This is a genomic window from Streptomyces durocortorensis, from assembly GCF_016901035.1.
Taxonomy (GTDB): Bacteria; Actinomycetota; Actinomycetes; order Streptomycetales; family Streptomycetaceae; genus Streptomyces; species Streptomyces durocortorensis.
The window spans coordinates 1-57,343 of the sequence record NZ_JAFEUF010000007.1 but is presented as its reverse complement, the minus strand read 5'-3'; the positions used below and the strand labels follow the sequence as shown (position 1 = coordinate 57,343).

Genomic DNA, 57,343 nt, shown 5'->3' with positions numbered 1-57,343 from the left:
ATGCACGCGGGCAGCAAGCTCGTCGCATAGTGCACACGCTAGATACGTCAGATGACGCCGGGGCGACACGCACAGCACGGCGCCGCAACCACCAGTGCCGCGGTGGACATCCGCCGTTCCCCCACCCGTAAGGTCCCCCTTTCAGGGCCCGCATGTTCACCGAGTCAATCGCGCACCGGGACCAGTCCAACTCGCCGCGGGCACCGAGCTCGTCCAGGACCAGCCGGCGGGGTAGACACGGGTGCAGACCGCTGCCGGCGACGGCCTGCGGGTGTCGCGGCCCACACCGCCGGGTGCCCGGGAGGAGGGCAGCGGCGGGAGCGGGGTGTTGATGGTGCCTCAGCCGGTCACCTCGAGTGAGGACTCAGCTGCGTGCCCTTGTGCAGGCAGAGCACCAGCAGGCAGCTCCGGATCGTGACGTCGTCGACGGCGGGGCCATGGAGGCCGGTCGTGGTGCTGGTGAGAGTCAGCGTCGCCGAGGTATCGAGCACCGTGGTGAAGTACGCGGTGCGCTGTTCCCAGCCCATGTCGCGGGGGCCGCGGCCGGTGGTGTCGAAGGTGAGGTCGTCGATGAGTGCGCCGTTGACCCTGACCTCTCCCGTCTTGACCACGGGCGCCGCGCCGGTGTTGCCGGCCAGCTTGTATGTGACGACGTAGGTGGTGAGCGGGAGCGCAGGGACGGTCCGGGAGATGCTGCCTGGAGCGGCCTGCGTACTCCCGCGTTCACCACGCTGCTGGGGGCCGAGCTTCACGCGCCGCGCACCGAGGCGGGTCCGTCCCGGCACATCCTCGCGGTGGGTCTGCCGCTCAACTTCGCGCCACCCGCACCGGACGAGGACGGGCCGCAGCTGGCCCGTCGGGCTCGCAACGCGGGTGCCTTCGTCGGCATGGCCCACCAGCGGCTGCCCAACCGCGATGCCCGCCGGGTCCTGGTGGCCTGGTTCGGGCACAGCCTGGAGCGGTTATGGGCTCCGGCCGGTGTGGCCGCTGTCGCGTCACGAGGCGGTGGTCTCGACCTTGAGGGCGCCGATCTCCACGAGATGAGAAGAGGGGCTGCCATGGCCGCACGACGAGCACGGGACTTCGCTTTGGGTGCTGAGCAGGGACAACTGGGCGACGAGACCCTCGGATACCTCCAGGACGAGGTCCGCCGTATCACCGAGCAGTACCCGCGGGTGCCGCTCCCGACGCTGTTCGACGATCTGGCGGCGGCGCAGAGCGATGCCTTCCGCCTGATCGAGGGAGGCCGGGCCCGGCCTTCGCAGATGCGGCAGCTCCACGTGATGGCCACGCTGCTGTCCTGGCACATGGCCAAGGCGTGCCACGACCTCGGCGACGAGAGCTCGGCGATGATGCACGCCCGCGCCGCCGGGGTCAGCGCCGAACAGGCCGAACACCCCGCCCTGAGCGCCCTCGTCCACGGGCTGAAGAGCCTCATCTCGTACTGGTCCGGGCGGGGCGAGGACGCCCTGTCCCACGCCCGCCGGGGTGCTGCTGAGTATCAGCAGGTCCATGGCACGGTCAGCGTCTGGCTCCCCTCGCTGGAGGCGCGCGCCGCCGCGCTCCTGGGTGACGCGGCCGGGGCGGCTGCCGCGGTCGAGCAGGCCGCCCGCCGGCGCGAGGCGGTCGAGCCGGACGATCTGAACGAGCTCGGCGGGCTGCTGACCTTCCCGCCGCAGAAGGAGCTGTACTACCGGGTCGAGACGCAGGTCCTGCTCGGCCAGGGAGCCACCGGTACGGCGACCGGGGCGGCTGCCGAGCAGGCGGTCGCCGCGTTCAGCGATCCGGATGCGCCGTACTGGGCGTTCGGCGACGAGGCCGGGGCACGCTGCAATCTCGCGGTGGTCCGGCTGCACGACGACGAACTCGACGGAACCGTCGACGCTCTGCGGCCGGTCCTCGATCTGCCGCCCGCGCAGCGCAACCGCGGCATCGTCGTCTCCGCCCAGCGCGTTCACCGCGCCCTGGGACACAGTCCGGCCCGCACGTCGCACCTCGCCCGCGAACTCCGTGAGGAGATCACCCAGTACGCTCCGGCCACTCCCCCGGCCACCGCCCTGCCGCGCTGACCGTAGAGTCCTGCCATGTACCCGATCAGCCGCCACAGCCAGCGCCTCCACCTGCGTGAGCTCCGTCCCGACGACGTCGAGGACATGTTCGCGATCTACGGCGATCCCCGCGCGACCGAGCACATGAGCTTCGACCCGCGCACCCGCCAGGACGTCGAGGGGATCGTCGCCCGGTCGATCGCCTCGGCGCGGCCGCAGACCCCCGCCAGGAGTACGCCCTGGCCGTCGCCGACACCGGAGACGGGCGGCTGATCGGGTCGGCCGCCTCGCCCTGGACCCCCACCAGCCCCGGGCCGCGACCTTCGGCTTCGCCCTCAACCCGGACGTCTGGGGCAACGGATACGGCACCGAGACCGTACGGCTGCTGCTGGCCTGCGCCTTTGAAGACCTCGGACTCCACCGGGTCTGGGGAGCCCGCTCCCCCCACAACACCGCCTCCGCCCGCACCATGCAGCGCGCAGGGCTCATCGAGGAGGGCTACATCCGCGAGCACGTCCAACGCGGCGGCCGATGGAGCGACTCCGTCACCCACTCCATCCTCGACCACGAGTACGCCGCTGATGCCGCAGGGTGTCCGTCGGCTGAACCGGTTGTTGGCGGCCCGGTCGCACGCGAGCTCACCCCACCACTGGTAGCCAGCCCAGCCCACAGCGATCCCACCAAGCGCCGGCGCCGCGTCCGCGAAGGTGAGCTGCCCTGCGCACAGGGCCGCGGCCGTCATGGTGACGGCGCCCGCGACGAGACGGTTCCGGCAGTTCCGGCGCCGCAGGTGGGCGAGTTACCCGCCCGGCTGGTGAGGTTCTGGTGCGGGAATCCAAGCGGCGTACTGGGCCCCGCATCAGCGTCACCCCCGGCTCGTTCGCCGACCTCGTCGACTGGGCCAAGACCCACCAGGTCTAGTCTCCTGGCGCCGTCTGCAACCGTCACGGCCTGCCGATCGTCCACTTTCGCGACACAGCAAGGAGCTGCGAATGCGTAACTCGGGTGACCGGCAGGCCCGTTCCAGACTCGCGAGAAAGCGGCCGGGCCCGCACCGGATGGCGTCGACTCCCGTGGGTTCACCTCGGCACGGTCGCTGGGGCCGTTGCGGCGGCGCAGCTCGGTGGCATGGAGCGGGCGGGGTGCGGCCGGGGCGGCCTCGGTGGGTGACGCGGAGCTGGCGGGCTGCTCGTGCTCGCCCGTGGCGAAGAGTGTGGTTGCCGGGTCTCAGCAGTCAGGGGCCGTCGCGGTTTCCGCGATCAGGTCTGGGCCGCCCGTCGCCGGATGGGGATCATGGCGGTGAACGGGGACCGTGGGGTGGCTTTTCGGCCACCGGCGGGAGGGGGGTACATGGCACGCGGACGCACTGTCGCTGGTCCGTCGGGTGGGGTCCCTCCTTGGCCGGTGGCCGGACCGGTTGCGGCCGTCATAGCCGTGCCTGGCGGGGCGGCCGCAGGAGCGCTTCTGACCGGCTGCATGTTGTGGTTGCTGGACTTGGGTGACGGCGGCGAGGGGGCATACGCCTTCGGAGGTGCTCTCGGCCTGTGGATCACCTGGTGGCCGTTTCTCCGCGCCGTGCGGACGCATGGCCTCTGGGCCTGGACCGGTGGTCTCGTCGCCGCCGTCCTGGTCGCGTCGGCAGCCGTCTCCTCACCGGGGGAGTTCGTACGGCCCGTATGGTCGGCCCCACACGACACCCAGGCCGGTACGTCGGCTGTGGGCAGCTGGCACGACCACGGCGTCATCGTCCGGGTACGGGCGGACAGGGTGACCGCGTTCCGGGTTGAGGGCGGTGGTACCGCCTGGACCTGGAGCCCGCCTGGCCGGGAGACGGTCTGCACACTGAGCCGTCGGACGCCAGCGGGCATCGGTGTCCTCGGACACACCACGGGCGGCGCGTCCTGCGCGGCCGCGTCCGCCCTGGACCTCAGGACCGGGCGGGAGATCTGGCGTTCCTCCATAACACCGAAGGACCGTGTCCTGGAAGGCCAGGTACCCGACCTGATCGCGGTCACCGGCGAGACCGTGCTCCTGCCCGAGGCCCGAGGGTGGAGGGCTGTCCGGCTGTCCGACGGGCGGGACCGCTGGCGCGCCGCGAGCGCGGCAGGCTGCTCCCCCTTTGCCGTCGACGGCGACGACCGCACCGTGGTGACCGTCGACGACTGCGGTGCGCGTGCCGTTCCCGCGCTGGCCACGTACGACGGTCGCGACGGCCGACGACTCAGCCGCGGCGAAGTGCCCACGGTCGGCACCCCGCGGTTCCTGACGGTCCTGTCCGCCGCTCCTCTGACTCTGTGGGTGCACGAGAACGACGTCCGCGGCACCCGCGCGGTGCTCCGTTACGACGAACGGGGAGACGTCCGCACCACGTTGCGGACCGACGGGCCTACGGGGGAGATCCGTATCCTGCCCGGATACCCCGGCGCGTACCTCGACGTGCTGGAGGCCCGCCCGGTCCGCTCGGCCGCCGTGGTTGGTGACACCTTGGTGGCGGCCGAGGTGCGACCCGGTGACCGGCGGTGGGTGTCCAGCGGGAACAAGGTGGCTCACCAGACGACGCGGGGCCGGATATCCGGGTTTTCTCTGACCAGTGGCGCCCGGCTATGGAGCGTCGACACCGACGACGAGATCGAAGCGGTGACCCGCCACGAGGAAGAAGTCTGGGTAATCGGCGGCAGTGAGCTGACGGCTGTCCTCCCCAGGACCGGTCTACGGACCCACGAGATCGCGACCCGGGATACTCACACCGGGTTCCCCGCCGACCTGTGGATCCTCCGCTCCGGCGGGTACGCACTGGTCCACGCAGACGGGGGCCGTACGGCACCCGTCACCATCCTGCGCTGAACACACCAGGGAGCAGAGCTGCTCATGAACGGGCGCCACTTCACCCCCTCGGCGACGGCTGCAGCCGGGGCAGCGTGGGGACTGAGCCATGCTCTCCGCCCCCGTGATCCTCAAGGCCGCCTAGCTAGTGGCTTGTCTCAGATCCTTGGCCGGACATCTCGGTAGGCTGCCGGGCGATCGCGACTGCTCTGGGTGGCGGCATCTTGCGGATGAGAGGTAGGGACGTGTCGGGCAGCGAAGCGTCCAGCGGCGGTGCAGCGGCCGTGGCAGCCGTTCGGAACTCAGTCTTCCTGGGTGTGTTCCTCGCCGTGGCAGCCCATCCCAGAGTGCCTTTCACCGTTGTTGAACTGGCAGGCCGTGGCATCACCGCAGGCGCGGCTGCGACTCGTTGGGTGCTGGAGGTCGGGAAGCCGTCCCTGGACGGCTTCACCTTGGCCGACAAGCTCATCGATCTCGGCGAGCGGGAAGACCAGCTCGTCGACCTGTGGCAGGGCTATGGAAGCGGCGAGGTCGACGCTGCGGCCTTCGAGACCCGACTGGCGGAGATCGTCGCTGCCATGGAGAAGTGGCCGTCGGTTCCCGAGGGGCTGGTGGAGGACTTCTCAAGGCGCCTTCGCGGGGTACTGAGTCCAGGTTCGGATCGGTGACTCCGGGGCGAAAGCAGTCTTCGGCGCGGCGCGGGCGCTGTGCCAGCGGATGTAGGCGTTGATGGCGGCGTTCTGCTCGTCGTGGCTGCGGTGATCGGTGCCGTTGAGCGCGAAGTAGCGCAGGGCCGCGAACTCGGACTCGATCCAGTTCAGCCATGAACCGTAGGTGGGCAGGAAGACCAGCTCGATCTCGTTGGCCGCCGCCCAGGCGCGGACGTTCGGGTGCTTGTGCGGGGAGAAGTTGTCCAGCACGACGTAGAGCTTCTTGCCGGGCCAGCGACTGCGCAGGGCCTTGAGCAGGTCGAGGAACTCGCGCCAGCGTTTGCGCTTGCGGATCCGGTAGTAGATCTTGCCGGTGGCCAGGTCAAGGGCGGCGAGCATGTGCATCACGCCGTCGTAGCGGTTGTAGGTGGCCCGCAGCCGGCGCGGGGACCGTACTCGGCGCCATGCTTTGCCCTTGCGGGGCTGGAGGCCGAGCGGGCCGAACTCATCGACGCAGACCACTCGGCCGTCCACGGGTGGAGCACCATAGAGCTCCAGCACACGGTGCATCTTGGCTATGAAGTGCGGGTCGTTGGAGGACTTCCAGGTGGTGGTGGTCTGCCAGGAGACTCTGCCCTCGTTCAGGATGCGGCGCAGGGTCTCACGACTGATCGCGGGCACCACCCGGCGCTGGACCAGGTGCTCGGCGAGCTTGGCCAGGCTCCAGGTGGAGAACGCGGCGACCTTCCAGTCGGCAGGGGACGTCCGGGCGATCAGGCAGACGCGCTCGCGCGTCTGGTCATCGATCGTTCGGGGGCGCCCCCCGCTCCATTTTGGGTTCAGCGCATCGAACCCCCGCCCGTTGAACGCATGGATGACATCGCGCACATAGTCCTCGCTGACCTGCAGTAACGAGGTTATTTTCCGGACCGGTTGGCCCTGCGCGGACATCAGCACCACGATCGCCCGCCGCAGCCGAACCGGGTCCTTCGATGTCCTGCCGATCCGCTGCAGACGCCGGCCCTCCTCCACGCTCACCGACCGGACGAACACCCCCGGGCGACGGGCCACAGTCACCTCCAAGATCAGAATCTGGAGACAGCCTGACGGGCAACGAGCAACGGATCAATTACCAGGTCAACCATCCGAGCCGAGCCACTAGTAGGGCTTTGTTATGTCTCTGGGCAGGTGGTCGCTTTGGTGGTTTCCTGCCGGTATGAGGTTGAATGAACTAGCAGTGTGCAAGGGTCGGTTGGAGGAGTTCGCCGGGGAGGTGTTCGCTCCTTTGGTGCGTGCTGACCAGCGGGTGAAGGGCGGGCTGTATCTGCGAGGACTGCTCCTGGACGGGCATCGGAAGTCGATGCAGCCGATGGCCGGGCGCCTGGGTGTGGACCATCAGCAGTTACAGCAGTTCATGACGTCGTCGACCTGGTCGGTGGAGCCGGTCCGCACCAGGCTGGCCCGCCGGGCGGTGGCGGTGGTGAGGCCACAGGTGTGGGTCGTGGACGACACCGGTTTCCCGAAGGACGGAACGTCCTCGCCCGGGGTGGCCAGGCAGTACTCCGGCACCCTGGGCAAGGTCGGGAACTGCCAGATCGGGGTCAGTGTCCATGCCGCGTCCGACACCGTTTCGTGCCCGCTGTCCTGGCGTCTGTTCCTGCCCGGCAGCTGGGACGAGGCCGCCGATCGCCGGGCCCGTTGCCGGATACCCGATCAGGAACATCACCGGCCGAAATGGCAGCTCGCGCTGGACATGCTCGACGAACTGGCCACGAGCGGACTGTGGCCCGCGGTGCTGGTCGCGGACACCGGATACGGAGCGAACGCCGCCTTCCGCCATGGTCTGGAAGACCGCGCTCTGGCCTACGCTCTGCAGGTCAAGGGTGAGATGACCGCCCACGCCCAGACAGCCGAACCCTACGAGCCGCCTTACGGCGGGCTCGGGCCACGTCCACTGCCCCGCTACCGCACCCGGCCGGTCAGCCTGCGCGAGCACGTCCTGGCCGCCGGGCGGGCACGAGCCGTCACGGTCACCTGGCGCGAAGGATCCAAGGCCGCCATGTCCGCCCGCTTCGTGTTCCTGCGCGTCCGCCTCGCCGGCCGCCGTCCGAAACCGGCTTCCGACGGCGTCATCGGCCTTCGATGGCTGATAGCCCAATGGCCCGAAGGCCAGGACGAGCCGGTCAAGTACTGGATCTCCAACCTGCCGGCCGACATCCCGCCCCGCGATCTGGTCCGCCTCGCGAAGCTGCGGTGGCGCATCGAGCACGACTACCGCGAGCTGAAGACCACACTCGGCCTCGACCACTTCGAGGGCCGCTCGTGGGGCAGGGATACGCTGCCCGCCAGACTTCGCTGCGCAAGAGCGGATGTGACACAGGGGGCGGCGATGACGGAGTTCAGCAGCACGGGATGGATCGCTCTCTTCTCGAACCGGCAGGCGAATGTTGAGGGGTGGGACCTGGTGACCCGCATCGCTCTCGTTGCCGATATCGAGAAGGGCGTCCTGAAGCCGGTGACCGACTATCCGGACTTCCAGCGTCTGGCCTACGCGCACAAAGTGATCGGTGCGATACCAGCCTCTCCGGGGCACCGGGCGCATTGGGACGACTTTGAAGGCGGTGTCCCTCGTACCGAGACGATCGTCGGCTGGTTGGTGACGGAGGGGGCTGGCGTTCTGCCGTTGACAGCGGACGGCGCCACCGCCGAGGACGCCGACCTGATGCTGGCACCGGGCGAGGAAGCACCGTCCGCGTGATACCGGTACTCAGCTACGGAGCGACCGGGCCGGCTTCCATCTTCTCCGCAAGCGCGTCCTGCTCTACTCGTGATGCACAGGTCAGACCGCATCATCAATGAGCCCGAAGCCTTCCGGAAACCCTTCCAGGAACTCCCGGCGCGCGGGGTCGGACTCGGCTTCGGCCATCGTCCCAAGCAGACCGATCAGTTCGCTCCGTTGCTCGCTCGACAGCTTGCTGACCAGGTGGGCGACACCCTCCAGCACCTTGACGGCCTCGTCTGGATCCATCTGCTCGTCTTCACTGCCCTCGATGAACCACAGGGCATCGACCAAGGCCGCGGCCAGGGCTTGAGCCAGAGACGAGTACACGGGCATGAAGGCGGTCTCCCAGCAGGTCACGACAGCAGAGTCCGGCCATCCCACCACACAACACTGACATCACACTCAGTCAACCCTCCACGGAAAGTGAGCCAGAACCGTACTCGTGGTCAACGCCCCGCCCGGCCCGCTGAGCCCGCCACGGAGAACCTGGTGCTTCTGGGAACCGGACGGAGGTCCCTTCGACGCGTCGCTGACCTCCTCCTGGTCACGGCTGGGTGCGCAGATCACCGAGTACGGCCAGCCGGGCACGGGAACGTGCTGGTCCTTGCCCCGGCCGTAGGTGTGGCACAGAATCCGCTGCGGTGAGGTGTGAGCGTTGGGCCGCAGCCAGCAGGTGAGATCGGCGGCCAGGACCAGCCGGCCGTCCGCCGCCCGTGGCAGCGGAACCGCGGCCAGGGCCCGTCGCAGCCGGTCCACATCGACCCGGCCCGCGGACAGGGCGTCGTAGAGCCCGCCGTGCCCGCGACGGTGTTCACCGACCAGCGACCGGACCGGACCGTCCGCGCACAACACCGCGTCCGCGAGTTCGAACAGCGCGTCCGCACGCCGGGTCAGACAGGAGTAGAACTCGCCCCGGAAGCGTGACAGTCCCGCAAACGGATCCTGCCGGACAACATGATGCGACAGACTCATCCCCACGGCCTTCGTGCTGAGCGTTGTGTGTTCCTTGGCCGGATCACATGCTCGGCCGAAGGCCGCCCGCACGTAGGGCAGTTACCAATCCGAGTGATCAAGTACGACGGGTCGTTCGGACTCCGAGACCAAAAATCAGGGAAGGAGCAGAATGACCGGTCCCGACAGCGAGTGGCAGCTCCTGCACGGCGGTACTCTCGTCGGCACGATCACCGTCGACGAGGCAGGCATGCCTTGGCAGCGTGGACGCTTCTTCCCTGAGCCTGCCTTCAGCCAGTTCAGGCCCTGGTTCGACGAGCTCAACGCCATCCTCGAGGCTGAAGAGTTCGAACGGTTCGACGACGCATACGATCGCATCGAAAGTGCCCTAACCCTGGTGTCGCCAACAGGGCCTGTTGGCAACTTCCTCCTCCACATCGACCAGGACCGTGCCTCGTTCCGCTGGGACGCGGAACCGCCAACAGGTTAAAGATCAAGCTAACGAGCTCGTGCACGGTAAGCGGTGGGACGTCGAGCGCGGATCGGCGATCATGGCTGCGTGGTGGGGAACGTGACGCGCAGAGCGATCATCAGCGACCGGAGGATCACGGGCTTATCGGCCGCTGTGATCGCTGAACTCGTCGCTGAAGTCGGCCCGTTGTGGCATGAACGGCACCAGGCCAGGCTTGCGTCCAGGCAGCGGAAGCGTGCCGTGGGCGCTGGTGTGAAGCACCAGATGGTGTTCGTCGACCGGCTCCTGGCCACGCTGGTGCACCTTCGCCATGGGGTTACTCATGATGTGCTGGCCTGCTGGTTCGGCGTGGACCGCTCGACCGTCACCCGGGCTGTCGGTGAGGTGCGGCCCCTGCTCGCCGAGCGAGGGTGCACCGTCAGCCCCGGCGTACGGCTGCGTTCCCTGGCCGAGGTCGTGGAGCATCTCGGCCAGGCCGGGAAGACCGGCATCATCGACGGCACCGAGATCCGTGTCCGCCGCCCGGCCGCCGGCCGCAAGGTCCGGGACAAGTTCATCTCCGGCAAGAACAAGCAGAACGCCGTGAAGGCCATGGTCTTCACCGACGGGGACGGGCGACTGCTGTTCTGCAGACCGACCAGACCCGGAAGCTGCGCGGACATCACCCACGCCCGCAAGTTAGGGCTGGTCAAGCTCCTGGCCGACGGGCCGGCGGTCGAGATCCTCGCCGATGCCGGCTACCAGGGACTCGGAGCACAGACCGGCGGCCGCGTCGTGACGCCCCCGCACCGCAAGTTCAAGAAGAACGCCCCGGACTGGTACGAGGAGATGCACGAGCGCCAGCGCAAAGCTCACTCCTCACGCCGTATCCGGGTCGAACACGGCATTGCCCACCTGAAGAACTGGCGGGCACTGGCCCGCCACCTCGGCCGCCGCGAGCACATGGACGACACCGTCCAAGCCATCGCCGGCCTACTGTCCCACCAACAGACCGCAGACCGGATCCCGGCTCGGCAGACGTGAGTACCGAGGGCCCCCGGCCCATCGACGTCCCACCGCTTACCGTGCACGAGCTCGTTATGATGTCGGGCACGATCCCGGTGGGTCCGAAGGAGAAGAACGGGCTCGTGCGTCCGCAGCCCATCTGGCCGAGCCGCTGCCCTTCACGGCTCACGACCACCTGCGCGGCGACCTCACCAACGCCACGCTGGAGACCGTGCCCGGGGTGCTGATCGCCGAGGACGAGCTCGTCATCATCACCAGTGACGGCGTGCACGACGCCGTCCCGGCAGAGCGGATCCAGGAGCTCGCCGTCGCCCACGCCGCCGAACCGCAGCGCCTTGCCGACGCGCTGGTTGCTGCCGCCGGGCCGAACGAGTTCGGGTACTGCGACGACGCGACCGCCGCCGTCCTCCTCCGTCCCGAGGCGAGGACCGCCCAGCAGCCGGGCTGAGCATGCGGCGGGCCGCCGGCATCGCCTGCATCCCAACCCCGACTGCCGTGTCCGCCCGTCTGACCGAGATCAGCAGAAGTGCCTATTTCGGCCAAGATCGCTCCTGCTTTTCCTGGCCGGCGACCGGGTCCGTGTAGCGCACACCACCCGCCACCCCCGGAGAACAAGGGTTCGACGTTCGGCTGAAAGGCGTGTGCTCGTTCCGTGCTCGCTCTCGTTGGACCCGGCAGCCCCAACATCCATAGAAGGGAGCCACGTTGACGCCTTCCGGCCCGCGCCGCGACACCACACCACCCGCCTCCTGCAGACACACCTTGCCCGGAACACTGTGCACGGCAATCAGCGCTCAGCTTCGCGGTTCGATCGGCGAACGCTGCCGACTCGCTCGGCCTGGCGGCTCGCCCTTCGGACGGTGCGCGCATGAGCCGCTCGCCAGAGGACGCCGCAGAAGCACTGGACGAGGCCCATCTGTCGGCCTCGGAGAAGCTGCTGTTCGGCGGGGAACTTGCCTACGACGCAGGCTGGACCCAGCACAACTACGCCTGGCTGAAGCTGAGCCTGAAGGCCATGGCTCTCTCGCTACCCAATCAGATCGCCGTTGCGGTCCGGCTCGCGCATCAGGCCGACCGTGGGGCCCTCTACACGGTGGCGGCCAGCGAGATCGGGCGCGGAGTCGCGCAGGCGGCCTCCCTGGACATGGTGAACTCTCTGCTGGTCGAGCTGCTCTCCGAAGGTGCGATGGAGGAGCGGTTGCGCTCGGCGATGCCGTCGATCATCACGGTGGGGCTGCTCGCGGTCGTCGGGTCGGTGCTCTCCTCGGTGTCGGCCGCTGCCACCGGGATCCTAGAGCCGAAGACCCAGCGGGTCGCGACCGAGAGGTACTTGGCCCTGGTGGCGTGGGTGGAGGTGGAGGCGGTGGAGGACGATGGCTTCCACCCGCTGATGGACTCCGCGCAGTACGGTGCCGATTCGGCGCGGCGGATGCTGGTGTACTGCGCGGCGGTGGTCACCGCCGCAATCTCGCTGGTCGCCGCCGGCGGCGTTCTCTCCCGCCCTCGGACTGCACTCCTCCCCCACACCGGCCCTCGGAGCCGAACCGGAGGTCCTGCCGCACGTCACCCCCAGCCCGTCCGGATCCTCGACCACCACCCCCTGAAAGGCACCGCCCATGCCCCCGTCCCGAGCGCACATCCGTGAACTCGTCACTGCCTACCTCGGCCGTCACCCCGGTGAACGCCCCAACCTGGGACCGCTGCTGGAGGCCCTCGCTACTCCCGGCGAGGTCACCGCCCGGTCGACGCTTCCAGGGCACATCACGTGCAGCGCCGCAGTGATCGATCACGAAGGACGGGTGCTGCACGTCCGGCACAACGCCTCCGGCGGGAAGTGGCTCCTTCCCGGAGGCCATGTCGAACCCGCAGACGCAACACTGATGGCCGCCGCGGTACGCAAGGTCCATGAGGAGACGGGCATTCCTCCGCAGGCGCTCTGCCAGAGTGCGGCGTTCTGCCACGAGCCCGCCGACATCGACGTCCACCCCCTCGACGCCAACCCCGCCAAGGGCGAACCGGCACACCAGCACTACGACTTCCGGTTCGTCTTCCACCTCGTCCCGCCCTCCGGCGAGACGACCGTGCAGGCCGAGGAGATTTCCGGAACGGACTGGCGGCCGCTCGACCAAGTCACCTCCCTCACGACGCGCAACAAGCTCCTCTCCGCTGACGTGAGCGCGGGCCCGGAGCCGGTCAACGCCTCGGTGATCATCCACGACAACGCAGGCCGCTATCTGCTGCACCTGCGCGACCAGCGGGAGGGGATCTGGGAGCCGGGAGTGTTCGCTCTCCTCGGCGGCGGTCGCGCTCCCGGTGACGCCTCACTGGAGGCGACCCTGCTTCGCGAACTCGCCGAAGAGGTACCCGGAGTGAAGCTCTCCGGCCTGGAACCGTACGCCGTGGAGGAGACCACCAGCGTCGACGGGCTGACCGTTCCCGTCCAGGTTTTCACTGCCCTGTGGCAGGGACATCCGGACAGCGCGGGGCTGCGCGAAGGGATTCTGCTGCACTGGAGCACTCCGGACATGCTCGACCGGTCGCCTCAGTCCCCCGGCCTTGGCGACCTCATCCGCCGGCACGCCGCACAGCGCCTCCCGGCAGTGCCCCGGCTGGTGCAGCATCACCGCCTCCCGGCCGGCGGAACCCCCGCGGGAACGGAGCTCCACGTCGTGGGGGTTCACCTCTACCTCCAGGACGCCGACGGCCGGGTCCTTCTTGGGCTGCGGCACCCGGACTCCGCGTACGCCGGACGGCTCTGGCACACCCTGGCAGGGCACTGCGAGAGGGAAGACGCGGTCAGCTCCCTGATCCGGGAGACGGAGGAAGAGGCGGGGCTGATCCTCGACCGCGAGGTGATCGACCTCGTCCACCTGGTCCACAGCCAGGACTCGCCCACCGCGAGCCCGCGGATCCAGCTGTTCTTCCGAGCCCGGTCCTGGTCCGGCGTGCCGCAAGTGCGAGAGCCGGAACGGTGCGTGGAATGGCGGTGGTTCAGCCCCAAGGACCTCCCGGACAACACCGTGCCGTACACCCGGCAGGCGATCGACGCGATCCTCGCGGGCCAGCCGTACTCCGAAATGGGGTGGGCCTGATGACGCGCACTCCCACGCGTACGCCTACAGCCTGACCCCGCCGACCCGGCAGCAGCCCCGCCTCCGTGGCACACCCCAACGAGCACGACCCCGCCAGACGAGCAGGAGCAGAGCGATGATCGCGGTACCGAGGAAGCAGGCGTGGAAGGACCACTACGCCGAGGGGAAAGGATTTCGGCAGGTGGGTGAGGTCGAGCGCGCCCTGCTGGCCAAGCACTCGCCCGTGCCTGACGGCGGCGGACGTGCGCTCGATGTCGGCTGCGGGACCGGTGAGCTGGCGGTCACGCTGGCCAGTATGGGCTACACGGTGGAAGCCGTCGACTACGCGGAGGAAGCCCTCATGCGAGCGCGCTCCGACCACGCCGAGGTGAGCGCGGTGCGGTGGCGGTGTCTGGACATCGAACGGGATCCGCTGCCCGAGGATTCCGGAGACGAGGAGCCCGGGTTCGACCTGATCACGTTGCGGTTGAGCATCGCGTTCATGTCCAACAGGACGGCCGTACTGCGTTCGCTCAGCGCCCAGATGCGTCCGGGAGGCGCGATCGTCGTCATCACCCCGCTCGCGAAGACCACACCCGCCGAGCGCCGGAACATCGCCCTCGACGAAGAAGAACTCGACCTGGTGGCGGAGGGGTTCGAAGACGTGTCGCGGTTCGACGCCGAAGGCCTGGCCGTGCTGGTGCTGCGGGCCCCGGACGGGGAGGCCTTGGTGGTGGAGCGGGGCTGGCCGACCCCGCAGGCGGTCTTCGGCGCTTCGGCCGTCGTGACCGACGCCCAGGGGCGGGTTCTTCTGGGCCGCTCCACCCACGGGATGTGGGAGCTGCCGGCCGGTGGTGTCGAGAGCGGCGAGTCCGCTCCGGCCGCCGCAGTGCGGGAGCTCGCCGAGGAGACCGGGCTGGCGGCGAAGGTGGCGGACGCCCATGTCGTCACGGTCCTGCACGACGACCGGGAGGACGTACGCCGGGTGGCGGCCGTTGTCCGCATCACGGCCTGGGACGGTGAACTCGCCCTCCGCGAGGCCGACAAGTTCGTGCGCTGGGAGTGGTTCCCGCTGCACACGCTGAACGGCCTGGGGAAGCTCTTCGCTCCGTCCGCACTGGCGCTGAACGAGGTCTGGCCCGGCGTCGTGCCCAGGGCGCCCAAGGCCCACTCCTACCCGTGCGCGGCCCCGTACGAGCCGGTGCACGGAGAGCCGGCCGAGGCCGGCCGCCTGCGCGAGCAGATGGCCGGGAACGTGATCCGAGGCGGCTGGGCCCCCTCCCCCCGGGTCCAGGCCGCGCTGCGTGCCGTGCCCCGGCACCGTTTCCTGCCGGAGGCCCCCTTGGCGTCGGCGTACGACGACGACATCGCGGTGGCGACAGTGCGGGACGAGGGCGGGGCGGTTGTCAGCTCCGTCTCGGCGCCGTGGCTGCAGGCCGACATGGCCGAGCAACTGCGCCTGGAGCCGGGAATGCACGTGCTGGAAGTCGGGTCCGGCGGATACAACGCCGAGCTCCTCGCGAACATCGTCGGAGACCGCGGGCGCGTGGTGACCGTGGACCTGGACCCCTTCGTCGTCCGACGTGCGCAGAGACTCTGTGCGGAGGCCGGGAGCGGGCGGGTCACCGCGGTGCTCGGCGACGGCAGCCGGGGTGCGCCCGGGCATGTTCCCCCGGGCGGGTTCGACGCGGTAATCATCACCCACACCACGACCGACCTCGCCCCTGCGTGGCGGGAGCAGCTGGCCGAGGGCGGGCGGCTGGTCGTGCCGCTGGACGTCGGCGGCTACACGCGTGCGATCACCCTGGTCCGCAGGGGCGATGTCCTGCACGCGGAGCACTGGACGTACTGCGGGTTCGTCCGGGACCGCGGTGGCGCCGCCCGCGCCGTCCCCACCGCCACGTTCGCCGGTGGGGAGGTGACCGTCCGGTGGGAGCTGGGGACAGAAGGGAACACGACCGGCTTGGAGGGTGCCCTCTCCGGTGAGCGCTACGAGCTCAGTACGGGCCTGGTCGTCGCCGGGCAGTTCAACTTCGAGACGCTGCAGCTCTTCGCCGCGACGACCCTGGCCGGGTTCTGCCGCCTGAGCGTGCCCCTGGGCTCCGAGCTCGTGACCCAGCAGGACGCGGCCGCGATCGTCACCGACGGATCCCTGGCCTATCTGACCCACGTCAAGATCGCCGACGGGCCCGACACCGCCGACTGGCGCGCCGAGTTCTTCATCCACGCCTACGGGGTCGCCGGGCCAGCGCTGGCCAAGAGGTTCGCCGCGTGTGTCCATACCTGGAACCGGGAGGTACGCGAGAGCTGGTACCCGCCGCTGAGCATCCACCCGGCCGGTACCCCCGACGATCAACTGCCGCCCGGCGACCTGGTCGATACTCCGGCCTGCCGCGCGGTCTTCGACTGGCCCGGCCGTGGATCCCGCGCGCACCTGCGGGCCCCGGCCCACTCGCCTGCCGGGTCCGCCGCCTCAGCGATCGAGCGGTCGAGTGGCCAGCCATAGTGTCGGCGGCCTGTCGCTCTCGCGCAGGATCTGGGGCCCGGCGAGACCAACAGCCAGCTCCGGGTACTCGGCTCTGCCGCCACCCGGTCCGATGGCCGTCTACGACTGCACGGGATCGGGACTCTCCGGGGCCGCGGCGGCAATGGAGGTGTAAAAGACCGAACGCCCCTGCTTGCTGCGCTCGACCCGCCCTTGCGCAACCCCCTGCTCCAGAGCGTTGCGCACGACGGCAGCGGGTACCGTGCGTTCCGGATGTGCATCGGCAAGCGCCGATGTCACTTCCGCCGCGGACTTGGGCTCACTCTGGGCAGCGAGATAGACGGTAGTGCGATCAAGCCATGTCGGCTCTCCGGGCTTCCTCGGCGAGGCATTCTTCTGGACGCCTGCCTTACGTCCGCTCTTCCGCCCCTTCACCGTTGGCGTCTCGCTGTTGAAGCGTGCTGCGGGAACGGCGGCGACCTTGCTCTTAGCCTTCTTCTTCGTCGGTGACTTCGGCGCACCACCAAGCACCTCCTGCATCTTCGTCAGGAGTACCTCGCTCTCCTCCAGCGCAGCGAGCTCGCTCTGCAGGCGCGCCACTTCTGCGCGCACGCGCTCTTGCTCGCCCCTGTTCTCCGACAAGTCCTTGGTGACCCGCTGGGCATACTCGTCCGTGACACTCGGGACAGGAAGGGTTCCAGCCATGTGGTCCTCAGCTCTCGATGCGGTGGGGAGTGTGTGGCGATGATGGTACTCATAGGATTCCAGCCACTTGTCCACCTTGTGCCGAGACAACGAGTACGGCGGCCCCGGGGCCGTCCGCTGGTCATGGCGTGATCAGAGACGAAGGCCCCGGCACCCACCGACGATGGTGCTGCCGGTTCTGTCCGCGCTCAGTGACGCCGGGGACGCGTCCGTCCAGGAGCAGGACGACGGTGCGATCCGGCTCAAGCGCCCCACCCTCACTCGCCAGCCGCTCCTGCCCACGCCACGGACCGCCGAACCGACGCCGGAACTACGCGACCCCGGCTACCTGGCCGAGGTCGTCCTCTTGGCCGTCGCTGACCAGCCGGTTCCACAGCTCTCCCTCACCGAGCACGTCCTCCCCCGCGACGTCCAGCAGTTGGATCTGTCTGTCCGTCGCGCCGGGCGCTGTACCCGTACGGGAACCCATACCGGTGACGAGGTGAGCACCTTCCACGGTGGGCCACCTCCAGGACATCGACACCGAAGCCTCGATCTGACCCACGACGCGCAAACCCGGACCGTCATGTTCCAGCGGACCAGATCGGCACAAAGCCCTTGTCGGGCACAGCACCCTACTGCGGCGGGTCCGTAGAGTCAGCGGACGTTGAGTTGTCGACTGCACATGCTTGGAGGCCTTGGATGGCCTGGGTGCGTTCGAATCGACGGCTTCGGTGCGCTTGGCCGGGGTGTCGAGGACGTTCTCGGCGTTGTTGAGCAGCACGGCCAAGAGGCCCGAGCCCCGGCGGACCCTGGTGACCTCGCCGCGCAGGTGGAGCCAGCCCCCAACATCGGTCACGGTCCAGCCGACATCGGCCACGCCGCGGGCCACCCAGAGGGCACGGGGCACCGAGCAGCCACGGAGCCAGTCCAGCTCCTGGATGAGTTCCCTTGCCGGCTGGAAGCGCTTACTTCCGTAAACACCGTTCCACTATTGTGCGCTACTGGATCTTCCATTGATGGCCCCTTCCTTGTATTTTGCGCATCTGCGACTCGCACTTGTCCGTACAGGTTGCTGAGAAAGTTTGGTGAAGGGCTTCCTGAGGTTCATGCGGGGCTGGTGTGATGCGTGGCGCGACAACACAGCAGAACACCCAGGGGAGACGCGGATGAATCTCGTTGTGAACGGCGACGCGGAGAGTGGGCCGGGAGGAAGTGCGGAGCCGGTCGGCTCGGTGAACGGCTGGAGGATCGCGCAGGGCGCACCCGCGCTGATCGACTACAGCTTCGGCGGAGGGTACCCGGGCCCGTCCGACCCCGGGCCCGCCCAGCGCGGCAGCCGGTTCTTCTCCGGAGGGAACTCGCCCCGTACGGCACTGGTCCAGGACATCGATCTGCCGCAGACCGGGGCGACCGGGCGCGCGGCTGTTGACGCGGGCCGCGTCCGATACGCCGTACGCGGCTGGCTCGGCGGGTACGCGGGCCATGAAGACGGAGTACGGCTGTCCGTGGAGTTCCGGGACGTCAAGGGAACCCCGATCGCGCTGAGCGTGCTCGGGCCCGTGACCGCGGGGGACCGCGGGGGGCGTACCGCACTCCTGCAGTGCGAGGCGGCCTCCACGGTGCCGCCGGGCGCCCGCAGTGCCCGAGTCCTGCTCGTCTTCACGCGCTCTGGCGGCGCGTCCAACGACGGTTACGCGGACGCGATATCCCTCACCCTTGATGCCGCCACCCTCAGCACCGCCGGAGGCCGGTCGTGAAGCTCAATCGCCGTGATCTGCTCAAGGCCGCCGCCGCGTCGGGCGCCCTCGGCGTCGCCTGGCCGCTGGCCGCCGGGCTCTCACCCGCGCAGGCCCGCGAGGCAGCCGAGGCGCTGGGAGCCGGCTACGACCCGGCGCCCTTCACCCTCGGCGTCGCCTCCGGCGACCCGCAGCCCTCGTCCGTCGTTCTGTGGACCCGCCTGGCGCCCGAACCCCTCGCCGCCGAGCAGGACCTTCCCGACGTCGTCGAGGTCGGCTGGGTCGTCGCCGAGGACGCCGGCCTGCGCACGGTCGTCGCCCGCGGCACCGCCCCGGCGTCCGCGACCCTCGGCCACAGTGTGCACGTACCGGTCAGCGGGCTGAGATCCGGGCGGCACTACTTCTACGCCTTCACCGCGCTCGGCCGGACCAGCCGTGTGGGCCGTACGAAGACCGCCCCGGCCGGCGCAGTCGGCGCGGTCCGCTTCGCCGCCGCCAACTGCCAGGCTTTCCACGACGGCTTCTACGCAGCCCACCGCGGCATCGCCCGGGAGAACGTCGACTTCGTCGTCCACCTCGGCGACTACATCTACGAGCACGGCCAGGTCGGCGGCGTCCCCGAGAGCCATGTCCGTGACCACGAGGGCGGTGCGACCTTCACCCTCGCCGACTACCGCAAGCGGCACGCCCTCTACAAGGGGGACGCATCGCTGCGCGAGGCACACGCCGCCCACCCCTGGTTCCTCACCTGGGACGACCACGAGGTGGCCAACGACTTCAGCGGTACGGGCGGCGGCGCCCCCTTCATGCAGCGCAAGGCGGCCGCCTTCCAGGCATGGTTCGAGCACATGCCGCACCGCGACACCTTCGGCGAGGCCGCGCTGCCGGACCCCGAGATCCACCGCGTACGCCGCTGGGGCGACCTGCTGGAGCTGACAGTCCTGGACCTGCGTTCGTATCGCTCGGCGCAGAACCTCGCAGACGGCACCATCCTGGGTGCCGAGCAGAAGTCGTGGCTCAAGCAGGGCATCGACAAGGCCCCGGACACCTGGCATGTCTGGGCCAACTCGATCATGCTCAGCCAGTTGCGCGGCTCGCCCGGCGGCTCGTACATGTTTACCGACCAGTGGGACGGCTTCCTGGCCGAGCGCAAGGAGGTCCTGGGGCATGTGCACAGCAGCGGCCTGGAGGACCTCGTCGTCATCACCGGAGACTGGCACTCCGCCTTCGTCGACGACATCCACACGGACTTCGACGACACCTCGTCACCCGTCGTCGGTACGGAGTTCACCGCGCACTCGGTGACCAGCGGCGCGTACTCCGCCGACTGGAACCGGACCAACGGCCCGCGCATGGGCCGGGCCAATCCGCACCTCAAGTACTTCGAGGGCAACCGCTACGGCTACGACGTGTACGAGGTGACCCCGGAGCGCTTCTCCACCCACATGCGGGTCATCGAGGACCGGCGGGACCCGGCGTCCCCCGTTTCGACCCTGACCACGTTCCATGTGGACCGGGGCACGGTGGGCTCGTACGAGGACCAGGCGACAAAGAACTCCCCGGCGCAATATCGCCGATCCCGCACGAATCGACCGTGACCAGCCGCCCAGCGGCCTTGTGGTGAGGGAGTGCCCGGCCCCCGCCGAACTCCCCGACTGAGCTTCTTCGAGTCGGCCACCGATCGGGTGATGGGCCGTGGTGCGCAACGGACGAGGCCCCCGGGCTGTTGATCGAGATGCCTGACGTCTCGACAACACTGCTCGGGGGCCTCGTTGGTCATCCATCCTGCCGCACTCGACCTGCCGCACGCACTCGTGGAGTGGGTCACCATGCTGATCATCACCCGTGAGGGCGCAGCGCGAGCACCCGTCGAACGCGGCGTCGCAAGGCTGAAGTCCTGGCGGATCTTCCGCAGGTCCCGATGCAGCCCCGACCGCATGACGTCAATCGCCAAGGCAGTCCTCACACTGGAGCGGCAACGCTGAAGAAGCTCAATGTCCCCGCCACCGGGCAAGGCATCGACGCGGGCAAGAAGATCGTCGGCCGCAAGCGGAGCATTGTCATCGACACCGTCGGACTCCTCCTCGGCGTACTGGTCACCGCGGCCAGCGTCCAGGACTCGACCGCCGGCCGGACTCTCATCGAACAGATCGCCGCAGAGCATCCCACCATCCGCAAACCTGGGTCGACGGCGGCTACCGCCAGCACCTCGTCGAGCACGCCGCCACCCTCGGCATCGACATGCACATCGTCCGCCGCGACCCCACCACCAGGGGCTTCACCGTTCTGCCCCGCCGCTGGACCGTCGAGCGGACCCTGGGATGGCTCATGAACCACCGATGCCTGGCCCGCGACTACGAAGCCCACCCACACCGGTCCGAAGCCATGATCCACGTTGCAATGATCAACCTCATGACCCGCAGACTCACCGCAGAATCCACCCCCACATGGCGCGGAGCGTGAACCACCCGCAACCACGCAATCTGGGATGAAACAACGGGACGAAATACCCTCTAAGAGGAGGTTTTGATATTTCTCCTCACGCTGGGCGGCCTTGGCCGCCGCTTTGAGCCCGGATCCGCTTCTGCATTCCTGGCCCGGTGAGCTCAGCTCACCGTGGCCGACAGCGTTCGGGGCGCCGGGCGCAGTTCGTCCAGCACGGCACGTACCGCCGTGCGGGGCGGTGTGCTGCGCCGGAGTGCCGCCGTGATGGTCCGGGAGACGGGGGTGGTGAGCTCTCTTGTGGCTACCTTGTAGCGGGTCGTGTGCGCGGCTAGCGCGGGCAGCAGCGCGACTGCGAGACCTGCCTCGACGTGTTGCAGGCTCAGCGTGTAGTTGCTGAACCGGCCCACGATCCGGGGTTCGAAGCGTGCCTGGCGGCAGAGCCGGAGCGCCAGGTTGGCCATGTAGGACTGCGGGATGTCGAAGGCCCACGGTTCGTCGGCGAGGGTCGCGAGTTCCACTGGTCCGGGCCCGGCCGCAGGATGGTCGGGCGGCAGCACCAGCAGGACCGGGTCCTCGTCCAGGGGGACGAGGTCCAGGTCGGGGCCGAGCGGCTGTTCACCGAAGTCAGTGGTGGTGATGACGAGGTCGGCTTCACCGGCGCGCAGAGCCGGGACGCTCTGGTGCGGCTCCAGTTCCAGGAGCTGGACCTGGAGTTGGGGGTGGCGGGAGGCGAGCCGCCGCGCGGCGGGGAGCGCCATGGTGTGCACCGCGCTCTGGAAGGCGCCCAGGCGTACCACGCCGGAAGGCTCCACCCCGAAGCCGAGCAGCTCCGCCTCCACGCTGTCCATGTGGTCCAGGATCGCCCTCGCCCGCTGTGCCAGGATCACTCCGGCCGAGGTCAGCCGTACCCGGCGGCCGGTGCGTTCGAGCAGTTGGGTGCGGGTCTCGGTCTCCAGCACGGAGAGTTGCTGGGACACGCTGGAAGGGCTCAGGCTGGCCGCCTGGGCCACCGCCCGGATGGTGCCGAGTGTGTCCAGCTGGGTGAGCAACCTCAGTCTCCATGGGTTCAGCACGTCACCACCCTATTGTGCGGCTGCGCCGAACAGTACGGCCGGAAAAGTGTGATGGACGCGGCGCTCGCGATCGTCCTACCGTCGCTTGCATGGCTACCACGACAACTGCCACCGGCTCCGACGCTCGCACGTTCTGGGCGCACGCCGACCGACACCTGGTCCGATACGGGGGAGGCTTCACCCGCGAGATCATCGAGCGGGCTTCGGGGAGCTTCGTGTACAGCGCGGAGGGCCGGAAGATCCTTGACTTCACCTCGGGGCAAATGAGCGCGATTCTCGGGCACTCCCACCCGGCGATCGTGGAGACGGTGCAGCGGCAAGTGGCCACCCTCGATCACCTCTACAGCGGAATGCTGAGCCGCCCGGTCGTAAACCTGGCGCGGCGGCTGGCCGCAACCCTGCCCGCCCCACTGGAGAAGGCGCTGTTGCTGACTACGGGCGCGGAGTCGAACGAGGCGGCGATCCGGATGGCCAAGCTGGTCACTGGCAAGCACGAGATTGTTTCCTTCGCCCGGTCCTGGCACGGCATGACCCAGGCCGCCGCGTCCGCCACCTACAGTGCGGGCCGCAAGGGCTACGGGCCGTCGGCGCCCGGCAACTTCGCAATCCCGGTGCCCAACGCCTTCCGTCCCGACTTCACCACCTCCGACGGCGGCCTTGACTGGCGTCGTCAGCTGGACTTCGCCTTTGATCTCATCGACGCCCAGTCGGCCGGCAGTCTGGCCGCGTGTCTCGTGGAGCCCATCCTCAGCTCCGGCGGCGTCATTGACCTTCCGCCCGGCTATCTCGCGGCGCTGAAGGAGAAGTGTCATGAGCGTGGGATGCTGCTGATCCTCGACGAGGCACAGACGGGCTTGTGCCGCACTGGGACCTGGTACGCCTTCGAGCGGGACGGTGTCGTCCCCGACATCCTGACGGTCTCCAAGACCCTGGGCGCGGGTCTGCCCCTGGCTGCGGTGATCACCAGCGCCGAGATCGAGCAGGAGGCGTACGACCGCGGTTTCCTGTTCTTCACCACGCATGTGTCCGACCCACTGCCGGCCGCTGTAGGACTGACCGTTCTCGACGTGCTCGCCGCGGAACGCCTCGACGAGCGCGCCCGGGACCTCGGGTGTTTCCTGCGCAGGGGGCTGGAAGAGTTGGCGTCTTGCCATCAGGTCGTCGGCGACATCCGCGGGCGCGGTCTGCTCATGGGCCTGGAGCTGGTCACCGACCGCGAGACAAACCAGAACCCGGACGAGCTGGGGGCCCGGGTGACCCGACGCTGTCTCGAACTCGGTCTGCACATGAACATCGTGCAGCTGCCCGGCATGGGCGGGGTCTTCCGCATCGCGCCACCGCTGACCGCCACAGAGGAGGAGCTCTCCCTCGGCCTGTCCATCCTGGACACCGCGATCGGCGAAGTGAGCCCGGCGGGCTGAGGCTAGTCCTGGCGGATCGTCACCGGACGCGACACCCCGGCCGCCACGGGTCAGCGGGCGGAGTGCCGTGGATGACGCGCCGCCGCGCGACGATGACCAGCACGTCGACACCCGAGTCCGTGACTGCGCGGGGAGCGGGCCCGGCTACCGCCCCGTGGCCCACCAGCTCGGCCGGCTCGAAGCCGAGCAATGCTCAAGACCTGTGGATCGGGCTCGGGAGGGGTGCCTCGCGGAACGCGGAGGGCGTACCTTCCCGAGTGATCGATTTCTGGTCATCGAGTAGGCCCGCGTTGCAGCGCGGGTCGGGAAGGCACGCCCGTGCTGAGCGTAGTCAACGAGAACGGCACCACCCAGAGCGGCTCCCTGATGGACGACATCGTCCGCGAGGGTGCCCGTCGGATGCTCGCCGCCGCCCTGGAAGCCGAGGTCAACCAGTACATAGCTGAGTTGGCGGGCGAGCGGGACGAGGCCGGTCGCCGTCTGGTGGTCCGCAACGGCCACCACCGCGAGCGGACGGTGGCCACCGCCGCCGGGCCGATTGCGGTGAAGGCGCCGCGGGTGAACGACAAGCGGGTCGATGGCGAGAGGGGCGAGCGCAAGCGGTTCTCGTCGAAGATCCTTACCCCCTGGTGCCGGAAGTCCCCGAAGATCAGCGAGGTCCTGCCCCTGCTCTACTTGCACGGTCTGTCCTCCGGCGACTTCGTGCCCGCGATGGAGCAGTTCCTCGGCTCGGCCGCTGGGCTCTCGCCGGCCACGGTGACCCGGCTGACCAAGCAGTGGAGCGACGATCACGCCGCCTTCCAGGACCGGGACCTGTCCGGATCCGACTACGTGTACGTGTGGGCCGACGGCGTCCACCCCAAGGTCCGCCACGGGCAGGCCCGCTCCTGCGTCCTGGTCCTCATGGGCGTGCGCACCGACGGCAGTAAGGAGCTGGTCGCGCTCGCCGAGGGCCTGCGCGAGTCGACCGAGTCCTGGGCCGACCTCCTGCGGGACTGCCGTCGGCGCGGCATGCGCGATCCCGAGCTCGTCGTCGGCGACGGAGCCATGGGTCTGTGGCGGGCCCTGGCCGAGCTGTTTCCGCAGGCCAGACATCAAAGGTGCTGGGTTCACAAAACCCGGAACGTGGTCAATGCCCTGCCGAAATCGGCCCAGCCCGGCGCGAAGAAAGCGCTGCAGGAGATCTACAACGCCGAGGACCGCGATCACGCCGAGAAGGCGGTGAAAGACTTCGAACGCGCCTACGGCGCCAAGTGGCCCAAGGCCGTCAAAAAGATCACCGACGATGCCGACGAACTCGTGGCGTTCTACGACTTGCCGGCCGAGCACTGGGTCCACCTGCGCACGACAAATCCGATCGAGTCGACCTTCAGCACGGTGAAGTTGCGGACCAAGGTCACACGCGGTGCCGGCAGCCCGGCCGCGGCCCTGGCGATGGTGTTCAAGCTCGCCGAGTCCGCCCAGGCCCGCTGGCGCGCGATCACTGCACCCCACCTTGTCGCCCTCGTCAGCAACGGCGCCCGCTTCGAACGCGGCGTGCTGGTCGAGCGTAAGCAGGAGGCTGCGGCATGAGTGAGCGCACGGAACGCCCGCTGCTGTTCCTGGACGTCGACGGACCTCTCCTGCCGTTCGGTAACGGCCCGCAGCGCGAGCCGTCAGGCACCGCGACAGATTCGCACCTGATGCGGCTCGACCCACGTGTCGGGCCTTGCCTCGCGGCACTGCCGTGCGAGCTGGTCTGGGCCACCACCTGGGAGGAGACGGCGAACACCGACATAGCACCGCGGCTCGGCCTGCCGCCCCTGCCGGTCGTGCACTGGCCGGAACCCTCCGACGCGCATGAACGCGAGGACCAGTGGTTCGGGCTCCACTGGAAGACCCGAACCCTGGCGGCATGGGCGGGCGGACGCCCGTTCGTCTGGGTCGATGACGAGATCACCGACGCCGATCGGGACTGGGTGTCCACCAACCACCCCACCCCGGCTCTCCTCCACCGCATCGCGTCGTCCCGCGGCCTCACCAACGAAGACTTCGCAGTCCTCGATCAATGGCTGCGGGCCACTTGAGGCTCCCCGGTGATCCACAGGAATTGACAATTGCTCCTTCGAACGTCCATTCCTCGGACGCCTTCGAGGAGCTGAAGAAGAAGCACAAGGAGCTGCAGGCCCACTGCAGGATCTTGGAAGCGCGTCTTCAGCTCTACGCGACCACCTTGAACCTGCTGTCTCTGGAGAACGCTGCCCTCTCAGACCGAGACGCTGACGCGGCCAAGGTCCGAGCCATGCCGCGGCAGCCGCAGCACATGCCCTGACAAGCACCGGAAGACCCTGGTTCAGGGCAACACTGCTGTCGCGCGACATGCGACGATGACTTACCTCAACCGATGCGCCGTGGAGATACGCCCAGGACGAGCTTCTCCAGCGCTTCCCGGACCGGGCCGAACGTCGCTACCCAGGTCTCGATCAGGTAGATCTCGCTGGTCTCGTCGATGCCGAGGAAAAACCGGCCCTCGTCGAGCTCACCGATGGGGAAGATGTCCCGCCCAACCGTCGAGCTCCAATCTGCGAATCGATCCTCCTCGCCCACCGCGAGTTCGGGATCAAAGGTGAAGGGCGTCCTGGCGCAGGTGATGCCTGGCCCGCTGATCTGTACGTCCAAGCCTCCGAACTCAGTCAAGAATCGTTCGGCGGCCTCATGCATCCGGACCAGCCCAGTTGCCTCCAGCATCTCGCGCCACTGCTGAATCGGGACGCGTCGCCCCGGCTTCCATCCGGCCGCACGCAGCGTTTCCTCGACCTCGCCGGCATCCCGCCGAGTCGCCACATCCGCTTCAACCCACGCCTGGTCCACGGGCACGTTCTCAGGCCAGCCTGGCCGCCACTGGGCCAGCCACTCGTCGAAGTCCTCGCGCAAGAACTGGCGCTCTACGGGCTTGAGTCGCACCTGCGGCCGCGCATCGGCCCACCAGACCTCGAACTCCGCCACCGTCCCTACCGCCGGCCAGCGCCTCGCGGCGGACGGAAGCAGCACCACGTCGACGAACCCTCCAACCGGAAGGCCGATGTCAACGAAGATCCCCGTCGTGCCCGGATTCGGGACCGCGGCCACCGTCCCTGAAACCCTCTGCCCCAACCGCAGGCCTCTCCGGGCCTGGATCCACTCCTCAACGCTGACCATGAAACACATCCTCGCAGCGGAAGACATCACCGCAACTGAACCGCTCCGGGTCTGATGGAGGCTCGATTCCCTGAGAGGATCGAGTCATGGCACGTCCGTCCCCTTACCCTCCCGAGCTTCGCGAGCGCGCGGTGCGCATGGTTGCGGAGATCCGCCCGAACTACGCCACCGAGTGGGCCGCGATGAAGGCGGTCGCGGCCAAGCTGGGGATCGGTGCCGCCGAGACGGTGAGGACCTGGGTCCGCAAGACCGAGGTCGACGCAGGCCAGCGGCCCGGAGTCACGTCGGCAGGGGCCGCGGAGATCAAGCGGCTGCGGGCCGAGAACGCCGAACTGCGACGGGCGAACGAGATCCTGAAGGCGGCCTCGGCTTTCTTCGCGGCCGAGCTCGACCGGCCGTCGAAGCGCTCGTAGCGTTCATCGACGCACACCGCCAGGTGTTCGGGGTCGAGCCGATCTGCCGAGTCCTGACCAGCCACGGACTGAAGATCGCGACGAGCACCTACTACGCCGCCAGGAAACGCACCCCCAGCGACCGGTCGGTCCGTGACAGGGAGCTGAAGACGCAGATCAGCCGCGTCCACGCCGACAATTTCGGCGTCTACGGGGTCCGGAAGGTCCGGCGTCAGCTGCACCGCGAGGGCATACCGGTGGCCCGCTGCACCGTCGCCCGGCTGATGCGCGACCTCGGCCTCGAAGGCGCCCGGCGCGGGAAGAAGATCCGCACCACCGTCCGGGACGATGGCCATGAGCGGTCCGCTGAACTGCTGCAACGCGACTTCACCGCGTCCAGGCCGAACGAGCGGTGGGTGGCTGACTTCACCTATGTCGCCACCTGGTCGGGTATCGTCTACGTCGCGTTCGTCGTGGACGGGTTCTCCCGGGCGATCGTGGGCTGGTCCGCCGCCATCAGCAAACGGGCCAAGCTCGTCCTCGACGCACTCGACATGGCCTTGTGGCGTCGCGATCGCGCCGGAACTCCCGCTGGCCCGGGGCTGGTTCACCATTCGGACGCGGGCAGTCAGTACACGTCTTTCGCGTTCACCGCGCACCTGATCGAGGCCGGCATCGACGCCTCGATCGGCACCGTCGGCGACGCCTTGGACAACACGCTCATGGAATCCCAGATCGGCCTCTACAAGAAGGAGTTGATCAAGCCGCGCAGGCCCTGGCATGGCCTGGCCGACGTTGAACTCGCAACCGCGGAATGGGTCGACTGGTTCAACAACCAGCGCCTCACACAGCGACCGGCGACATCCCGCCCCACGAGCACGAGACCAACCACTACGCTCAACACCAGCCCCAACCGGCGGCTGGAGTCAACTACGTTCCACACGGTCTGGAACAGGCACCCTGCCGTCACATACCACCCAGGCAGATCCAACGTCGCAGTCCGAGCCAGCACCTCCGTCAGCACATCGTTGCGCGACAGCACCGCGCGCAGTGACTCAAGTTGCTCGTCGAGAGGAAGTCGGCTGATCACCAACCCTGCCTACCACGGCTAGCCCGCCAGCGGGCTCGATCCGCCTCAGAGGACCCTCGCCCCAGAGGCATTCCGGCTGTTGCAAATCCCGACGTCACCACTACTCGACGCCATGGTGACCGCCATCGATGACGACGACGCGCTCCGTGCCACCTGGTACCCCTTCCAGGACCTGGGCTAGCTCGCCGCCGCAATCGAGGCCGCCGGACGCACCCTGTACACCGCGCAGAGGCCCCTGCTGCAGCGCGCCCTCGACCACCTTGACCAGGCCGCGGTCACCGCGCCCGTCAGCTCGATCGCCGAGCTGGTCGCGCGGCACGCCACGCACCTCGCCCACCTCACCGAGGAGCCGCTCGCCGAGACCGGGTCCGACCTCATCGACCAGGTGCGGGAGGGGAGCACCGCCTCGCCCGGGCCGGTATCCAGGGCGGCGACGCGCTGGGCGTTGCCGCCGGACTGCTGGACCAGGCGCTCGACACGGAACTGGACGGAGGTACCCAGCTGGACCAGAAGGTGTTCGTCGTCGACGCCGCGACCCTGCTGCGCGGCCTCGCGGACATGACCGCCGAATACCGCCGCACGGCTGCCTGACCCCGGTCCCTGAGCGCGGCCCCGCCCCGCTGCCGGGGCCGCCCGCCGCAACCGGCAGGACCCGATGAACCGCCTGACCTTCGAAACCGGCACTATGTGCACACTGATCGGGCCGCCGGGCTCCGGCAAGTCCACCTTCGCCGCCCAATGGCCCGAGAGCTGGCGGGTCTCCCTGGACTCCTACCGCAAGCTCGCCGCCGACACCTTCTCTGTCAAGTTCAGCATGTTGAGCCGAACTGGGGCAGAGGGGTCTGTTGCCTCCGCCCTGAGCCTACGCGAAAAGCCGCAGCCGCCAAGCGCGCGATGCTCCAGTGCGCTTGGCGGCTCCATTGGCCGTATGACCGGTCGTCAGCGGTTGTCGTCGAGTTCTTGGTGCATCTGGGGCTGATCGTCCCGGTCGTGGGTGAGTGCGTACTGCTCGATCTCGTTGAACGCCTTCGAGGCGACTCCCAGGAGGTCCTTGTAGGGATTGACGCCGACGGTCCGCTGGGCGGCTCCGCCGAAGAGGCCGCCGGCCGTTCCGCTGACGAGGCCGTGGCCCGCGGCGAGCGGCTTGCCCGCGAGGTCGAGGGGGCTCTTGGGCAAGCCGGCCATGTCGGCGTACTTGTCGGTGAGCGCAACGCGGGTCAGCGCGATGTAGGCGTCACTGGCTCCGGGCTTCAGGAGGTCGCGGTAGAACTTGATGGCCTGGGCGGTCATGAAGACACCGTCGTCGGTCTTCTTCCACTCCGTCTCCCGCTCCTGGTTCCACAGCCGCTCGGCCTCGCCGGCGTCCTTGGGAAGCTGCCACTTCTCCGGCGTGCCGAGGTAGTGGTTGACGTAGTGCCAGGCGCACATGAAGCCGCGGGCGTCGTCGGCGGAGACATCGATGCCGAGGTTCCTCATGCCCTGCAGGATTTGGGTGCTGAAGACGCAGGCGGCGCCGGTGGTGTATTTCTGGGAGACCGGCTCGCCCCACTTGTCGTAGTCCCACTGGCCGCTCTGCTTGTGCAGTTGCCTGACCGAGGCGTGCACGAGGCGCACCTTCGTCACGGTGGCGGCCAGGGTTCCGTCGCGCATGGCGTTCTTGTTGCCCATGTCGATGAACAGGCGGGAGGACTGCGACAGCCTTCGGCCCGGTCCCTCGACACCTCCGAGGCGGCCGGTGGAGCGCAGGGTGAATGCCCCGGTGGGTGCGAGGTAGGTGCCGATGAGGCCTGCGGTGCCCTGCAGCATCGAGGCGGTTCCGTGGTGGTGGCCGAAGAAGCCCTCGGCGGCCTTGACGTCTGCCTCGCTCCAGTCCGGCGGTGGGGTGGATGCCTCCCGCAGGAACTGGGCCAGTCGATCGGGAAGCCGCGACAAATCCGTGTCGGGCTTGAGCGTTCCGATCGTCCGGAAGAGGGCGTTGATCCCGTCGATTTCCCTGTTCTCGAGGAGGTCGGCCACCAGCGCATCAGCCGCAGGATCTCCGACCTTGCTCGCAGCCTCCAACTCAGCTGCAACCGTTGCGGATGTCAACGCCATATCGATACTCCTCCGATATTCATCCAATTGACCATGCAATGGGTGACCTGCGCACAGACGTACTCCCGCCCAGGGGGCGCCCCTTGATGCTGCGCGAGAAGACCCTGGATTGCCGCTCTCGCAGAGGGAGGCCCATCGTGTGGGCTGCTCGATGGGCATGAATGAGAAGGACTCGTGCGGCAAGATCACTTCACTTCGATCTTGCCGCAATCGTCGCCTCGAATTGGTCACCCAATAGGAGTAAGGGGGCGTGCGCCCCGCGTGAATCAGGGAGTGCGCGGAGACTGTCGCGGTCGGTGGCGTGCGTCATGCTCGCGCCCTTCGTCACCGTGATCGGCTACGAGACGATCGGACACCGCCACCAACAGCAGATGCTCGACGAGCTCGGTAGGCAGTAGACGCCGGCGGGAACCCCGATTGGTTCAGGTGACCGGTGGTACGGGCCGCCGTCGCAGCTCGGTCCTCCCCGGGCCCGCTCGCTGAGCCGGACGCCGGAACCCGACAGGCCCTCCTCAAAGCCCACCTCCACGAGCGCATCTGAGCCGTGTCCTTGCCGCGCCCGTTCGCGTTGAGGGCGTGACGCATGCACAGGGCTGGACCCCCACGTTGGGTCCTGTGCGGTCCGCGGCTCCGATTCCTGCGCGGCGTCGGAGACGCGCTATTTCCCCCGAGGCGAAGGTCCCTGGCCTCCCGAGCGGTCGGGGCCCTTCGTACTCATGGCGCTGTGGGGTGTCGGCCGGGAGTGGTGGGGGCTGCCGAATCGGGGCCCAACCACGGTGACGATCCGCCAGCCGGGAAGCGCGGCAACAATGCCGCGGCGGAGTCTCGGGGTGGGTCAGCGGCTGGGCCAGAGGTAGCGGCGGGCAAGGATCGTCCACCCCTCATCCGCCGGCCCGTCACCAGGTGCCCGGCCGTCCCTCCTGCTCGGCGCGAGCTCGCTGAAGTTCGGCTCCAGTGGAGCTGTCCTGGCCAGAGGTACTCACGCTGCACGCCCACACCAGTATTGCTGTGGGCGTGCAGGTCCCAGGCCGTACTCATAGCCGTCAGGCGGCGACTTTCCCGAACAGGTGGTTGGCAGGGGCGTTCGGGTTGTTGCCGTAGAAGAACTCGGTGAGCGCCTGGTGGAATTCCGCCCGGTCCAGTGCGCCGGAGCCGTCTCGGTCCAAGGCGGCGAAGACCGCGGCGCAGTCCTCGCCGGGCACGCCGGCGACCGCGTCGAACATCTGCTGGAACTCCGCCTGGTCGATCTTGCCGTCTCCGTTGAGGTCGACGAGGTCGAAGAAGCAGTTGGTGACCGGCTCGATCTGTTCCGGGTAGAGGGCGGGTTCGGTCAGGACCCGCTTGAACCCTTCGGTCATTTCCCGCAGATCGACCTTCCCGTCACCATCCTGGTCCATGGGGGCGATCACGTTCGTCCAGAACCCGTCCATCCCCTGGGTGAGCAGGTGGGCGGCCGGAGAGTCCGGTGTGGTGCGGCGGGCGGCGACGTAGCGTTCGCTCATCATGCGGACGTCCTGCTGCGTGATGAATCCGTCGCCGTCGACGTCGGCGCCCCTGAACCATTGGCCGTACTTGAGGTCTTGAAGTGCAGTCACGAACGCGCACAGTATTCATGCCGTCACGCAAGCGCAAACGGCAAGCCGGGAGCCTCTCGACGGGACACGGGCAGCCTGTGCTGCACACGCCACGGTGCAGGGGCGAAACCATCCCGAAGAGAGGTCGAAAGGGTTCGTGTCAGTGTTCGAGATCGGGGGGTGTGAAGGCGAGCACCTCGGGAGGGGGATCGCCGTACAGCTCGACATCGACCAGCGCGCTGAGGGCACTCGGCCCTTGGGACAGTCGCGAGCACGGTCGATCCGCCGTGAGGACGTTCGGATTGCCGTGGCGGTCCAAGGTTCCGCTCAGGCCAGGCTGGACCGGATCCCACCACGCTCCGGTGGACAGTTGTACGACGCCTGGCATGACGTCGTCCGATATCACCGCGCCCGCGAGACAGCTCCCCCGGTCGTTGTAGACCCGTACGATCATGCCGTTTTCGATTCCGCGCGACGCGGCGTCCGCCGCATTGAGCGTCACGGGCTCACGCCCTCGAATTTTTGAGCTGAGGCTGTGTCCGCCGTTGTCGTACTGACTGTGCAGGCGTGAAGCGGGCTGATTCGAGATCAAGTGCAGCGGGAATCGGTCCGCCAGATCAGCGTGAAGCCACTCCGTCGGTTCGAACCACGTCGGATGCCCGGCGCAGTCGTCGTAGCCAAACGAGTCGATCTCCTCGGAGAAGATCTCGATCCGGCCCGACGGCGTCGGCAAAGGGGAACGCTGTGGATCTGAGCGGAGCGCCTCGAAGCTCCCGGGAAATGGTCCGGCCAGCGCCGGCAGCTCAGCAGTGGAGCTGCGCCAGAAGTCCTCGAAGCTCGGCAAGGCGGCCTCGTCGCCGAGCCCTGCCTTCGTCTGCTCGTAAAGGTGCCGGACCCATTCGATCTCGGAACGCGACTGCGTGAACTCCTTCTCGTATCCGAGCCGGGCGGCCAAGGCGGCGAAGATGTGGTGGTCGGTGCGCGACTCGCCTTCCGGTTCGCGGACCTTCGGCATCGAGACGAGGTGGGGGTCGGAGAATCCGGCGGCGAAGTCGTCGCGTTCCAGGCCGGTGGCAACAGGTAGGACGATGTCCGCGAACTTGGCCGTGGTGTTCCACCAGGCTTCGTGAACCACCACCGTGTCGGGCCTCTGCCAGGCACGGGTCAACCGGTGCAGGTCCTGGTGGTGGTGGAACGGGTTTCCTCCGCACCAATACACGAGGCGCAGTTCAGGCAAGGTGAGCCGCTGTCCGTCGTAGTCGATGGTCTTCCCCGGATCCAGCAGGGTGTCGGCGATCCTCGCGACCGGGATGAAGTCCGGAACGGGGTTGGGCACTGCCGGTATCGTCGCCACCGAGGGGCGGCCCGGGGCCACGCCGGTCGCGTCCATCGTCGCGTAACCCGCGCCCCAGCCGCCGCCAGGCCGGCCCATCGAGCCCGCCATGGCGGCGAGCACGACGGACATCCAGATCGGCTGTTCGCCGTGGTCTGCCCGCTGCACCGCGTAGTTGACCATGATGAGCGAGCGCTGGGTGGTCAGGCGCCGAGCGAGGTCGATGATCGCGTCACGGCTGATGCCCGTGATCTCCGCGGCCCAGGAAGCGTCCTTGGGGGTGCCGTCGAGCTCGCCGAGCAGGTAGGAGGCGAAGCGGTCGAACCCGGTGCAGCACCGGCGAAGGAAGTCCTCGTCGTGCCACCCGTTGACCAGCATCGTGTGGGCGATGCCGAGCATCGCGGCGGTATCGGTGCTGGGGACGACGGGCAGCCACTCGGCATCGAGGAACCCGGCGACGTCGCTGCGGATGGGACTGACGTTCACGAACCGCACCCCGGCCTCACGGCACCGGCGCTGCAGGTCCTGCGTCTGGTGCCTGGCCAGCCCACCGGGGTTGATCTGGCTGTTCTTCAGGGCCAGCCCGCCGAACGCCACCACCAGCTCACAGTTCTCGGCGATCTCGTCCCACATCGGCATGCGGGACTGGTAGCTCCACGGATGCCCGCCGATCACATGCGGGAGGATGACCTCCAAAGCCGCAGTGCTGTACGTGTTGCGCGAGTCGGTGTATCCACCGCCCAACGCCAGGAACCGGTGGAGTTGCCCCTGCGCGTTGTGGAAGGCGCCCGCGCTGGCCCAGCCGTAGGACCCGCCGAACACCGCGCTGTCCCCGTGCTGCGAACGCACCCGAGACAGTTCATCACTGACCAAGGTGAGAGCGTCGTCCCAGCTCACCTCCACGAAGCTGTCCGCGCCTCTGGCCGTGTCGTGGGCGCGCGGCAGGCCGTTCAGCCAGCCCTTGCGCACCGCGGGGCGCAACACGCGAGCGTTGTCATCGGCGGCTGTCACCATTCCGGGGCCTATGGGCGACGGCGCCGGGTCATCGCCCCTCGGCTCGATGCGCACCAGCCGACCGGAGTCGACCACCGCGACAAAACTGCCCCAGTGGGTCGCAACCGACATGCGTCGTTCCACCATGCATCGACTCCGTCCCTGAAGTTCCCTGCATTCGGGCAGCGTTGCCTACGACGCAGGGGCCCCACTGCAGTGGAGCTCCGCGGGGCAGACTTCCCTTGCGGTCTGCTGCCCAACCCCCGGCGTGCTCTTCGGCAGCACCCCCTTCAACGTGGCGTGTCAAGGAGGAACGACATGCTGCTGCATCTCGTCCGGCCCGCCGCCGTAGCCCGCCGCTCGGTCGAACAGCGCCACCGGCCCCTCGGCGCCCGGCAGTGCAGGAACTTACGGAACTTCCGCCCCACTCCGCCTTGCCGATCTCTCCGTCAAACCCTGCCGACGCAGCGGCTGCCTGTGCTGGATGCTCAAGATCATCTACGTAGCGTCGAGCCCCGCGCCGGCTGGTCCCGGACAACCTGCGGACCGGGGTCGACAAGCCTGATCTCTACGATCCGAAGATCAACAAGGCGTATGCCGAACTCGCCACCCACTACGGGGCACTGGTGGATCCGGCCCGAGCGGGCAGGCCCAAGGACAAGCCGCGGGTCGAGCGGCCCATGCCCTACATTCGGGACTCGTTCTGGCGGGGGCGGGAGTTCACCTCTATCGAGCACATGAAGGCCGAGGCCATCACCTGGAGTCAGAAGGTGGCGGGCCGACGGCAGTGCCGGCCGTTGCAGGGCGCCGCGCCGATGGCGGTGTTCGAGGCCGTCGAAGCCGAGACACTGCTGCCGCTGCCGCCCACTCCGTTCGTCCTCGCCCGCTGGTCAACGGCGGTGGTCGGGCCGGACATCCACATTAGGGTCGGCCGCACTCTCTACTCGGTGCCCTGGAAACTGATCGGCCGGCGGGTCGACGTCCGCTCGACCGCAGCGATGGTGCAGGTCTTCGTCGACGGCGACCTGGTCAAGACCCACGCCGCTCTTGCCAGGGCAAACGCACCGACAGAAGCGACTACCCGCCGGAGAAGATCGCCTTCCAGATGCGCACGCCGATCTGGTGCCGCACGCAGGCATCCGAGGTCGGGGACGCCTGCCGGACCGTGGTCGACCAGCTGCTGGAGGTGAACGCGCTCTACCGGCTTCGCGCCGCCCAGGGGATCGTCGGGCTGAGGAGGAAGTACGGCGAGATCCGACTGGAGGCCGCCTGCGCGAGGGCGATCGCGGTCGGTGATCCGTCCTACCGCACCATCAAGGGCATCCTGATCGCCGGCACCGAGACCGATCCGGAGCCCGAATCGAGTGGGGACGCGGGAGCTGCGGCCTTCCTCCACGGGCCGCAGCGGCTGTTCGCCTCCGTCGCTCCGTTCGAGACGGCGGATGAGATCCACGACGACCAGGTCCACGGCGAAGCTGAGGAGAGCATCTGATGAGCGTGATGGACACCGCCCTGCGCGAGTCGCTGAAGTCCCTGCGACTCTCGGGAATGCTGGAAACCCTCGATGCCCGCCGCCTGGCCCAGGCCCACGGCGGCGAACTCGGGCGCCTGGACTTTCTGCAGGTCCTCTGCCAGGACGAGATCACCCGCCGCGAGACCGTTGCCTTCCAACGGCGCCTGGCACGGGCAAAGTTCGAGCAGCAGGTCACTCTAGAAGAGTTCGACTTCACCGCCTCCTCGAAGCTCCCCGCTGCCCAGATCCGAGATCTCGGAGCCCTGCGCTGGCTCCACTCTGGGGAGTCGGTCATCCTCTTCGGGCCGGCCGGGGTCGGAAAAACACACGTCGCTCAGGCCCTCGGTCACCTCGCCGTCCGTCAGGGCGCCCACGTCCGCTTCGCCAAGACCAGCCGGATCCTCGCGGACCCCGCCGGCGGCCACGCGGACCGCACCTGGGACAAGCGGATTCGCGAAATGGTACGGCCCGACGTGCTCATCCTTGACGACTTCGCCATGCGTCAGCTCAGCGCGGCCCAGGCTGACGACCTCTACGAACTGGTCAGCGAACGGCAGGGCCGGTCCCTGATCATCACCAGCAACCGGGCGCCCAGCGATTGGTATCCGCTCTTCCCCAACCCCGTCGTCGCCGAGTCGCTGCTGGACCGGCTGATCAACACCAGTCAAAAGGTCATCATGAACGGCCCCAGCTACCGCCCCAACAAGCGGCCGAAGAACCCCACCGCCAAGCCTTAAGCAACCAGAGACCGTCTTCAAAGACTGATCTTGGTGTCCCCACGGGTGAGCCAGGCTTCGAAGAGAGCGTCAGCAAGCCAGTGCCTGTTGACGAAGGCCAGGTGATGGGCTGACACACCGGTCCCACCGTGTGAACGGCGTGCGGGATCTGCACCTTGGGACAGCAGGAAGCACGTCGCGTCCACGTGGAGGGGCTCCCCGGTCTGGACGTGTCCGTCGATCTCTCCGTCGACGGCCCGGTGCAGGAGGGTGAATCCGTTGTACTCCTCGTGGATGTCAGCTCCTGCCGCCAAGAGGTCGCGCAGTTCCTCCAGCCGGTCCTGTTCGACAGCCAGGTGCGTCGGTGGCATCTCCATTACTGCACCTCCCCTTCGGCGAAGATCATCTCAGGTCATGGCCTTGGAACGAGATGAGAGTAACCGGCCACTTCCGAGGACCTGCCGCACTCTCAGGCAGCGGGCGTTCACGAGTGTGTCTGACCAGGCGCTACTCGCCCCTTTGAAGATCTTTTCCCGTGGGGCGAGTGATCGTTCCCCAACAAACTGCAGTCAGTCGGCGCACTCGGCCAGGAACCTCGCTCCGGCTTACCCGAAGAGGCCGAGCGGATGGCGATACGCCGAGGCGAAGGGCTCGACGTTGTCACCTTCGTTGGCGCATTGCGACCTCACGCCGTATGGCCCTTCGGCCGTATGGCATTTTCTTGCGTACGGCGCATGCAGTACCGCAGCCGGATCATTCGCTGACGCCCCTCGATCCCACGCAAGGACGGCCGAGATGATAGTTGGACCAGACCTGCCCGAAGGTGCGCGCCGGGTTCCTTACGAGTCCCCGGGCCTGCCGGATCATCGGAGCCCGCTGCGGTTCCTGTGGTGGCTGACGACAAGTCAGTACAGGCGGGTACTGCTCGGCACCCTGTGGGGCAGTACGTGGATGTGTGCGCTCATGCTTCCGCCGTACCTGTTGTCGAAGACGATCGACGAGGGGCTCAAGGCGCGGGACACCGGGATGCTGCTTCTCTGGATCGGAGCTGTGGTTGTCACCGGGGCCGGGACAGCGATCCTCGGCATCCTGCGGCACCGCACCATGACGCGCATCCGTGTGGACGCGGCCTACCGGACGGTCCAGGTCGTCACGCGCCACGTCACCCGGCTGGGGTCGGCGCTGCCCCGACAGGTGTCTGCGGGTGAGCTCACGCACCTCCAAGCCGGCGACATCAGCAGGATCGCCCAGACACTGACCATCACCGGACCCGGCGTAGGTGCGGTCATCGCGTATGCCGCAACTGCCGTCCTGCTGGTCCGGATCTCGGCCGTCATCGCCGTGGTGGTCCTTCTCGGCGTCCCGGCCCTGGCCCTGACCGTCGGCCCGTTGCTGGGAAAGCTGCACGGCGCCGAAAGCCGCTACCGGGAGGACCAGGGTGCTCTGACCTCTCTCGCCGGTGACATGGTGGCCGGCCTGAGTGTCCTCAACGGGATCGGCGGCAAGCCCCTGTTCGCCGGGCGGTACCGGGAACGCTCCCAGGCTCTGGTCCCCCTCGGATACCGCGTCGCTGCCATCACCAGCTGGGTCCAGGCACTCACCGCGTGCCTGCCCATGGTCTTCCTTGCCGTGGTGACGTGGATCAGCGCGCGGATGGCGGCCAGTGGGGCCATCACCGTAGGTGAGCTGGTGGCGGTCTACGGATATGTTGCCGCTCTGCTGGTACCCGTCTCATCCTTGATCGAAGGGGCGGATGACCTGCCGCGCGGGCTCGTCTCCGCACGGAGGGTGGTCGACATCCTGGCGCTCGCACCGGCTCCCGAGGAGCACCGGACCCGGCTCGATCCCCCAGCCGCTCCCGGCCTGCTGCACGACCCTGTATCGGGCCTGGTGGTGGCCCCGGGGAAAGTGACGGCTCTGGTCGGTGCCCGTCCCGACGAGCCGCGCGCCGTGGTGGACCGGCTGGCCGGCAACACGGACTCCGAGGCCTCCTGGGGGGACCTCAAGCTGTCCGACTGGGACCGCACGGCTCTCAGGCGGCACATTCTGCTCACGGACAACGATGCCTACATGTTCCCGGGCCCCCTGCGTTCCGTCGTCTCCGGCAGCACCGGCCGCTGCGACGAGGACATCCGGCGGGCGCTGCACGCCGCCGCAGCGGAGGACATCATCGACGCGCTCCCCGACAGGCTCGACACCCGCCTGGAGAATCAGGCCCGCAACGTCTCGGGAGGACAGCGCCAGCGGCTGCAGCTGACGCGGGCCCTGCTCGTGGATCCGGCGGTGCTCCTGCTCGTAGAACCGACGTCGGCACTGGACGCGCACACGGAGGCAACCGTTGCCGCCCGGGTGGCAGCGCACCGGCACGGGCGGACCACCCTCGTCGTCAGCACATCGCCGCTCGTGCTCGGCCAGGCCGACGAAGTCGCCTACCTCGTGAACGGAAAGGTGCAGGCGACCGGTACGCACGGAGAGCTCCTCGCCGACCAGCCGGGATACGCGGCACTGGTGTTCCGCGGCAGCACCGAGATCCCTGGCGAAGCCGCCGTGGCAAAGCCCGTGGAAGGACAGTCCCGATGAGCAGGTCCAACAAGACGCCCCGCCTGCCGATCGCCGATGCCAGGACGGTTCGCCAGGCCGGCTGGCAGCTGTTGAGGGACGACTCGGGCGCCGTCTGCGCGATGCTGCTGCTGACGTGCCTTGCCGCGCTTGCCGGCGCGGCCGGTCCCTGGCTCCTCGGCCGCATCGTGACCAGGGTCGAGTCCGGTGACCTGTCCGTCTCCGCAGTCGACGGACTGGCCGCGGCGGTTCTGGGCTTCTCGGCGGCCCGATTGGTGTTGTCGCGCTATGCGCGAGGTCTCTCCCATCGCTTCGGCGCGCGCGCGCCCGCCAGGCTCCGCGAGGAGGTCGTCGACCGCACCCTCTCGCTGCCGGGCCGTGTCGCGGACGAGGTGAGCACCGGTGATCTGGTCACCCGTACCACCCTGGACGTCTCGACCGTCGCGGCCACGCTGCGCAATGCGGCTCCGGACATGTTCATCTCCGGCATCCAGATCGTGTTCATCTTCGCCGCGGTCTTCCTCCTCGACCCGCTGCTCGGTCTCTGCTCGGTCGTGGGACTGCCACTCGTGTGGGGCGTGAGCCGCTGGTACCTCGCGCGCTCCCGCGACGCCTACCTCGCCGAGGGAGCGGCCGCCGGCGATGTCTCCGAGATCCTCAACTCCACCGCGCACGGCGCCCGTACCGTCGAGGCCTACGGGCTGCGCGAACTGCAGAACAGCACCCTCGACAAGGCCATCGACACCACCTACCGCGCCGGCATGCGCACCCTCTCCCTACGGACGGTGCTGTTCCCGGTCACCGAGTTCGCGCACACGTTGCCCATGGCGCTTATCCTGCTCGTGGGCGGGTTCGGCTACCTCAACGGCGCGATCTCCCTGGGAGTCGTGGTGGCGGGCAGCCTGTACATGTGGCAGCTGGTCGACCCGCTCAACCAGATGCTCATCTGGGTCGAACAACTGCAGCGCAGCGGCGCCTCGTTCGCCCGCATCAAGGGTGTCGGACTGGTGTCGCACACAGCTGACGCTCCTGTGCCGGCCCCTGTGGACGACCTCATCGAGGTCAAGGGCGTGGGGTATTCCTACGTCCCCGGGCACGAGATCCTCAAGGACGTAGAGCTGCTGGTCCGTCCCGGTGAACGGCTGGCGGTAGTCGGCCGGTCAGGAGCCGGCAAGTCCACCCTCGGCAAGTTGCTGTCCGGTGTGGACGTCCCTGACACCGGCCACGTCCTGGTCGGCGGCGTGCCCGTCGCCGACCAGGCCGCGGCGGGCGAACTGGGCAACCGCATCGTCCTCATCACGCAACAGCACCACGTGTTCATGGGCACCCTTCGCGACAACATGACCATGGCCGCGCCCGAAGCCGACGACGAGGCCGTCCTCGCGGCCCTGAGGTCAGTGGAAGCGGACTGGGTGGCCGAACTGCCGGAGGGCCTGGACACCCCGCTGGGCTCAGGCGGAGTCGAGCTGGAGGCCGCCCAGGCACAGCAGCTCACCCTGGCCAGGGTGCATCTGGCGGACCCGCACACCCTGATCCTGGACGAGGCCACGTCACTGCTCGACCCGACGACGGCCCGGCAGGCGGAGCGGGCAGTGGCCGCCGTCCGGTCGGACCGCACCGTCATCGCCATCGCCCACCGGCTGCAGACCGCACACGACGCCGATCGCATCGCCGTCATGGAGTCCGGCCGCATCGTCGAGCTGGGCACCCACGACGAGTTGGTCGGCGCGGGCGGACCGTACTCGGATCTGTGGAGGTCGTGGAACGGCGAAAGCTGAGCCTTCGGCACGGCGTACGCCCCTGGGAGTCCGCTTCCCGGGGGCGTACCCGCTTCTGCTCCCCTGGACCGCCCATCCGCGAACGACGTGAAGGAACTCGGTTGTGCATACCCTGCGCTGGCACAGGCTCGTCGAAACCCTGCTGTGCTCATCGCGGGAATCAGTACCGCTCTCCGGTGGAGCACGGCTGGACTGAAGGCCGACTGATTGTGGCGTTTGCGGTCATCTCTGAACATGCTGCGTGCTGCTGCCCTTCGGGTCTCTACCGTGTGCTGAGGCCGGGTGGGCGGTTGCCTGCCGGTCGCTCCGGAGGAGAGCAGGAGGCGGTCGGAGTGTCCGAGTTCGAGCTGCTCGACCGGAAGGAGCGCGCTCTGCGCGCCGAGGCGGAGGTCTTGGACAAGGAGATGGCGGAGATCCGTCGGCGGCGGGACGCGGTGGAGGCGACCCTGCAGCGCATCGCTGACGCTCGCGCGACCCTGGAACGGCTCGTCATTTTGACTGCCTGCCCGACGTGAGCAATACCGTGACCCGAAAGTAGTTCACCTTTGAACTTCTAGTCGGCCACAGTTAGCTAAGCGGGCACATTCCCCAAATCGGGAAGAAAGCGACGCCTTCTAAGGACCCTTACGCGGCCGACAACGGAGGACCCGGTGTCTTTGGATGTCCGTCGAGGAGTGCGGCCGCCAGAGAGGCGTACAGACGCTTTTGCTCCCCGCGAAGGCGAACCATGCGCCCGATTGACCCGTCTCGCTGAAGGTGAACCATGTAGGGGCCGTGAGCAGCGACGGTTCAGATGGAGCGACACGAGGTGCGGCTGGCGTCCCGCTCAATCTGAGTTCCGAGCGTCCGGACGTGCCTCGCGTTCGGCGGCGAACTCGTCGAGAAGCTGGAACAGGACCTCGATCGCGCGCGTCTCATCCCCGGGTAGCAGGTCGGTGATGTTGTTCCAGCCCTCCGGGAGCGCGATGTGCAGGACCTGTCCTGGCCAGGCATGGGCGCAGTTGCGGCCGCGGCGGGTGACGAGCCATTCGTGCCAGCCAGTGAGTCCCTGTCCGCCGTGGCGTATCGCGTGCTGGTCGTAGCCGGTGAGGAAGGCGGTCAGCTGGTGGAATGACGAGGCTGTGCCGACGAAGATGCCGGGGCGCTTTCCGACGTAGGCGAAGTACTCGCGCTCGCTCATTTCGATGATCTGTCTCATCGCTCTCCCCCGCGGGGCTGGTGCGGCCCGGGCTGTGCACTGTGGAGATGCCGACGGTCGTTCCAGAGTCGTCTGAGGGCTTCGAGTTCGGTGCGGGGGAAGTGCTCGCCCCATTTGCCTCGGTAGCCGCTCTCGCCATAGGTGCGCGCGACGTGATCGAAGCAGCGGATCGCTGCGCGGACCAGTTCGTCGATGGCGTACTGGCTCGACCACAGTTCGGTGCCCTTGTTGTCGTGGTCGCTTCCGTCCCGGAGCTCCAGGACCCGGACCCAGACGTGCTCGTCTTCCCGATAGAAGATCCATCGGTAGGCGGTCGGCTCGGCCTCGAACTGCGCTCGCGATTCCATCTCTCCGACAGTCAGCCGGGCCAGCGCGGTCAGGAATTCCTCTGGCGCACTCGTGATGGAGGAGGCGGTGAGCACGATGGACGCGTGGAGGTCCGTGACTGTGCAGTCAGCCCAGCCGTGTCCGTCGAGGCGCCAGTCAAGGCGCAGGCCGATCGTCACGATGGACTCCCGTCGGCAGTGCGACTGCCCAGGCAACAGATGGTCACGCTGCTGTCCTCGATGCCATCGCGGTGGGCCATGTGGGTCAAGTTAGGTCAAGGCCAAGGCTGCCGTCACCACGATTCCGCGGTGCTGTTGCTATCCGACAGTGTGCGCAATCATGGGGAGTTGGTGGATGAGCCACGCCACGCACGCAGACAGCGCGGCCCCATCACGGTCTGCTGCACCCTGTCCCACTCCCCCGGCCACCAGGGGCAGCGCCTGTCTGGACGCACATGAGCAGGCCTTCGCGTACACCATGGAGGACTTCGCGGCCGATAGCTCGCGGCCGCCGAACTTCTACTGCACCAGGCCAGGCTCGGCGGTTCTCTCTAGCAGCGGTACCGTCACCGGACCAATCCCCCGGCGCTTCCCCGGGTTACAGCACCTAACAGAATGAGGTGACGTTGCTGTCGCTCCAGGTAGGAGATGAGTGTCCGGTCCCTCGACGTTGAGCTCTATGAGTATCTGTACGGGTAGCAGCGGTCCGTGCAGCAGTCCCAAGTGAGACGCTGTTGTCTTTCCGAGTCTGACGACTGTGTTTTCGCTGGTCAGGGGTAGGGGCGGCGTCGGTGTGGGAGTGATGGGGTGTCGTTTCGTCGCTCTCGTGGAGGTCGTGGATGCCGTCGGTTGTCGGACTGCTGGAACAGCACGAGCTTGCCGCTCGTCGTCGTGTGGACGGGCTGCGTGAGGAAGCGGACCGCATCCAGGCCGATCTCGCGATGGCCGAGCGGGAGTGGTCGGAGTGGACGATCGCCCGTGAACGTGTCGGTGCGGTGCTGTCCGCGCCGGACAGTGACTCAGCCGGCGTCGCCACCGACGTGCCGGAGGGTGTTGTGACGGGAGCCGAGGTGCAGGCGTCACCGCCTCTGGTGGTGACGGCGAGGTCACAGGTTCCGATGTGGCGCGAGGGGCTGACCGGGACGGCACTGTCGGTGGACTACCAGCGCATCCTGGCCTCGATCGAGGATCGGATCCGTCTCGGTCGAGGGCCGCTGACCTGTCAGGAGATGGCCGCCGTGTTCGGCCTGGATGTGGTGCCGGCCAAGGTGGAGGGGCTGCGGTCGAAGGCGAAACGCCTGGTCTCACGGGGCTGGCTGGCCGAGCCGGCCCCGGGCCGGTTCACGCTCGCGCGGAGCGTGAGCGTGCCAGGCGGCGGGTCATGATCATGGTCATCGACCAGTAGATCATCGCCTCGGCGCTGCTGGTGGATCGTTCGAAGTCACGGACCAGGCGGCGGCTTCGCATCAGGTGGGCGAAGAGACTCTCGACGATCCACCGCTTGGGCAGCACCACGAAGCCGCGCATGTCGTCGCTCCGCTTGACGATGGCCAGGACCAACGCGAGCGCGGCCAGGCAGTGCTCGACGAGGCTGCCGGTGTAGCCGCCGTCGGCCCAGACGAGTTCCAGCCGGTGGTGAGCGTCGGTCACCCGCTCAAACAGCACCTTCGCAGCAGCGCGGTCGCCGATGTCCGCCGCGGTGACCATCACGCCCAGCAGCAGGCCGAGGGTGTCGACCACCACGTGCCGTTTGCGGCCGTTGATCAGCTTCCCGCCGTCGAACCCGCGGCTGTCAGCGCCGACGACGGCGTCCGCCTTGACGGACTGCGAGTCGATCACGCCGGCCGTCGGTTCCGCATCCCGCCCCGACTCCTGACGGACCCGGCCGCGCAGCCGGTCGTGGAACTCCCTGACCAGCACGTGGTCGCGCCAACGGCGGAAGAACGCATAGACCCGGTCCCACGGCGGGAAGTCAGCCAGCATCGCCCGCCACTTGATCCCGTTGTCCACCAGATAGCGGACCGCGTCCAGTATCGCCCGCTGGCAGTACACCTCCGGCTGCCCGCCCCGGCCCCGCATCCAGCCCGGCACCGGCAGCAGCGGCCGGACCACGACCCACTCCGCGTCCGTCATGTCCGAGGGATACCGCCGAACACGCTCCGGATGATCGGCCGCATTCCCGAACCGGTGAGCGACGCAATCACACGACAGAGCAGCCGAGTTGAACTCCACCGGCGCGAGCACGTACAACTGCGGCAACAGGGTCTCCTGGATCTCGGTCGGCTTCGCAACCCCGAGCTACCAAGAGGCCCTGCCTTCATGCCCGCAGCCAGCCACGGTCACCCGAACGAGACTCCCGTTCGACGCCCACCCCTCACGATCGGAACGACAACAGCTACTGAGGGGACGATCAGTCCTGAGATGAAGAATCTGAGAGCGGCTGCGAACTGCCAAGGTGTTAGTTTCCTACCGTGCTGAGACACCAAGACGAGACCAGGGCGGCCTATGACGGGGTCGTCGACCTGTACGCGTCGATGTTCGCTAATCGCCTGGAGACGCAGCCGTTCGCGCGGAACATGATCGGCACCTTCGCCGAGCTCGTGCGTGCCACGGGAAACCTGCGGGTAGCCGACGTCGGGTGCGGGCCCGGTCATCTGACGTCCATGCTGCACGACTTGGGCCTGAACGCCTTCGGGCTCGACCTCTCCCCGGCCATGGTCAGCCACGCTCGGCGGGCCCATCCGGCGCTGCGGTTCGACGAAGCGCGAATGGAGGCCCTGCCGGTCGAGGACGACGCGCTCGGTGGAGTGCTGGCTCACTACTCGATGATCCATACCCCACCTGGGGAATTGCCCGCGCTGCTCGCCGAGCAGGTGCGCGTCCTGGCACCAGGGGGCCTGCTCCTGGTGTCCTTCTTCGGGACCGAGGAACCGGAGCCGGTCCGCTTTGACCACAAGGTGGCGCCCGCCTATAGCTGGCCGGCGGAGCAGTTTGCCGCGATGCTGTCCGGGGCCGGACTCGTCACAGTTGCTCGGTTGCTCCACGACCCAGCGTCCGAGCGGGGGTTCCTCGACACCCACTTGCTGGCCCGCCGCCCGTAGCGCGTGCCCCGTGGCCTGGACGGGGTGGTGCAGGACCCTCGCGTGGATGAAGCTCGTTCAACTTGAAGGTCCTCTTGCCGTACTGATTTGTGTCGCGATCTGGCTAAGAGGTTGTCTCACGTGGTGGCTCAGCTATCAAACCGTGCTCGTGAGAAACATCTGGAACTCTGCAGCGAGGTTTCGCATCTCCTCGCCGGCCGCATGCACGGTGGTGGTCTCGAAGTGCCACTCCTCGGACGGAGGCCGGTAGTGGATGCCCCACGTCAGGTGGACATAGCCGCCCGGGCGGTGTTCCGCCGCGATCGTCAGGTCGCGTTCCAGGGAGCGCCAGCTACGCGCTCCTTCCCAGCCGCGGAAGTCCTCGGCCAGTGAGGAAAGGAAGGTATCGAGGCCGTCGCCGTCCCACGTGCGCACCAGGGTCTCGATGCTCACCCACTGCCCGCGAGCTTTCACGAGGAAGTCGAGTGTGGGGTCTTCCCCGTAGGGTCTTGTCGGCTCGGAGAAGAGCAGGTGGACCGGTCTCGGTCCGGGCTCTCCCACACGTACCGCGGGCCCGTCTTCGGTCATTTGAGCAGGTTAGAAGTCGTGGGGCTCGATGACCGGCTGATATAGCCGCCCTGCCCCGGCAGCGGACCGCGGGTACTGGTTGGGGCATGATCGTCCGTCATGGCTGTAGATCTTGCGCGGGAACTGGTCCCCGATGGGCTGTGGAAGATAGCCGCGCCGCTGATACCGCCGTTCCGGCCCAGAAGACAGGGCGGTGGAACAGCGCCGGTGGTGGACCGGAAGGGGTGTTCACGGCGGTGGTCTACGTGCTGACCAGCGGTTGTGCCTGGCGCTACCTGCCGCCGACGTTCGGCACCTCGCCGTCCACTGCGCATCGCCGTTTCACGACGTGGACCAAGGCCGGTCTATGGCGGCGGCTGCATCGGGCGGTGCTGGACGAGCTCGGTGCCAGGGGCGAGCTGGACTGGACCTCAGCGATCATCGACGCCGCATCCGTCCGCGCGAAAAGGGGGGCTCGCTGACCGGACCGAACCCGGTCGATCGCGGCAAGAAGGGCAGCAAGCTACATGTGCTGTCCGAAGCCCAAGGCATCCCGCTGGCCGTCGCAGTCTCCGGTGCGAACATGCACGACAGCCAAGCGTTCAAGCCGCTACTCCTGGGCCTCCCCGCCGTACGGTCCCGGCGCGGGCCACGACGACGGCGACCGGTCAAGGTCCGCGCCGACAAGGCATACTTCTCCACCGAACACCTCGCCTGGCTCCGCTCACGACGGCTCATCCCGCGCATCGCGCGCCCGGGGATCGAGTCCGGCGAGCGGCTCGGCCGACACCGCTGGAAGATCGAGAGGTCGATCGCCTGGCTGTTCGGCTACCGCCGCCTTGCCGTCCGCTATGAACTCAAGGGCAGCCACTTCCTTGCCTTCCTGGGCCTCGCCGCAGCTCTCACCTGCTACAAGAAGCTCGCGAAACTCACCACCTGAGACAACCTCTAAGCAGCAACTTGATGACTTCGTGTTCTATTGGAAATCCAACGATCATGGACGCGAGTTGAGGACGCGATGAGCTGGCCGCGGTGGCGGCGGGCGGTGAGGGTGTAGCGCTGGCCGCCGGGCTCGGTGATGTGCACGGTCGCGGTCCGCCTGCTCTGCGGCGGGTTGGTCCAGGCCGTGGTGACCGCGCGGCCTGCGCGGCGAGCTGCTCGGCCCGCCCCCGCCGCCCCGCCGCGCACCACAGCGGCGATGTTTACGATCGCGGAGGACCGCCACCGGGCGAGCAGCTGCTCCAGCGGGCGCGGGTCTTCTTCACAGGGCGGGTGTCCTAAGCCGCCTGCCAGCCCATGCCATGACGGGCCTTCTCCCCGGGCAGCCACCCTGATACTGGGCGTACGTGTAGGTGAGGCCCTCCAGGACGTCCTCGATCCGCTGGCGGCGGGTGGAGGACCAGTCGATGAGCACCTGGTCGACGCCGACTATCTCCGTCACCGGGCGCCGCGGGCCCGGGCGTCATCTCCAGAGGCACCACAGGGATGACGGCTGAAGGCAGGTGGCCGAGTAGCTGGCTCAGGTGGTGAGCAGTTCGGCGATCTCATGGGCGAGCTCCGGGCCGAGCGAGCCCCAGCCATCCTTGTAGCCGTACACACTCCCCAGGCTGCGGGCGTCGTAGTCGCCGTTCAGGATGTCTATGTCGGTGGGGGTGATGAGCGACGGGTGGGGGACACCTACGGCGCCCGAGACCTTCAGCAGATCCTTGCGCAGGGTGCGCAGGTACATCGCGGCCCGCTCGCCCTTCGAGGATGCGTCGATGCCGCGCGCCAGCCACGGATTCTGGGTGGCGATGCCGGTGGGGCACTTGTCGGTGTGGCACTTCTGGGCCTGGATGCAGCCGATGGACAGCATCGCCTCACGGCCCACGTTGATCATGTCGACGCCGAGGGCGAAGGCGACGACGGCTTTCTCGGGCAGGCCGAGCTTGCCGGAGCCGATGAAGGTGATGTCGTCGGTCAGGCCTCGCTCGGCGAACACGCCGTAGACGCGGGTGAAGCCCATGCGGAACGGCAGGGACACCGAGTCGGAGAAGATCAGGGGAGCCGCCCCGGTGCCGCCCTCGCCACCGTCGACGGTCACGAAGTCGACCCCGCGACCGCCCCGCTCCATCAGGGTGGCGAGTTCCTCCCAGAAGTCCATCTCCCCGATGGCGCTCTTGATCCCGACCGGCAACCCGGTCTCCGTGGCGAGGAGTTCCACGAAGTCGAGCATCGAGTCCACGTCGTGGAACGCGGTGTGCCGCGACGGCGAGGCGCAGTCCTCGCCTGCGGGAATGTCGCGGATCCTGGCAATTTCGTCGCTCACCTTCGCGCCCGGCAGCATGCCGCCGAGCCCCGGCTTCGCGCCCTGCGAGAGCTTGATCTCGATCGCCTTGACGGGCGCGTCCGCGATCATGGACTTGAGCTTGTCGAGGTTGAACGTCCCATCCTCGTTGCGGCAGCCGAAGTACGACGTACCGATCTGAAGGACGAGGTCCCCGCCGTTGAGGTGGTAGGGCGACAGGCCGCCCTCGCCGGTGTTCTGCAAGGTTCCGGCCAGCGCCGCGCCCTTGTTGAGCGCCGTGACGGCCGCGGCGGACAGCGAGCCGAAGCTCATCGCCGAGATGTTGATGACGCTCGCCGGGCGGAACGCCTTCGCGCGACCGCGCGGTCCGCCGAGCACCTTGGCCGAGGGCAACGCCGCCTGCGGGTCGCTCAGAACGGGCAGCGCATCGGCGAACGTACGCTGCTTCACGTATGCGTAACCCTGCACGTGCTCGATGTCGTTGTCGGTGCCGAACCCGAAGTAGTTGTTCTCCCCCTTCGCCGACGCGTAGATCCAGCTGCGCTGGTCACGGCTGAAGGGACGCTCCTCGTCGTTGGACGTCACGATGTACTGCCGTAGCTCGGGGCCGATCTTCTCCAGCGCGTACCTGGCGTGCCCCACCAGGGGGAAGTTCCTCAGCAGCGCGTGCTTCTTCTGCACGAGGTCGCGGGCAGCCACCAGCGCCAATCCTGTAGCAGCTGCCGCACCTATGCTCCGAGCGCGCATGAATAACGTTCCTCTCCTCGACTGGCCGAACCTCACGGTGGCCGTCTACCCCGCGCCGCGGAAATACCACGCGATACCGCCGCAGACCCGAGGGCACCACCCCCGCGGGAGTGCCGCCGCGCGGCCCGTACGGGGGTCGGGCCGCGCGGCGGGCGGGTCAGAGCGTCGAGTCGAGGTGCCCGAGGTGCTCGATGAGGTTCATGTTCTCGGCGTAGTCCACGGGGCAGTTGATGATCGACACGCCCGGGTCCGCCAGTGCCTCACGGAGCGTCGGCAGCAGGTCCCCGGCGGACTCGATGTGGTAGCCCTTCGCGCCGAAGCTGCGGGCGTACTGAACAATGTCCGGGTTACCGAAGTCGGTGTTGGAGTTCTCCCCGACCTCCAGGTCCATCTTCCACTTGATAAGCCCGTAGCCGTTGTCCTCCCAGATCAGTACGGTCAGCGGGATGTTCTCGCGGACAGCCGTCTCGATCTCCTGGGAGTGCATGAGGAACGAGCCGTCGCCGACCGCCGCCAGCACCTTCGTCTGCGGCCTGGCGAGCTGGACCGCGAGCGCGCCGGGCAGCGAGAAGCCCATGGTGGACAAGCCGTTGGAGATGAGGCAGGTGTTCGGCGCGTACGTCGGGTAGAGCCGGGCCATCCACATCTTCAGCGCACCGGTGTCGACCAGCACGATGTCGTCGCGACCGAGCGCGGCGCGGGTGTCGGCGATGACGCGCTGCGGGGCGAGCGGGTAGCGCTCGTCCGCGGCGCCCTGCTCGAGTTCCTTGGCCAGCAGCACGCGGGTGGCCTTGGTGTCCTCGTCGTCGATGGTCCAGCGCAGGCCGTCGAGTTCGGTGACAAGGGCGTCGAGGGAGGCGGAGATGTCGCCGATGATGCCGACATCGACCGAGTAGCTGTCGTCCACCTCCGCCGGGACGCGGTGGATGTGGATGATCTTCTTGTCACCGTCCGGGTTAATGCGGGACGGGTCGAACTCCTGCAGCTCGTAGCCGACGGCGATGACGACGTCGGCCTCCTCGAACCCGAAGTTGGTGTAGTCGCGCCGCATGAAGCCGAACGTGCCTGTCGCGCACGGGTGGTCGTCGGGCAGGACGCCCTTGCCGTGGAAGGTGGTCGCCGTCGACACGTCGAGTGCGGTGACGAACGCCGCCAGCGACTCCTCGGCGCCGCCGCGCGCCGCGCCGTGTCCGGCAAGGATCACCGGTCGGCGGGCCTCCCGGAGGAGCTCCCCCGCCCGCTTGATCTGCTTCGGGGACGGCGCCTCGGGCTGCACGACGTTCCTGCGCAGCGGGCGCAGGTCCGAGCCGTCCGTCGCCTCGTCGACGTCCTCGGGCACGGCGAGGTAGACGGCGCCGGGCCGCTCGGACTCCGCGGTCTTGAACGCGCGCCGCACCATCTCGGGGATGGCCCGGGTAGCCGGGACCTCCGCCGACCACTTCGTGACCGGGGCGAACATGCTCACCAGGTCGACGAACTGGTGGGACTCCTTGTAGTTGCGCTCCTTGCCGACCTGCGCGGTGATCGCGACAACGGGCGTGCTGTTCGTCATGGCGTCGGCAACGCCCAGCATCAGGTTGATCGCGCCGGGTCCGAGCGTCGCGGACATCACACCCGCCGAGCCGGTGAGCCGGCCGTGCATCTCCGCCATGAAAGACGCGGCCTGCTCGTGCCGGGTGAGGACGTAGCGGATCTTCTCCGAGCGGGCGAGGGCGTTGGTGAAACGGATGTTCTCCTCGCCCGGTACGCCGAACACCACCTCGACGCCCTCGTTCTCCAGGCAGCGAACCAGGAGTTCGGCCGCTCCGTCGGGGGTCTGTTTCCGGTGCTCGGCGTCGCTCACGCTGATCGTGTCCTCTCCTGAGTTTTGGCCGCGCCGATGGGCGGGCCGATCAGCCGTCTACCCCGACCGGCCGGACGGACGCCTGCGGGCCAGGGCTGCGAGAGCTCTGTCGGACCCGGGGGACCGTCCGGGTCTTCGGTGACAGCTCGTTCCTCGATTCCCTTCTCCTCGGACGCAGTCGCCACCGCGCGCGGACAGCCGACTCGTCCTGGCCAGCTCCCTGCTACACCGCCTCGTCGTGCTCCTGTTCTCCGTGACTGGCGCTCTGCCGTACTACCGGCCACTTCACGAACGCGGACTCAAGCCGCCGACCTCCACAGCATGAGCCCACCCAAACACACCATCGACCGGGCCCCGGCCGCCCTCACGTCGAGATCATGCGAGTCAGCGGCCCTTGCGGGGTGGCGGGATCTTAGGCAGGGAGTTCCCACAGCGGGGGTCTCCGTCGCGGCGGTGCCTTTACTGGAGCCCGGTGGGTCCTTCCCCGCCTCGTCGGCGAGGTCCGCTACACCTCCCGCACCGGCGCCGGACGCCTGCGCCGCCCCTCCTGGCACCGGCTACGCCCCGAACTCGCACCCGACGACCCCGGCTGACGTGACCGCCAGGCCATGGCCGTACGCGTTCGGGCCCGGGCTCCTCGCCCGTGTTGTCAGGCACGTACGCCTGCGCCCGGCGTCGCGTTACGCAGCGGCCCCTGCCGTGGTCTCGGGCTGGTCGTCCACGTGCTTCAGTTGCCTCCGGCCCTCGACGACGAGCCCCGGACCCAGCGTCTGCCAGAAACGGTGGGTGGTCACCTTGATGCTTAGTTGCAGCAGCCGTTTCCAGTAGGCGGCGACCTGCTGGTGCTGCTCGTCGGTGTAGCCGAGGCTGTCCGGTTTGGAGGGCCGGTAGTTGGAGTGGAGCTCTTGTCCGATGCGCGAGAAGCATGACCACACCTGACCAGCACCCGCTCCATCCGATGAAACAGCAGCTCAGCCCAGAGAACTGAAAACAGGTCCCCCACCCCCTAGCGGTGAGAGCTCGACCCGGAACACCATCGCCACCCACACCGAACTGATCAGCCCCGGCCAGCCCACCACCCACTGATCAGAAGAACCGCCCCTGGACATTCAGCGGTCGGCCAGGTTGGGGCTGGACTGGGCACAGGTCTGAGGATGGTGAGAGGGCCACGGTGAGGGCGAGCGGGGCCCTGCAGGGCCCCGCTCGGCCTTGGCTGCGGTGCCGGGCCGGGTTCTCCGGCGGCGCCCAGCGGAACTGAGTTGCCCAGCAGCCGGTGCGAAGCCGGTGAAGGCTTGTGCGGGCGCGGGACAACCCCTCGCCCGCCCTGCGATTCTGTGCGCTGACAGATCATCGGCTCCTGAAGGGCACCATCGCTCATGCGCATGAACCGACTCACCACCCTCGTCCTCGCCGCGGCGCTCGGCTGCGCCGGCGTCCTCGCCGTCGGCCCCGCGGCCGGCGCCTCCGCCCCGTTCGGATGCCAGTACAAAGTCCTGTGGCCGACCGCCGGTGTGTACGAGAACCCGAACCCGACGAGCGCGGTCGTCAAGACCAAGCACGCTGGTGACATAGTCGGTGCCTCTACCTGCGAGGGCGCCAGTTACAACGAGTACGGCTACGTTCTGGTCACCACCGACGCGGCGGCCGACGGCCGGGGCTGGATGCGTGAGGAGGCCGTCGTTCAAATCTGACGCATCCTGAGCCCTTCCGGGTCGAAGCACACTCGTCTCGGGGTAGCTTCGCCGCAAGAGGATGCGAAGGCGGCGGGGTGTTGGGGCCCGACCCGGCCGCCGGAGCCCAGCACCCCCGCTGCGCGGGCTGGCTGGGCCTTAGATGAGGAACACCGGCGGCCGGGGACCGGAACGGCGTTGCCTGTCGGCGCCCAACCTCGTCGTCGGCGATATCGCCTAGCAAGGAGGCTCGCTCTTCCACGCCGCGACAAGGGACGAGCTCTTCCTCTCCAGCGGCGCCTTGGTCATGACCACCGTGCTGCTGGGCGGCCTACTCGTCCGCCAGAAGCGCGGCCGGCTCAAGATCGGCTCCGACGGCATCCTGCTCATCGTCATCTACGCGAGCACCGTCGCCGTCCTCGCGGTCCGAGCCAACGCCTCACACAAGATCGACCGCCCCCGCCGAGCCGAGACGCGGAACAGCAGTAGATCCGCACGGACAACAAGAGCCGGCGGGGCCCCGGACCGCTGCGACCAGGAACAGCGTCGCGTCCTGGTCGTTCGCGTCGCCTCCCGCCGCGCCGCCGGGCACGGTCTGCCCAAGCCCCTCTCCGGGTGCAGACATGTGAAGGGCCCCAGCAGACCCCATAGGCCCGGGATCCCTTCGACGTCAGGCAGCCGAGGTGCAACGCACGATGGTGTCCTCGCACGGTCCCTCGGCGTACACCTTCAACGCCTCCAGCTCGCGGTCATCCGCGGTGAGGTCCCAGCGCAGTTTCGTGGCCACCCACTCCCCCACGTACCGGCACTGCGCCTCCGGCGACGGCGGCATCCAGTCCGCCGGATCCTGGTCCGACTTCTGCCGGTTGGAGCGGGCCGTCACCGCGACGGGAGAAACCGTCGAGCCCTGGTCGTTCGCGTACGCCTCCCGCCGCGCCGCGGTCGACGCCGAGCCGGAGCGGGAGCGTGCCGACCAGGTCCCAGGCGACGAGGACGGTGATGAAGGTCCCGGCGATCGACTGGGCCACCACCAGCTGACACCCCGACGAGCGCCCCATCGTCCCGCGCCCCCTAGCCCACCGCCCGGGGACGCGGGAGTGGGTGCTGACCATTCCCCGCGTGGAGCTGCCCTTGGCCTGATTTCCCACGCGGGAATCCGGAACTCAGTCGTCCACATGCCTGCTTGATGCGCTTGCGAGCTTTGCCACGACGTGATCCGGCAGCGGCTTGTTCGGCAGGAAGGTGACGCCTGTCTTGCTCGCTGCGAGTCCCGCTTCTGCGATTGCCTCGGCATGTTCTGAGATCGCGGGAGCGAGAAAATACACCCCGATCTTCTTGCTGAACGCCGCATAGCTCGCGACGACCTTGCCCCGAATCCTGAACCCCGGCATGTTGTAGGCCACCATCTCCTCCGCATCCGGGAGAGCCTCGCGCAACAGATCCCGAAGGTGTTCGAGAACCGGGCGGAACGCCTCCGGAGCAGCGGCGATGTAGGAGTCGTGATCAGGAACAGTTGTCATGCCTGGGCCTTTCTCTCAAGGGAAGAACTCTAAGCCCACTACTCCGGCACGAGCAGCGCGCGGCGCTCGGCGTCGACTTGACCACACCCAACTGACACCCCGGCCGCGAAACCGCCGTCCCGCGGCGGGCTCCCCTACAGGCCGCCGTCCGTGGGGCGGGTCAGGCGTGCCTTGCCAGCCAGTCGGTATAGCGGGTGGGTGCGATTCGGGCGCCGCCCTTCGGGGTGAGGACGTCCCCGTTGACCGCGGCGAACATCCCAGCGGTGTCGTCGGTGGTCACCGAGCGGCTGTCGCCCTCGGCGCGGAGTGTGATGAGGCCCAGTTCGTCCAGCGGATAGGCGTCGGGCCCGGCGAGTTCGAGAGTGCCCCGGAGCGGTGTGCCGGCGGCTACCTCGGCGACGGTGGCGGCGACGTCCGCGGCGGCGACCGGCTGGAGCCGGGTGCGAGGCAGGCGCACCGTGTCGTCGTCGGCGGTCCAGGAGAGAACAGCGGGGATGAACTCCATGAACTGCGTGGCGCGGACGATGGAGTAGGGCACGGGGCCGGCCTTGAGAATGTCCTCCTGGAGCGTCTTGGCCCGGTAGTAGTCCAGTTCGGGCACCTGGTCGACCCCGACGATCGACAGGACGACGAAGTGCCCGACATCCGCCTTCCGGGCAGCGGTGACGAGGTTGTCCATCGAGGTCCGGAAGAACCCGGGCGAGGCGTCGTCGAACGTCGGTGAGTTGGTGAGGTTGACGACCACGTCCGCGCCTGTAAGGGCGGCGTCCAGACCTTGGCCGGTGATCACGTCGACCCCGGTGGACTGGGAGTGGGGTACTGCGCGGTGTCCAGCCGCGTCGAGATCCCGCACCACCTGGGATCCGATCAGTCCGGTTCCGCCGATGACGGCAATGTGCATGGTCCTGCCCTTCCTCGATCACGCGTCCCGCCCGGCCGGCCGGGGGCGTCGCGCCTCCCACCCGGCAAACACGGACATCATTTATCCGAGATAATACTCGGACATTGCGTGTCCGGGTATCTGGGGCCGTGGATTAGAGTGAAGAAGTGAAAATGTCTGGTGGCGTCGAGTGGGCACTGCACTGCTGCGTCGTACTGACCGCGGCGCAAGGGCCCGCGTCGGCCGCTCGGCTGGCGGAGCTGCACGACGTCTCGCCCAGCTATCTCGCCAAGCAGCTGCAGGCCCTCTCGCGGGCCGGCCTCGTCCAGTCGGTCCAGGGCAAAGCGGGCGGCTACGCCCTGACCCGGTCACCCGCGCTCATCACGGTGCTCGACGTCGTCGAGGCGGTCGACGGCCCGGGATCCGCGTTCGTCTGCACCGAGATCCGTCAACGCGGCCCGATGGCCACTCCCCCGGAAGCCTGCACCGCACCTTGCGCCATCAGCCGCGCCATGGCCCGGGCCGAGACCGCCTGGCGGGAAACCCTCCGCTCGATCACCGTCGCCGACCTCGCCACCGACGTCACCTCCGACTACGGCCCCGGAGCTCTGGTCAGGATCAGCACCTGGCTGAACACAGCCGGCACCTAGATCCGCGGGCCCGAGGTAGCGGCCGGTGGCCGCGTGGTAGACCCCGATGCGGTGATCGTGGTGGGGCATGAAGCGGACCCGGACCTGGATCCCGGCCTGCCCCGTCATCCATGCCCCACGTAACCGCGTCTGCGGAAGCGGATGCCGCGAGTGGTCGGCGTGCGGGTGCCGGCGTCTTCCAGGGTGAACGTCCACAGATCCACGGCCGACACGTCCCACAGCGGAGTGGAATCGTCCCTCCACGCTGGGAGCGGTGTCTTGCCCCGGAGCGGTGCGGGGCAGTGCCCAGTGTCCTACCGCCGTGTCCAGGCCAGCAGCCGGGCGGTGAAGTCCTCGAAGCTGAGCAGCACCTCGTCCTTCGGCCGGGAGGGACGTTTGCCGGGGCGGGGCTGGCGAGCGTAGCCGGGCAACGCCGCCAGGAACCCCTGAGCACACCAGCACCCACCAGCCAGCGGATCAGGACTCACGAAACTGAGACAGCACCACCCCTCCCGCGACAACGCTCCACCACAGCGATGCCCTGCAGATCTCTCACCTCAAGAACAGTGACCTCCCAGCCCTTCAACAGCCCACGACCAGCACCAATCCCCTCAAGCCACGCTGTCTCTCACCCCACTGTCACAAAACCGAGAGATCGCACCCACTGTGCGGTCCCTCCGAAGATGAGGTGATCCCGCCCGCCCTGAGGCGTTTGCTCGGATTGCCTCAGATTGAGTGAGACGCCGCAGGTCATCAGGTTGTGCGCCTGCGGTCGCGTCGCCGTGCGCCTCGGATCGAGGGGGACGAGCGCGTTCGGAACGTCCCGCTCAAGTTGAGGCACCGCTGGTCAGGACTTCGATACGCCTCACTCCGAGCGGGACCGGACACCCTCACACCAAAGAGCACGCCGGACATCACCCACCGAACCCCCCTCAAGCACGTCAGTCATCAGGGAGCCAGCCCCGGTCACGCAACGCCCCGACGAATCTGCCGTAGGAGTCCTCCAGCGCGGGGCGCTGCGTCGGCACCGGCTCGACCAGGACACCTTCACCGACCATGGCCGCGGCACTCGCCGCGAGATTCTCGTGGAGCGTGCCGGTCGCGGCGAGGAGCGCGGCACCGAACGCCGTCTCCGCACGCTCGACAACCCTCACCGGGCGGTCCAGGACCGTGGCCCGGATCGCCGTCCACACAGCACTGCGGCTCCCCCCGCCGGCCGCGTTGAGCGGGCCCAGCACACGCACCCCCAGACGCTCCACCCGGTCCAGGGCCAGCCGTTCCACGAACGCGACCCCCTCGAGCGCCGCACGGTGGGCATCCACCTCACCGCCGGGGCGGCCCACCTCGAAACCCCGCGCCACACCCGAAACAAACGGGAACCGCTCACCCTCACGGCACAGCGGATAACGCACGAACGACGCCGGACCCTGGGCCCCCGCCGCAGCATCCAGCGCGGGAAGCCGGGCCGGTGCGACACCGGCCAGACACTCCCCCCCGGTGTTCGACGCCCCGCCGGGAAGCCACCACCCCTCGGGGTGCCGGTGGCTGTAGAACGCACCGGCCTCATCACGCACCAAGCACTCGGACACCCCCTTGAGGACATACGTCGTACCGATAACCCCCACGAACCGGCCCGGCTCGACCGCCCCCGTAGCGATCTGCCCCGCACACCCGTCCGTCATCCCCAAACGCACCGAACACCCCACCGGCACACCCGTCTCCCCCGCC

At 68.3% G+C, this 57,343-nt stretch carries 45 protein-coding genes and 14 pseudogenes; 32 read left to right on the top strand and 27 right to left on the bottom strand.

Going from position 1 to position 57,343, the window contains the following annotated elements; all coding sequences use genetic code 11:
• Window positions 1–136: 136 nt before the first annotated feature.
• A pseudogene (locus JS521_RS03000) lies at window positions 137–226 on the bottom strand (IS5/IS1182 family transposase); the annotation flags it as partial.
• 121 nt (window positions 227–347) lie between these two features.
• On the bottom strand, window positions 348–785 hold the full coding sequence (locus JS521_RS02995) for a DUF642 domain-containing protein (protein WP_205081129.1): 438 nt from the start codon (window positions 783–785) through the stop codon (window positions 348–350).
• A 9-nt stretch (window positions 786–794) separates the two neighbouring features.
• On the opposite strand from JS521_RS02995, the gene JS521_RS02990 reads away from it, so the two are divergent.
• From JS521_RS02990 to JS521_RS02970, 5 genes and pseudogenes are all read left to right on the top strand, one after another.
• The gene (locus JS521_RS02990) at window positions 795–2,069 is read left to right on the top strand and encodes a hypothetical protein (RefSeq protein WP_239486729.1); all 1,275 of its coding nucleotides are present in this window, start codon (window positions 795–797) and stop codon (window positions 2,067–2,069) included.
• 15 nt (window positions 2,070–2,084) lie between these two features.
• Window positions 2,085–2,628: pseudogene (locus JS521_RS02985) on the top strand (GNAT family N-acetyltransferase); the annotation flags it as partial.
• 212 nt (window positions 2,629–2,840) lie between these two features.
• Window positions 2,841–2,969 (top strand): annotated as a pseudogene (locus tag JS521_RS02980) (DUF397 domain-containing protein); the annotation flags it as partial.
• A 555-nt stretch (window positions 2,970–3,524) separates the two neighbouring features.
• On the top strand, window positions 3,525–4,892 hold the full coding sequence (locus JS521_RS02975) for an outer membrane protein assembly factor BamB family protein (RefSeq protein ID WP_205081128.1): 1,368 nt from the start codon (window positions 3,525–3,527) through the stop codon (window positions 4,890–4,892).
• Window positions 4,893–5,116: 224 nt separating this feature from the next.
• On the top strand, window positions 5,117–5,539 hold the full coding sequence (locus tag JS521_RS02970; RefSeq protein WP_205081127.1) for a hypothetical protein: 423 nt from the start codon (window positions 5,117–5,119) through the stop codon (window positions 5,537–5,539).
• Here the strand turns inward: JS521_RS02970 and JS521_RS02965 are convergent.
• Window positions 5,495–6,598, bottom strand: a complete 1,104-nt coding sequence (locus tag JS521_RS02965) for an IS630 family transposase (protein WP_307847753.1) — start codon at window positions 6,596–6,598, stop codon at window positions 5,495–5,497. The two genes, JS521_RS02970 and JS521_RS02965, sit on opposite strands and share 45 nt — an antisense overlap.
• Before the next feature lie 139 nt (window positions 6,599–6,737).
• Between JS521_RS02965 and JS521_RS02960 the strand changes: the two are divergent.
• Window positions 6,738–7,847, top strand: a pseudogene (locus tag JS521_RS02960) (IS701 family transposase); the annotation flags it as partial.
• A 513-nt stretch (window positions 7,848–8,360) separates the two neighbouring features.
• On the opposite strand, the gene JS521_RS02955 reads toward JS521_RS02960, so the two are convergent.
• Together JS521_RS02955 and JS521_RS02945 are read right to left on the bottom strand one after the other, a co-directional pair.
• A complete protein-coding gene (locus JS521_RS02955) occupies window positions 8,361–8,660 on the bottom strand; it encodes a hypothetical protein (protein WP_307847752.1) in 300 nt (99 codons plus the stop codon).
• Window positions 8,661–8,858: 198 nt separating this feature from the next.
• Window positions 8,859–9,275: pseudogene (locus JS521_RS02945) on the bottom strand (transposase); the annotation flags it as partial.
• A 151-nt stretch (window positions 9,276–9,426) separates the two neighbouring features.
• Here JS521_RS02945 and JS521_RS02940 point away from each other — a divergent pair.
• From JS521_RS02940 to fxlM, 6 genes are all read left to right on the top strand, one after another.
• Complete coding sequence (locus tag JS521_RS02940) at window positions 9,427–9,744, top strand: hypothetical protein (RefSeq protein WP_205081126.1); 318 nt, start codon at window positions 9,427–9,429, stop codon at window positions 9,742–9,744.
• Between the two features lie 222 nt (window positions 9,745–9,966).
• Window positions 9,967–10,749, top strand: coding sequence for a transposase family protein (locus tag JS521_RS02935; protein WP_307847751.1), 783 nt, complete (start codon window positions 9,967–9,969; stop codon window positions 10,747–10,749).
• Between the two features lie 193 nt (window positions 10,750–10,942).
• Entirely contained in the window at window positions 10,943–11,179 is a 237-nt protein-coding gene (locus tag JS521_RS02930) for a PP2C family serine/threonine-protein phosphatase (protein WP_205081124.1), read from the top strand.
• A 420-nt stretch (window positions 11,180–11,599) separates the two neighbouring features.
• Window positions 11,600–12,376 (top strand): hypothetical protein, encoded by a 777-nt coding sequence (locus JS521_RS02925; RefSeq protein ID WP_239486714.1) that lies wholly within the window; start codon window positions 11,600–11,602, stop codon window positions 12,374–12,376.
• Entirely contained in the window at window positions 12,348–13,823 is a 1,476-nt protein-coding gene (locus tag JS521_RS02920; protein ID WP_205081123.1) for an NUDIX domain-containing protein, read from the top strand. Before JS521_RS02925 ends, JS521_RS02920 begins: the two co-directional genes overlap by 29 nt.
• Before the next feature lie 115 nt (window positions 13,824–13,938).
• On the top strand, window positions 13,939–16,308 hold the full coding sequence (gene fxlM / locus JS521_RS37165; RefSeq protein WP_205081122.1) for a methyltransferase, FxLD system: 2,370 nt from the start codon (window positions 13,939–13,941) through the stop codon (window positions 16,306–16,308).
• A gap of 99 nt (window positions 16,309–16,407) precedes the next feature.
• Here the strand turns inward: fxlM and JS521_RS02910 are convergent, their stop codons facing one another.
• Both JS521_RS02910 and JS521_RS02905 read right to left on the bottom strand, forming a co-directional pair.
• A complete protein-coding gene (locus JS521_RS02910) occupies window positions 16,408–16,992 on the bottom strand; it encodes a hypothetical protein (RefSeq protein WP_205081121.1) in 585 nt (194 codons plus the stop codon).
• Window positions 16,993–17,302: 310 nt separating this feature from the next.
• Window positions 17,303–17,488, bottom strand: a complete 186-nt coding sequence (locus JS521_RS02905) for a hypothetical protein (protein ID WP_158726918.1) — start codon at window positions 17,486–17,488, stop codon at window positions 17,303–17,305.
• 652 nt (window positions 17,489–18,140) lie between these two features.
• On the opposite strand from JS521_RS02905, the gene JS521_RS02900 reads away from it, so the two are divergent.
• From JS521_RS02900 to JS521_RS02885, 4 genes and pseudogenes are all read left to right on the top strand, one after another.
• Window positions 18,141–18,731 carry a phosphoesterase gene (locus JS521_RS02900; RefSeq protein ID WP_205081120.1) on the top strand — a complete coding sequence of 197 codons (591 nt, stop codon included), beginning with the start codon at window positions 18,141–18,143 and terminating at the stop codon, window positions 18,729–18,731.
• A complete protein-coding gene (locus JS521_RS02895; RefSeq protein WP_205081119.1) occupies window positions 18,728–20,308 on the top strand; it encodes an alkaline phosphatase D family protein in 1,581 nt (526 codons plus the stop codon). The genes JS521_RS02900 and JS521_RS02895 overlap by 4 nt, the downstream gene beginning before the upstream one ends.
• A 255-nt stretch (window positions 20,309–20,563) precedes the next feature.
• A pseudogene (locus JS521_RS02890) lies at window positions 20,564–20,695 on the top strand (IS5/IS1182 family transposase); the annotation flags it as partial.
• An 8-nt stretch (window positions 20,696–20,703) separates the two neighbouring features.
• Window positions 20,704–21,173, top strand: a pseudogene (locus JS521_RS02885) (transposase); the annotation flags it as partial.
• Between the two features lie 143 nt (window positions 21,174–21,316).
• Here the strand turns inward: JS521_RS02885 and JS521_RS02880 are convergent.
• Window positions 21,317–22,228 carry a LysR substrate-binding domain-containing protein gene (locus tag JS521_RS02880; protein WP_205081118.1) on the bottom strand — a complete coding sequence of 304 codons (912 nt, stop codon included), beginning with the start codon at window positions 22,226–22,228 and terminating at the stop codon, window positions 21,317–21,319.
• Window positions 22,229–22,317: 89 nt separating this feature from the next.
• On the opposite strand from JS521_RS02880, the gene JS521_RS02875 reads away from it, so the two are divergent.
• From JS521_RS02875 to JS521_RS02865, 3 genes are all read left to right on the top strand, one after another.
• On the top strand, window positions 22,318–23,649 hold the full coding sequence (locus tag JS521_RS02875; protein WP_205081117.1) for an aspartate aminotransferase family protein: 1,332 nt from the start codon (window positions 22,318–22,320) through the stop codon (window positions 23,647–23,649).
• A 318-nt stretch (window positions 23,650–23,967) separates the two neighbouring features.
• A complete protein-coding gene (locus tag JS521_RS02870) occupies window positions 23,968–25,221 on the top strand; it encodes an IS256 family transposase (protein ID WP_205081116.1) in 1,254 nt (417 codons plus the stop codon).
• Window positions 25,218–25,715, top strand: a complete 498-nt coding sequence (locus tag JS521_RS02865) for an HAD domain-containing protein (protein WP_205081115.1) — start codon at window positions 25,218–25,220, stop codon at window positions 25,713–25,715. Before JS521_RS02870 ends, JS521_RS02865 begins: the two co-directional genes overlap by 4 nt.
• A gap of 310 nt (window positions 25,716–26,025) precedes the next feature.
• Here the strand turns inward: JS521_RS02865 and JS521_RS02860 are convergent, their stop codons facing one another.
• Entirely contained in the window at window positions 26,026–26,826 is an 801-nt protein-coding gene (locus JS521_RS02860) for an SUKH-3 domain-containing protein (RefSeq protein ID WP_205081114.1), read from the bottom strand.
• Between the two features lie 86 nt (window positions 26,827–26,912).
• Between JS521_RS02860 and JS521_RS02855 the strand changes: the two are divergent.
• Window positions 26,913–28,119, top strand: a pseudogene (locus JS521_RS02855) (IS3 family transposase); the annotation flags it as partial.
• A gap of 27 nt (window positions 28,120–28,146) precedes the next feature.
• Here the strand turns inward: JS521_RS02855 and JS521_RS37635 are convergent.
• The 5 genes and pseudogenes from JS521_RS37635 to JS521_RS02835 form a co-directional block, all read right to left on the bottom strand.
• A pseudogene (locus tag JS521_RS37635) lies at window positions 28,147–28,308 on the bottom strand (nucleotidyltransferase family protein); the annotation flags it as partial.
• A gap of 100 nt (window positions 28,309–28,408) precedes the next feature.
• On the bottom strand, window positions 28,409–28,627 hold the full coding sequence (locus JS521_RS02850; protein ID WP_205081113.1) for a hypothetical protein: 219 nt from the start codon (window positions 28,625–28,627) through the stop codon (window positions 28,409–28,411).
• A gap of 620 nt (window positions 28,628–29,247) precedes the next feature.
• Window positions 29,248–30,324, bottom strand: coding sequence for an oxygenase MpaB family protein (locus JS521_RS02845; RefSeq protein ID WP_307847750.1), 1,077 nt, complete (start codon window positions 30,322–30,324; stop codon window positions 29,248–29,250).
• A gap of 1,121 nt (window positions 30,325–31,445) precedes the next feature.
• The gene (locus JS521_RS37335; protein ID WP_205081112.1) at window positions 31,446–31,997 is read right to left on the bottom strand and encodes an EF-hand domain-containing protein; all 552 of its coding nucleotides are present in this window, start codon (window positions 31,995–31,997) and stop codon (window positions 31,446–31,448) included.
• Window positions 31,998–32,136: 139 nt separating this feature from the next.
• Complete coding sequence (locus JS521_RS02835) at window positions 32,137–34,449, bottom strand: molybdopterin-dependent oxidoreductase (RefSeq protein WP_239486711.1); 2,313 nt, start codon at window positions 34,447–34,449, stop codon at window positions 32,137–32,139.
• 368 nt (window positions 34,450–34,817) lie between these two features.
• Between JS521_RS02835 and JS521_RS02830 the strand changes: the two are divergent.
• Both JS521_RS02830 and istB read left to right on the top strand, forming a co-directional pair.
• A pseudogene (locus JS521_RS02830) lies at window positions 34,818–35,794 on the top strand (Mu transposase domain-containing protein); the annotation flags it as partial.
• Entirely contained in the window at window positions 35,794–36,552 is a 759-nt protein-coding gene (gene istB, locus JS521_RS02825) for an IS21-like element helper ATPase IstB (protein WP_205081111.1), read from the top strand. The pseudogene JS521_RS02830 and the gene istB, both read left to right, overlap by 1 nt.
• Before the next feature lie 17 nt (window positions 36,553–36,569).
• Here istB and JS521_RS02820 read toward each other — a convergent pair whose 3' ends face one another.
• Window positions 36,570–36,908, bottom strand: a complete 339-nt coding sequence (locus tag JS521_RS02820) for an ankyrin repeat domain-containing protein (protein ID WP_205081110.1) — start codon at window positions 36,906–36,908, stop codon at window positions 36,570–36,572.
• A 586-nt stretch (window positions 36,909–37,494) separates the two neighbouring features.
• On the opposite strand from JS521_RS02820, the gene JS521_RS02815 reads away from it, so the two are divergent.
• The 3 genes from JS521_RS02815 (at window position 37,495) to JS521_RS02805 (ending at window position 41,383) form a co-directional block, all read left to right on the top strand.
• On the top strand, window positions 37,495–39,111 hold the full coding sequence (locus tag JS521_RS02815) for an ABC transporter transmembrane domain-containing protein (RefSeq protein ID WP_205081109.1): 1,617 nt from the start codon (window positions 37,495–37,497) through the stop codon (window positions 39,109–39,111).
• Window positions 39,108–40,868, top strand: a complete 1,761-nt coding sequence (locus JS521_RS02810; RefSeq protein WP_205081108.1) for an ABC transporter ATP-binding protein — start codon at window positions 39,108–39,110, stop codon at window positions 40,866–40,868. Before JS521_RS02815 ends, JS521_RS02810 begins: the two co-directional genes overlap by 4 nt.
• Before the next feature lie 332 nt (window positions 40,869–41,200).
• Window positions 41,201–41,383, top strand: coding sequence for a hypothetical protein (locus JS521_RS02805; protein ID WP_205081143.1), 183 nt, complete (start codon window positions 41,201–41,203; stop codon window positions 41,381–41,383).
• A 311-nt stretch (window positions 41,384–41,694) separates the two neighbouring features.
• Here the strand turns inward: JS521_RS02805 and JS521_RS02800 are convergent, their stop codons facing one another.
• Window positions 41,695–42,066: a hypothetical protein gene (locus JS521_RS02800; RefSeq protein WP_205081107.1), complete on the bottom strand. Its 372-nt coding sequence runs from the start codon at window positions 42,064–42,066 to the stop codon at window positions 41,695–41,697.
• On the bottom strand, window positions 42,063–42,572 hold the full coding sequence (locus JS521_RS02795) for a hypothetical protein (protein ID WP_205081106.1): 510 nt from the start codon (window positions 42,570–42,572) through the stop codon (window positions 42,063–42,065). Before JS521_RS02795 ends, JS521_RS02800 begins: the two co-directional genes overlap by 4 nt.
• A 659-nt stretch (window positions 42,573–43,231) precedes the next feature.
• Here JS521_RS02795 and JS521_RS02790 point away from each other — a divergent pair.
• On the top strand, window positions 43,232–43,777 hold the full coding sequence (locus tag JS521_RS02790; RefSeq protein ID WP_205081105.1) for a hypothetical protein: 546 nt from the start codon (window positions 43,232–43,234) through the stop codon (window positions 43,775–43,777).
• Here JS521_RS02790 and JS521_RS02785 read toward each other — a convergent pair.
• Complete coding sequence (locus JS521_RS02785; protein WP_205081104.1) at window positions 43,734–44,525, bottom strand: IS5 family transposase; 792 nt, start codon at window positions 44,523–44,525, stop codon at window positions 43,734–43,736. The two genes, JS521_RS02790 and JS521_RS02785, sit on opposite strands and share 44 nt — an antisense overlap.
• A 338-nt stretch (window positions 44,526–44,863) precedes the next feature.
• Here JS521_RS02785 and JS521_RS02780 point away from each other — a divergent pair, with 338 nt between their 5' ends.
• Entirely contained in the window at window positions 44,864–45,493 is a 630-nt protein-coding gene (locus JS521_RS02780; RefSeq protein WP_205081103.1) for a class I SAM-dependent methyltransferase, read from the top strand.
• A 135-nt stretch (window positions 45,494–45,628) separates the two neighbouring features.
• Here JS521_RS02780 and JS521_RS02775 read toward each other — a convergent pair whose 3' ends face one another.
• Window positions 45,629–46,060: a DUF6228 family protein gene (locus JS521_RS02775; protein WP_205081102.1), complete on the bottom strand. Its 432-nt coding sequence runs from the start codon at window positions 46,058–46,060 to the stop codon at window positions 45,629–45,631.
• Window positions 46,061–46,159: 99 nt separating this feature from the next.
• Here JS521_RS02775 and JS521_RS02770 point away from each other — a divergent pair.
• A pseudogene (locus JS521_RS02770) lies at window positions 46,160–46,979 on the top strand (IS5 family transposase).
• A gap of 321 nt (window positions 46,980–47,300) precedes the next feature.
• On the opposite strand, the gene JS521_RS02765 reads toward JS521_RS02770, so the two are convergent.
• From JS521_RS02765 to JS521_RS02755, 3 genes are all read right to left on the bottom strand, one after another.
• A complete protein-coding gene (locus JS521_RS02765; protein ID WP_205081101.1) occupies window positions 47,301–47,480 on the bottom strand; it encodes a hypothetical protein in 180 nt (59 codons plus the stop codon).
• 78 nt (window positions 47,481–47,558) lie between these two features.
• Complete coding sequence (locus JS521_RS02760; protein WP_205081100.1) at window positions 47,559–49,073, bottom strand: FMN-binding glutamate synthase family protein; 1,515 nt, start codon at window positions 49,071–49,073, stop codon at window positions 47,559–47,561.
• A 157-nt stretch (window positions 49,074–49,230) separates the two neighbouring features.
• Window positions 49,231–50,916: an acetolactate synthase large subunit gene (locus tag JS521_RS02755; RefSeq protein ID WP_205081099.1), complete on the bottom strand. Its 1,686-nt coding sequence runs from the start codon at window positions 50,914–50,916 to the stop codon at window positions 49,231–49,233.
• Between the two features lie 464 nt (window positions 50,917–51,380).
• Between JS521_RS02755 and JS521_RS02750 the strand changes: the two are divergent.
• Window positions 51,381–51,509: pseudogene (locus tag JS521_RS02750) on the top strand (ATP dependent DNA ligase); the annotation flags it as partial.
• Between the two features lie 87 nt (window positions 51,510–51,596).
• Here JS521_RS02750 and JS521_RS02745 read toward each other — a convergent pair.
• Window positions 51,597–51,851 (bottom strand): DUF8825 domain-containing protein, encoded by a 255-nt coding sequence (locus JS521_RS02745; RefSeq protein WP_205081098.1) that lies wholly within the window; start codon window positions 51,849–51,851, stop codon window positions 51,597–51,599.
• 447 nt (window positions 51,852–52,298) lie between these two features.
• Between JS521_RS02745 and JS521_RS02740 the strand changes: the two genes are divergently transcribed.
• Together JS521_RS02740 and JS521_RS36375 are read left to right on the top strand one after the other, a co-directional pair.
• Entirely contained in the window at window positions 52,299–52,607 is a 309-nt protein-coding gene (locus JS521_RS02740) for a glycosyltransferase (RefSeq protein ID WP_239486710.1), read from the top strand.
• A gap of 178 nt (window positions 52,608–52,785) precedes the next feature.
• Window positions 52,786–53,010: pseudogene (locus JS521_RS36375) on the top strand (cation transporter); the annotation flags it as partial.
• A 246-nt stretch (window positions 53,011–53,256) separates the two neighbouring features.
• Here JS521_RS36375 and JS521_RS02735 read toward each other — a convergent pair.
• The 3 genes and pseudogenes from JS521_RS02735 to JS521_RS02725 all read right to left on the bottom strand — a co-directional run.
• A pseudogene (locus tag JS521_RS02735) lies at window positions 53,257–53,538 on the bottom strand (HNH endonuclease); the annotation flags it as partial.
• A gap of 211 nt (window positions 53,539–53,749) precedes the next feature.
• The gene (locus JS521_RS02730; RefSeq protein ID WP_205081096.1) at window positions 53,750–54,106 is read right to left on the bottom strand and encodes an iron chaperone; all 357 of its coding nucleotides are present in this window, start codon (window positions 54,104–54,106) and stop codon (window positions 53,750–53,752) included.
• Window positions 54,107–54,266: 160 nt separating this feature from the next.
• The gene (locus JS521_RS02725) at window positions 54,267–55,007 is read right to left on the bottom strand and encodes an SDR family oxidoreductase (RefSeq protein ID WP_205081095.1); all 741 of its coding nucleotides are present in this window, start codon (window positions 55,005–55,007) and stop codon (window positions 54,267–54,269) included.
• Window positions 55,008–55,159: 152 nt separating this feature from the next.
• On the opposite strand from JS521_RS02725, the gene JS521_RS02720 reads away from it, so the two are divergent.
• Window positions 55,160–55,636 (top strand): RrF2 family transcriptional regulator, encoded by a 477-nt coding sequence (locus JS521_RS02720; protein ID WP_205081094.1) that lies wholly within the window; start codon window positions 55,160–55,162, stop codon window positions 55,634–55,636.
• A gap of 920 nt (window positions 55,637–56,556) precedes the next feature.
• Here the strand turns inward: JS521_RS02720 and JS521_RS02710 are convergent.
• The coding region (locus JS521_RS02710; RefSeq protein WP_275564164.1) for an FGGY-family carbohydrate kinase at window positions 56,557–57,343 on the bottom strand (787 nt) is incomplete at its 5' end.

Excerpts from the sequence above, each read along its gene's own strand:
- JS521_RS02975 (WP_205081128.1), top strand. The coding sequence starts at position 3,525 with ATGTTGTGGTTGCTGGACTTGGGTGACGGCGGCGAGGGGGCATACGCC.
- JS521_RS02940 (WP_205081126.1), top strand. The coding sequence starts at position 9,427 with ATGACCGGTCCCGACAGCGAGTGGCAGCTCCTGCACGGCGGTACTCTC.
- JS521_RS02925 (WP_239486714.1), top strand. The coding sequence starts at position 11,600 with ATGAGCCGCTCGCCAGAGGACGCCGCAGAAGCACTGGACGAGGCCCAT.
- JS521_RS02920 (WP_205081123.1), top strand. The coding sequence starts at position 12,348 with ATGCCCCCGTCCCGAGCGCACATCCGTGAACTCGTCACTGCCTACCTC.
- fxlM (WP_205081122.1), top strand. The coding sequence starts at position 13,939 with ATGATCGCGGTACCGAGGAAGCAGGCGTGGAAGGACCACTACGCCGAG.
- JS521_RS02910 (WP_205081121.1), bottom strand. The coding sequence starts at position 16,992 with ATGGCTGGAACCCTTCCTGTCCCGAGTGTCACGGACGAGTATGCCCAG.
- JS521_RS02900 (WP_205081120.1), top strand. The coding sequence starts at position 18,141 with ATGAATCTCGTTGTGAACGGCGACGCGGAGAGTGGGCCGGGAGGAAGT.
- JS521_RS02875 (WP_205081117.1), top strand. The coding sequence starts at position 22,318 with ATGGCTACCACGACAACTGCCACCGGCTCCGACGCTCGCACGTTCTGG.
- JS521_RS02865 (WP_205081115.1), top strand. The coding sequence starts at position 25,218 with ATGAGTGAGCGCACGGAACGCCCGCTGCTGTTCCTGGACGTCGACGGA.
- JS521_RS02860 (WP_205081114.1), bottom strand. The coding sequence starts at position 26,826 with ATGGTCAGCGTTGAGGAGTGGATCCAGGCCCGGAGAGGCCTGCGGTTG.
- JS521_RS02835 (WP_239486711.1), bottom strand. The coding sequence starts at position 34,449 with ATGGTGGAACGACGCATGTCGGTTGCGACCCACTGGGGCAGTTTTGTC.
- istB (WP_205081111.1), top strand. The coding sequence starts at position 35,794 with ATGAGCGTGATGGACACCGCCCTGCGCGAGTCGCTGAAGTCCCTGCGA.
- JS521_RS02820 (WP_205081110.1), bottom strand. The coding sequence starts at position 36,908 with ATGGAGATGCCACCGACGCACCTGGCTGTCGAACAGGACCGGCTGGAG.
- JS521_RS02815 (WP_205081109.1), top strand. The coding sequence starts at position 37,495 with ATGCTTCCGCCGTACCTGTTGTCGAAGACGATCGACGAGGGGCTCAAG.
- JS521_RS02810 (WP_205081108.1), top strand. The coding sequence starts at position 39,108 with ATGAGCAGGTCCAACAAGACGCCCCGCCTGCCGATCGCCGATGCCAGG.
- JS521_RS02800 (WP_205081107.1), bottom strand. The coding sequence starts at position 42,066 with ATGAGACAGATCATCGAAATGAGCGAGCGCGAGTACTTCGCCTACGTC.
- JS521_RS02790 (WP_205081105.1), top strand. The coding sequence starts at position 43,232 with ATGCCGTCGGTTGTCGGACTGCTGGAACAGCACGAGCTTGCCGCTCGT.
- JS521_RS02785 (WP_205081104.1), bottom strand. The coding sequence starts at position 44,525 with ATGACGGACGCGGAGTGGGTCGTGGTCCGGCCGCTGCTGCCGGTGCCG.
- JS521_RS02775 (WP_205081102.1), bottom strand. The coding sequence starts at position 46,060 with ATGACCGAAGACGGGCCCGCGGTACGTGTGGGAGAGCCCGGACCGAGA.
- JS521_RS02760 (WP_205081100.1), bottom strand. The coding sequence starts at position 49,073 with ATGCGCGCTCGGAGCATAGGTGCGGCAGCTGCTACAGGATTGGCGCTG.
- JS521_RS02740 (WP_239486710.1), top strand. The coding sequence starts at position 52,299 with ATGAACCGACTCACCACCCTCGTCCTCGCCGCGGCGCTCGGCTGCGCC.
- JS521_RS02730 (WP_205081096.1), bottom strand. The coding sequence starts at position 54,106 with ATGACAACTGTTCCTGATCACGACTCCTACATCGCCGCTGCTCCGGAG.
- JS521_RS02725 (WP_205081095.1), bottom strand. The coding sequence starts at position 55,007 with ATGCACATTGCCGTCATCGGCGGAACCGGACTGATCGGATCCCAGGTG.
- JS521_RS02720 (WP_205081094.1), top strand. The coding sequence starts at position 55,160 with ATGTCTGGTGGCGTCGAGTGGGCACTGCACTGCTGCGTCGTACTGACC.